The organism is Candidatus Paceibacterota bacterium (assembly GCA_035530615.1).
Classification (GTDB): domain Bacteria; phylum Actinomycetota; class Actinomycetes; order Nanopelagicales; family Nanopelagicaceae; genus QYPT01.
On record DATKUL010000003.1, the window covers coordinates 230,685 to 288,355 of the forward strand.

Annotated in this window: 55 protein-coding genes and 1 tRNA gene (2 of these 56 cut by a window edge); 37 read left to right on the forward strand and 19 right to left on the reverse strand. The window is 50.7% G+C overall.

Annotated elements, in window-relative coordinates:
• The 4 genes in view from VMW30_09630 to VMW30_09645 are tightly spaced (at most 51 nt apart) and all read right to left on the reverse strand, a layout consistent with a single transcriptional unit that may run on beyond the window.
• Window positions 1-1,092, reverse strand: the 5' portion of a protein-coding gene (locus tag VMW30_09630) for a DNA repair helicase XPB (protein HUW88612.1). It extends 558 nt beyond the left edge of the window; the window shows 1,092 of its 1,650 coding nt (coding positions 1-1,092); it begins with the start codon at window positions 1,090-1,092; its stop codon lies beyond the left edge, outside the window.
• The gene (locus tag VMW30_09635; GenBank protein ID HUW88613.1) at window positions 1,085-2,158 is read right to left on the reverse strand and encodes a M20/M25/M40 family metallo-hydrolase; all 1,074 of its coding nucleotides are present in this window, start codon (window positions 2,156-2,158) and stop codon (window positions 1,085-1,087) included. The genes VMW30_09630 and VMW30_09635 overlap by 8 nt, the downstream gene beginning before the upstream one ends.
• Before the next feature lie 51 nt (window positions 2,159-2,209).
• A complete protein-coding gene (locus VMW30_09640) occupies window positions 2,210-4,405 on the reverse strand; it encodes a helicase-associated domain-containing protein (protein ID HUW88614.1) in 2,196 nt (731 codons plus the stop codon).
• Window positions 4,406-4,441: 36 nt separating this feature from the next.
• Window positions 4,442-5,218, reverse strand: coding sequence for an HAD-IB family hydrolase (locus VMW30_09645; protein HUW88615.1), 777 nt, complete (start codon window positions 5,216-5,218; stop codon window positions 4,442-4,444).
• 50 nt (window positions 5,219-5,268) lie between these two features.
• Between VMW30_09645 and VMW30_09650 the strand changes: the two genes are divergently transcribed.
• From VMW30_09650 to ccsB, 5 genes are read left to right on the forward strand one after another with little or no spacing between them, the layout of a single operon-like run.
• On the forward strand, window positions 5,269-5,898 hold the full coding sequence (locus VMW30_09650) for a histidine phosphatase family protein (GenBank protein HUW88616.1): 630 nt from the start codon (window positions 5,269-5,271) through the stop codon (window positions 5,896-5,898).
• Window positions 5,898-6,446 carry a TlpA disulfide reductase family protein gene (locus VMW30_09655; protein HUW88617.1) on the forward strand — a complete coding sequence of 183 codons (549 nt, stop codon included), beginning with the start codon at window positions 5,898-5,900 and terminating at the stop codon, window positions 6,444-6,446. The genes VMW30_09650 and VMW30_09655 overlap by 1 nt, the downstream gene beginning before the upstream one ends.
• A complete protein-coding gene (locus tag VMW30_09660) occupies window positions 6,443-7,168 on the forward strand; it encodes a cytochrome c biogenesis protein CcdA (GenBank protein ID HUW88618.1) in 726 nt (241 codons plus the stop codon). The genes VMW30_09655 and VMW30_09660 overlap by 4 nt, the downstream gene beginning before the upstream one ends.
• Complete coding sequence (locus VMW30_09665; GenBank protein HUW88619.1) at window positions 7,169-8,644, forward strand: cytochrome c biogenesis protein ResB; 1,476 nt, start codon at window positions 7,169-7,171, stop codon at window positions 8,642-8,644.
• Window positions 8,641-9,573: a c-type cytochrome biogenesis protein CcsB gene (gene ccsB, locus VMW30_09670; GenBank protein ID HUW88620.1), complete on the forward strand. Its 933-nt coding sequence runs from the start codon at window positions 8,641-8,643 to the stop codon at window positions 9,571-9,573. The genes VMW30_09665 and ccsB overlap by 4 nt, the downstream gene beginning before the upstream one ends.
• 27 nt (window positions 9,574-9,600) lie before the next feature.
• On the opposite strand, the gene VMW30_09675 is transcribed toward ccsB, so the two are convergent.
• The 3 genes from VMW30_09675 to VMW30_09685 are packed head-to-tail and all read right to left on the reverse strand — an operon-like array spanning window position 9,601 to window position 11,839.
• On the reverse strand, window positions 9,601-9,852 hold the full coding sequence (locus tag VMW30_09675; GenBank protein ID HUW88621.1) for a PLD nuclease N-terminal domain-containing protein: 252 nt from the start codon (window positions 9,850-9,852) through the stop codon (window positions 9,601-9,603).
• A 20-nt stretch (window positions 9,853-9,872) separates the two neighbouring features.
• The gene (locus tag VMW30_09680; GenBank protein ID HUW88622.1) at window positions 9,873-10,727 is read right to left on the reverse strand and encodes a 1,4-dihydroxy-2-naphthoate polyprenyltransferase; all 855 of its coding nucleotides are present in this window, start codon (window positions 10,725-10,727) and stop codon (window positions 9,873-9,875) included.
• Window positions 10,724-11,839 carry an AMP-binding protein gene (locus VMW30_09685; protein HUW88623.1) on the reverse strand — a complete coding sequence of 372 codons (1,116 nt, stop codon included), beginning with the start codon at window positions 11,837-11,839 and terminating at the stop codon, window positions 10,724-10,726. The genes VMW30_09680 and VMW30_09685 overlap by 4 nt, the downstream gene beginning before the upstream one ends.
• 41 nt (window positions 11,840-11,880) lie before the next feature.
• Here VMW30_09685 and menB point away from each other — a divergent pair, with 41 nt between their 5' ends.
• The 3 genes from menB to menD are packed head-to-tail and all read left to right on the forward strand — an operon-like array spanning window position 11,881 to window position 15,329.
• On the forward strand, window positions 11,881-12,759 hold the full coding sequence (gene menB, locus VMW30_09690; protein HUW88624.1) for a 1,4-dihydroxy-2-naphthoyl-CoA synthase: 879 nt from the start codon (window positions 11,881-11,883) through the stop codon (window positions 12,757-12,759).
• Window positions 12,760-13,746, forward strand: a complete 987-nt coding sequence (locus VMW30_09695) for an o-succinylbenzoate synthase (GenBank protein ID HUW88625.1) — start codon at window positions 12,760-12,762, stop codon at window positions 13,744-13,746. It begins immediately after the preceding gene.
• Entirely contained in the window at window positions 13,743-15,329 is a 1,587-nt protein-coding gene (gene menD / locus VMW30_09700; protein HUW88626.1) for a 2-succinyl-5-enolpyruvyl-6-hydroxy-3-cyclohexene-1-carboxylic-acid synthase, read from the forward strand. Before VMW30_09695 ends, menD begins: the two co-directional genes overlap by 4 nt.
• On the opposite strand, the gene VMW30_09705 is transcribed toward menD, so the two are convergent.
• Together VMW30_09705 and VMW30_09710 are read right to left on the reverse strand one after the other, a co-directional pair.
• Entirely contained in the window at window positions 15,326-16,552 is a 1,227-nt protein-coding gene (locus VMW30_09705) for an isochorismate synthase (protein ID HUW88627.1), read from the reverse strand. The two genes, menD and VMW30_09705, sit on opposite strands and share 4 nt — an antisense overlap.
• A gap of 6 nt (window positions 16,553-16,558) precedes the next feature.
• On the reverse strand, window positions 16,559-17,131 hold the full coding sequence (locus VMW30_09710; GenBank protein ID HUW88628.1) for a biotin transporter BioY: 573 nt from the start codon (window positions 17,129-17,131) through the stop codon (window positions 16,559-16,561).
• A gap of 109 nt (window positions 17,132-17,240) precedes the next feature.
• On the opposite strand from VMW30_09710, the gene VMW30_09715 reads away from it, so the two are divergent.
• From VMW30_09715 to ppdK, 17 genes are all read left to right on the forward strand, one after another.
• The gene (locus tag VMW30_09715) at window positions 17,241-17,936 is read left to right on the forward strand and encodes a demethylmenaquinone methyltransferase (GenBank protein ID HUW88629.1); all 696 of its coding nucleotides are present in this window, start codon (window positions 17,241-17,243) and stop codon (window positions 17,934-17,936) included.
• 40 nt (window positions 17,937-17,976) lie between these two features.
• On the forward strand, window positions 17,977-18,348 hold the full coding sequence (locus VMW30_09720; GenBank protein ID HUW88630.1) for an NADH-quinone oxidoreductase subunit A: 372 nt from the start codon (window positions 17,977-17,979) through the stop codon (window positions 18,346-18,348).
• Between the two features lie 2 nt (window positions 18,349-18,350).
• The gene (locus VMW30_09725; protein HUW88631.1) at window positions 18,351-18,905 is read left to right on the forward strand and encodes an NADH-quinone oxidoreductase subunit B family protein; all 555 of its coding nucleotides are present in this window, start codon (window positions 18,351-18,353) and stop codon (window positions 18,903-18,905) included.
• The gene (locus VMW30_09730) at window positions 18,902-19,552 is read left to right on the forward strand and encodes an NADH-quinone oxidoreductase subunit C (GenBank protein ID HUW88632.1); all 651 of its coding nucleotides are present in this window, start codon (window positions 18,902-18,904) and stop codon (window positions 19,550-19,552) included. The genes VMW30_09725 and VMW30_09730 overlap by 4 nt, the downstream gene beginning before the upstream one ends.
• Window positions 19,549-20,901 carry an NADH-quinone oxidoreductase subunit D gene (locus tag VMW30_09735; protein HUW88633.1) on the forward strand — a complete coding sequence of 451 codons (1,353 nt, stop codon included), beginning with the start codon at window positions 19,549-19,551 and terminating at the stop codon, window positions 20,899-20,901. Before VMW30_09730 ends, VMW30_09735 begins: the two co-directional genes overlap by 4 nt.
• Window positions 20,901-21,533, forward strand: coding sequence for an NADH-quinone oxidoreductase subunit NuoE (gene nuoE / locus VMW30_09740; protein ID HUW88634.1), 633 nt, complete (start codon window positions 20,901-20,903; stop codon window positions 21,531-21,533). The genes VMW30_09735 and nuoE overlap by 1 nt, the downstream gene beginning before the upstream one ends.
• The gene (gene nuoF / locus VMW30_09745; protein HUW88635.1) at window positions 21,530-22,837 is read left to right on the forward strand and encodes an NADH-quinone oxidoreductase subunit NuoF; all 1,308 of its coding nucleotides are present in this window, start codon (window positions 21,530-21,532) and stop codon (window positions 22,835-22,837) included. Before nuoE ends, nuoF begins: the two co-directional genes overlap by 4 nt.
• 2 nt (window positions 22,838-22,839) lie before the next feature.
• A complete protein-coding gene (locus VMW30_09750; protein ID HUW88636.1) occupies window positions 22,840-25,209 on the forward strand; it encodes an NADH-quinone oxidoreductase subunit G in 2,370 nt (789 codons plus the stop codon).
• Window positions 25,209-26,429: an NADH-quinone oxidoreductase subunit NuoH gene (gene nuoH / locus VMW30_09755; protein ID HUW88637.1), complete on the forward strand. Its 1,221-nt coding sequence runs from the start codon at window positions 25,209-25,211 to the stop codon at window positions 26,427-26,429. The genes VMW30_09750 and nuoH overlap by 1 nt, the downstream gene beginning before the upstream one ends.
• Window position 26,430: 1 nt before the next feature.
• Window positions 26,431-27,057: an NADH-quinone oxidoreductase subunit NuoI gene (gene nuoI, locus VMW30_09760; protein ID HUW88638.1), complete on the forward strand. Its 627-nt coding sequence runs from the start codon at window positions 26,431-26,433 to the stop codon at window positions 27,055-27,057.
• On the forward strand, window positions 27,054-27,833 hold the full coding sequence (locus tag VMW30_09765; protein HUW88639.1) for an NADH-quinone oxidoreductase subunit J: 780 nt from the start codon (window positions 27,054-27,056) through the stop codon (window positions 27,831-27,833). Before nuoI ends, VMW30_09765 begins: the two co-directional genes overlap by 4 nt.
• Window positions 27,830-28,129: an NADH-quinone oxidoreductase subunit NuoK gene (gene nuoK, locus VMW30_09770; protein ID HUW88640.1), complete on the forward strand. Its 300-nt coding sequence runs from the start codon at window positions 27,830-27,832 to the stop codon at window positions 28,127-28,129. The genes VMW30_09765 and nuoK overlap by 4 nt, the downstream gene beginning before the upstream one ends.
• A 1-nt stretch (window position 28,130) precedes the next feature.
• Window positions 28,131-30,023, forward strand: a complete 1,893-nt coding sequence (gene nuoL / locus VMW30_09775) for an NADH-quinone oxidoreductase subunit L (protein ID HUW88641.1) — start codon at window positions 28,131-28,133, stop codon at window positions 30,021-30,023.
• Window positions 30,023-31,549 carry an NADH-quinone oxidoreductase subunit M gene (locus tag VMW30_09780; GenBank protein HUW88642.1) on the forward strand — a complete coding sequence of 509 codons (1,527 nt, stop codon included), beginning with the start codon at window positions 30,023-30,025 and terminating at the stop codon, window positions 31,547-31,549. Before nuoL ends, VMW30_09780 begins: the two co-directional genes overlap by 1 nt.
• Window positions 31,549-33,069, forward strand: coding sequence for an NADH-quinone oxidoreductase subunit NuoN (gene nuoN, locus VMW30_09785; GenBank protein HUW88643.1), 1,521 nt, complete (start codon window positions 31,549-31,551; stop codon window positions 33,067-33,069). The genes VMW30_09780 and nuoN overlap by 1 nt, the downstream gene beginning before the upstream one ends.
• Window positions 33,069-34,058 (forward strand): polyprenyl synthetase family protein, encoded by a 990-nt coding sequence (locus VMW30_09790; GenBank protein HUW88644.1) that lies wholly within the window; start codon window positions 33,069-33,071, stop codon window positions 34,056-34,058. Before nuoN ends, VMW30_09790 begins: the two co-directional genes overlap by 1 nt.
• A gap of 67 nt (window positions 34,059-34,125) precedes the next feature.
• Entirely contained in the window at window positions 34,126-36,831 is a 2,706-nt protein-coding gene (ppdK, locus tag VMW30_09795) for a pyruvate, phosphate dikinase (GenBank protein HUW88645.1), read from the forward strand.
• On the opposite strand, the gene rarD is transcribed toward ppdK, so the two are convergent.
• Window positions 36,828-37,724 carry an EamA family transporter RarD gene (gene rarD / locus VMW30_09800; protein ID HUW88646.1) on the reverse strand — a complete coding sequence of 299 codons (897 nt, stop codon included), beginning with the start codon at window positions 37,722-37,724 and terminating at the stop codon, window positions 36,828-36,830. The genes ppdK and rarD overlap by 4 nt on opposite strands.
• 6 nt (window positions 37,725-37,730) lie before the next feature.
• Window positions 37,731-38,222 carry a YajQ family cyclic di-GMP-binding protein gene (locus VMW30_09805; protein HUW88647.1) on the reverse strand — a complete coding sequence of 164 codons (492 nt, stop codon included), beginning with the start codon at window positions 38,220-38,222 and terminating at the stop codon, window positions 37,731-37,733.
• Between the two features lie 106 nt (window positions 38,223-38,328).
• Here VMW30_09805 and VMW30_09810 point away from each other — a divergent pair.
• The 4 genes from VMW30_09810 (at window position 38,329) to VMW30_09825 (ending at window position 42,406) form a co-directional block, all read left to right on the forward strand.
• Window positions 38,329-38,413 (forward strand) — tRNA-Tyr (locus VMW30_09810).
• A 117-nt stretch (window positions 38,414-38,530) separates the two neighbouring features.
• Window positions 38,531-39,709: an acetyl-CoA C-acetyltransferase gene (locus VMW30_09815; GenBank protein ID HUW88648.1), complete on the forward strand. Its 1,179-nt coding sequence runs from the start codon at window positions 38,531-38,533 to the stop codon at window positions 39,707-39,709.
• A 152-nt stretch (window positions 39,710-39,861) separates the two neighbouring features.
• The gene (locus VMW30_09820; protein ID HUW88649.1) at window positions 39,862-40,737 is read left to right on the forward strand and encodes a fumarylacetoacetate hydrolase family protein; all 876 of its coding nucleotides are present in this window, start codon (window positions 39,862-39,864) and stop codon (window positions 40,735-40,737) included.
• Window positions 40,738-40,807: 70 nt separating this feature from the next.
• Window positions 40,808-42,406 (forward strand): amidohydrolase family protein, encoded by a 1,599-nt coding sequence (locus tag VMW30_09825; protein ID HUW88650.1) that lies wholly within the window; start codon window positions 40,808-40,810, stop codon window positions 42,404-42,406.
• 62 nt (window positions 42,407-42,468) lie between these two features.
• Here the strand turns inward: VMW30_09825 and VMW30_09830 are convergent, their stop codons facing one another.
• The 3 genes from VMW30_09830 to VMW30_09840 all read right to left on the reverse strand — a co-directional run bounded on the left by VMW30_09830 (window position 42,469) and on the right by VMW30_09840 (window position 44,966).
• On the reverse strand, window positions 42,469-43,227 hold the full coding sequence (locus VMW30_09830; GenBank protein ID HUW88651.1) for an amino acid ABC transporter ATP-binding protein: 759 nt from the start codon (window positions 43,225-43,227) through the stop codon (window positions 42,469-42,471).
• An 8-nt stretch (window positions 43,228-43,235) separates the two neighbouring features.
• Complete coding sequence (locus tag VMW30_09835) at window positions 43,236-43,940, reverse strand: amino acid ABC transporter permease (GenBank protein ID HUW88652.1); 705 nt, start codon at window positions 43,938-43,940, stop codon at window positions 43,236-43,238.
• 75 nt (window positions 43,941-44,015) lie between these two features.
• Complete coding sequence (locus tag VMW30_09840) at window positions 44,016-44,966, reverse strand: transporter substrate-binding domain-containing protein (GenBank protein HUW88653.1); 951 nt, start codon at window positions 44,964-44,966, stop codon at window positions 44,016-44,018.
• Between the two features lie 181 nt (window positions 44,967-45,147).
• Here VMW30_09840 and VMW30_09845 point away from each other — a divergent pair, with 181 nt between their 5' ends.
• From VMW30_09845 to VMW30_09865, 5 genes are all read left to right on the forward strand, one after another.
• Complete coding sequence (locus VMW30_09845) at window positions 45,148-46,281, forward strand: mandelate racemase/muconate lactonizing enzyme family protein (GenBank protein ID HUW88654.1); 1,134 nt, start codon at window positions 45,148-45,150, stop codon at window positions 46,279-46,281.
• Window positions 46,282-46,351: 70 nt separating this feature from the next.
• Window positions 46,352-47,038 carry a GntR family transcriptional regulator gene (locus VMW30_09850; GenBank protein HUW88655.1) on the forward strand — a complete coding sequence of 229 codons (687 nt, stop codon included), beginning with the start codon at window positions 46,352-46,354 and terminating at the stop codon, window positions 47,036-47,038.
• A gap of 55 nt (window positions 47,039-47,093) precedes the next feature.
• Entirely contained in the window at window positions 47,094-47,732 is a 639-nt protein-coding gene (gene eda, locus VMW30_09855) for a bifunctional 4-hydroxy-2-oxoglutarate aldolase/2-dehydro-3-deoxy-phosphogluconate aldolase (GenBank protein ID HUW88656.1), read from the forward strand.
• 9 nt (window positions 47,733-47,741) lie between these two features.
• A complete protein-coding gene (locus VMW30_09860) occupies window positions 47,742-48,839 on the forward strand; it encodes a sugar kinase (GenBank protein HUW88657.1) in 1,098 nt (365 codons plus the stop codon).
• Between the two features lie 7 nt (window positions 48,840-48,846).
• Entirely contained in the window at window positions 48,847-49,608 is a 762-nt protein-coding gene (locus tag VMW30_09865; GenBank protein ID HUW88658.1) for an SDR family oxidoreductase, read from the forward strand.
• Here the strand turns inward: VMW30_09865 and hemL are convergent.
• The 5 genes from hemL to VMW30_09890 are packed head-to-tail and all read right to left on the reverse strand — an operon-like array spanning window position 49,605 to window position 54,806.
• Window positions 49,605-50,897 carry a glutamate-1-semialdehyde 2,1-aminomutase gene (gene hemL / locus VMW30_09870; protein HUW88659.1) on the reverse strand — a complete coding sequence of 431 codons (1,293 nt, stop codon included), beginning with the start codon at window positions 50,895-50,897 and terminating at the stop codon, window positions 49,605-49,607. The genes VMW30_09865 and hemL overlap by 4 nt on opposite strands.
• A gap of 5 nt (window positions 50,898-50,902) precedes the next feature.
• Window positions 50,903-51,883, reverse strand: coding sequence for a porphobilinogen synthase (gene hemB / locus VMW30_09875; GenBank protein HUW88660.1), 981 nt, complete (start codon window positions 51,881-51,883; stop codon window positions 50,903-50,905).
• Complete coding sequence (locus VMW30_09880; protein ID HUW88661.1) at window positions 51,880-52,638, reverse strand: uroporphyrinogen-III synthase; 759 nt, start codon at window positions 52,636-52,638, stop codon at window positions 51,880-51,882. Before VMW30_09880 ends, hemB begins: the two co-directional genes overlap by 4 nt.
• Window positions 52,628-53,557, reverse strand: a complete 930-nt coding sequence (gene hemC, locus VMW30_09885) for a hydroxymethylbilane synthase (GenBank protein ID HUW88662.1) — start codon at window positions 53,555-53,557, stop codon at window positions 52,628-52,630. The genes VMW30_09880 and hemC overlap by 11 nt, the downstream gene beginning before the upstream one ends.
• Window positions 53,550-54,806 carry a glutamyl-tRNA reductase gene (locus VMW30_09890; GenBank protein ID HUW88663.1) on the reverse strand — a complete coding sequence of 419 codons (1,257 nt, stop codon included), beginning with the start codon at window positions 54,804-54,806 and terminating at the stop codon, window positions 53,550-53,552. The genes hemC and VMW30_09890 overlap by 8 nt, the downstream gene beginning before the upstream one ends.
• A 37-nt stretch (window positions 54,807-54,843) precedes the next feature.
• On the opposite strand from VMW30_09890, the gene hemE reads away from it, so the two are divergent.
• The 3 genes from hemE to VMW30_09905 form a co-directional block, all read left to right on the forward strand.
• Window positions 54,844-55,905, forward strand: a complete 1,062-nt coding sequence (gene hemE, locus VMW30_09895) for a uroporphyrinogen decarboxylase (protein ID HUW88664.1) — start codon at window positions 54,844-54,846, stop codon at window positions 55,903-55,905.
• Window positions 55,906-56,007: 102 nt separating this feature from the next.
• Window positions 56,008-56,706 (forward strand): hydrogen peroxide-dependent heme synthase, encoded by a 699-nt coding sequence (gene hemQ / locus VMW30_09900; GenBank protein ID HUW88665.1) that lies wholly within the window; start codon window positions 56,008-56,010, stop codon window positions 56,704-56,706.
• On the forward strand, window positions 56,703-57,671 hold the 5' portion of the coding sequence (locus VMW30_09905; GenBank protein HUW88666.1) for a ferrochelatase. It continues 126 nt past the right edge of the window; only the first 969 of its 1,095 coding nucleotides appear in the window; the start codon lies at window positions 56,703-56,705; its stop codon lies beyond the right edge, outside the window. Before hemQ ends, VMW30_09905 begins: the two co-directional genes overlap by 4 nt.

Sequence of the window (57,671 nt, forward strand, 5' to 3'; positions counted from 1 at the left end):
AATACATTCGGCCGGCGCGATGTACCCTTGAGCTTCGATCTCTTTCCAAGGTACGTCATATCTCTTTGGTCCGATCAGTGAAAATACTTCACCTTCTAGTCCATCTTCGCGAACGAGGGTCGCCGTAAGTCCAAGGCGGCGACGCGACTGGATATCGGCGGTGAAACGGAAAATAGGGGCGGGCAGAAGGTGGACTTCGTCATAAATAATTAGTCCCCAGTCGTGAGTATCGAAAAGATCAAGGTGGGCGTAGACGCCATTCTTTTTCTTCGTCATCACTTGGTAAGTGGCAATTGTGACTGGGCGGATTTCCTTTTTGGATCCGGAATACTCTCCGATTTCATCGTCGTTCAGGGTGGTTCGCAGAAGAAGCTCTTCGCGCCATTGACGAGCCGCGATCGTATTGGTGACAAGAATAAGAGTGGTTGCTTTTGCATGCGCCATGGCGGCAGCGCCAACAATGGTCTTTCCTGCACCGCAGGGGAGTACAACTACGCCTGAACCGCCGTGCCAGAAGCCTTCTGCCGCGAGCATTTGGTATGGACGAACTTTCCATCCGTCTTCGACGAGTGCAATCTCATGGGCCTGCCCATCGACGTATCCTGCGAAATCCTCGGCTGGCCATCCAAGTCGCAAGAGCGCCTGCTTGATATGACCGCGCTGACTGGCATGTACGCAGGTTGTTTGCGGGTCAATTCTGGCGCCCAGCAAAGGGGCAATCTTCTTTGCGCGGATCACTTCTTCTAGTACCGCGGTGTCCGTGGTTACGAGAATAAGTCCATGTACTGGGTCTGCTTCCAGACGCAAACGGCCATATCGCGACATTGTCTCTGCAACATCGACAAGAATGGAATGAGGCACCGCGTAGCGAGAGTACTTAATGAGAGTGTCGATCACTTGTTCTGCGTCATGCCCAGCTGCACGGGCATTCCACAATCCAAGCGAAGTTAGCCGATACGTATGAATGTGCTCGGGCGAACGTTCTAACTCTGCAAATGGTGCGATAGCGCGGCGGCACTCAGTGCTTAAAGGATGATCGATATCAAGGAGAAGAGTTTTATCGCTCTGGACGATTAGTGGTCCATCACTCATGAAGCAACACTTTAATAAATTGGTGGAGGAATTCGCTCCGTGTCGAAAATTCTTTGACGCTAGCCCACTCGTCCTTGGCGTGCGCCCCCGACCCCACAGCACCTAAACCATCGAGTACATTGGCACCAGCAGCTGCGGCGAAGTTTCCATCGCTGGCACCACCAACACTCGCAGCTCCGAGTTCGAAGCCCATCTCCTTGGCAACTTTTGCGGCAAGTTCATACAAAGATTTAGTGGAAGCTGGCTCAAGAGGCGGACGATTGAGGCCGCCGGAAATCTCAATCCGCGCGTTCGAATTCTGGGGCGTAAGTGTGCGGATAGCTTGGTCGATGCGGATTAATTCTGCATTTGAGTAGGACCTAATATCGACATCGAGGGTTGCTAGATCAGGGACGGTATTTGTGGTGTTGCCCGCGCGAAGGACAGTAGGTACAACCGTTGTTCCGTGTGACGGGTTTTCTAGAGCTGCCATCTGCAGAACAATCGAGGCCATTTCGGTAGTGGCGTTAATTCCCTTTTCCGGTTCGAGACCGGCGTGCGCTGCCCTGCCATGCACGGATATTTGGTACATAGACGTGCCTTTTCGGCCAATTTTGACCTTTCCATCAACTGAGGCCTCCAGCACGAGTACCGCTTGTGCTGATCGAGAGATTTCCTCAATCATTTCTCGAGATGTCGCACTGCCCGTTTCTTCATCCGTTGTCGCAACGAGGGCAATCGAGCCGTCCACTCCGCGCAGTGCAAAGAGCGCCTGGATAAATCCCGCTTTCATATCGAAAATTCCCGGACCCCGCGCGACATCCCCGGTTACGTCCCAGAGTGGTTGGAAAGAGCCCTTGGGCCAGACGGTATCCAGGTGTCCCAGTAGGACAACTTGTGGCTTTTCATTCCCCCACCAGAAGACAGGACGTCCTTTTACGCTGCGAATTCGGGCGGGCTTGCCGAGAACTCGCAAGGCAATATCGCTGGCGACTTGTACTACTTCAGAACAGGCCGCAAGATCTTCGCTGGGGGACTCGCAGCGCACCAATGTTTCTAGTTCGGTCAGCATGGAAGCACTACTCATGGGCGCCATTCTTCCCTATCTTGGCTGGAATTGAAGACTCGACTGGGGTACTCAAAGTGGGGCAACGCCAGTTATGCGCGGAATTCGAAAGGTTTGAATCTCGCCGGTGCCGTGATCGCGCGCAATAAGGGAGCCGGCGCTGATGCTCAGCGGATCAATGATCCGGTGCGTCACAGCTCCGTTGTTATCGGCATATCCGATGGAGAGAGTTCGAGTTTCCTTTATAAATGTGTTGAGGAGATCCAAGGTCTCATTTGCGCTCGTTCTTGGAAGCGAGCCGAGGGCGTCGGCCGCAATTTTCCGAAGTGAATTCTGCTTATGACTTGATCGCTCTCCTGCACGCAGTGAGCGGAGCGCTGCTAGGAGTGCCTCCTCCGCGGGATTTTCGATATCCCCCATCACTCTTGGTGGACGAGGTTTTGACTTGGCGCGATTGAGGCGCTGGCCAGTGAGAAGAATTCCCGAACCAGATTCCGCAGCTGGTAAATACCCTGCCAGACGAAGAGCTGGAACTATTTCATTTGCTTCAAGATCACAGACCAGAACTTCGGGTGCAATCCGACGAAGTGGTAATCCTTCGAGTTTCTTGTCGCTAAGAATTTGCGTGATGAGAGTCGGGTCTTCGCAGCGCAGGTATGCACTTGTATTGCCGACACGGAGACGACCATGTCGTTTAGAGACATCTGTAATGAGGTAATCAAGTGGTTGTGGAAGGGGAGTTTTCGAGCATTTCCTTAGGAAGTCTTTGATTTCTTCCCCAGTCCGGCCATGATCTAGTCCTCGCCTAATCGACGTTTCGCTAAATCGATAGACGGTGGCGCCGCCGCGACTTTCAATATCAGCGATGGAATCGAGAATTCGCGCGATCTCAATTTCCAGGCGGCCAGGCGCTATTGCGGTGTTGTCTGCCTGGATGAGAATGTGATCAATGGATTTTGGTAAATCTTTATCAATCTCAAGTTCGCTATCTGCTTGGAGAAGTCGCACGCCATATCGTGAAATGACGCCTTGTCCAGTTATTCCGAGCCACTCAGCTTCACGAACTGTCCATCGAACCAAATCGGCCTGTATGGAGGAATTTCGGCGCGAAGGTGCCAACCATTTGGCCAGAGCGAGGAGACTTTCCATGTCGGGAGATATGCCGGGATGATCGTTTAGGATCCCAAGAGTAGTTCTCCGAGCACTTGCCGCATTGATGCGATCTAGTTCTGGACCGAGTGCAGCGATGTTCTTTGACTCCACCCTCCCAATGAGTCCGCTGACCCGTGAGGTTAGTAGCCAGAGTGAAATCAGATTGCGCCAACGACTTTGTGGACTCTGCGTGAGCCAGAGATCAAAAGCGTGAGTGGGGAGTATTCGATCGTCTGTGTCGATAACAACAAGTCCACCGAGATAGACGAGTTCTGCGACGAACGCAGCGCAATCTTCATCAACTCCCAGGTGCTGTGCTGTTGCTCTGAGGTCACGGACGCCCAAGCCTCCGGCACGCAATGCACTAGGTGGCTCCTCCGACCAGAAATTGAGAATCTCTTCGCACCAGCGAAGCAGAGTTGCAATATTGGCGATTGCCGCACGATCAACCGCTTTCTGTTCGATCTTCTTTCCGTTGAGAATCGGTGGATTTGGCACGGGGTTCTTATGGATTTTCCCACCGCGTAAATAGAGGGCCACATTACGAGGGAGCACAACGGTGCGTTGGTCCAGCGGTATGAGGAAATTCTCTTTTAACAACCAGGCAATACCCGGCCCTGGGTTGCGAATGTCACCCACGCTTCCGCGTGGTGGCCCCCAGGTCAGTCGTTCTAGAACCTTTTTCGATGCCTCTGGCGCTTCATCCAACTTCTTCATCGATAGTTTCGCCATGGAAGCGGGACCGAGTCCAGCAGGTTCGTTGCCTAGTACATCTCTTAAAGTGCTGGGTAGACGCAGACCGTCCTTGGATTTGTAGATAAGGCCCATTGCGATGAGGTGAGGAATGACAAATTTGGCAGAGGTATCTGTGAGAGAGAGTATTTCTTTCTCGGTCATTGGTTCATTAAGGGCGGTGCACGCTTCCAGAACTTGGAACTGCCACTCATTGAGACTTTCAACTGCACGAGAAAGGCTTGGTGCAGAGTTCGCGCGGATAGCCAATGAAGAGAGTTCAGGGGGGACTGGCGAGACAATGTCTGGCCGCAGGGCAAACATGGAGAGGAGCGCCGTGTCATCTAGCCCACGGAGGTAGTCAGTAAAGGAGCGCGTTTCCATAACCGCTCTACATTAGTGCTTGGGAGAGGTCAGTGTTTACCGATCCTTCTCGCGTTTGCCGCGGGGTAGCAGCAAGATGGCGACAGAGGCGACGCGACTAAAGAAAGGACCGCAGATTCGGTTGATGACGCGTGCCCGTCTGAAATCGTGGATTGGCCACTTTTCGCGGAGGGCGCGAATTCTCAGCACGGCATCAGGATTAATGGCGCTCGGGTGTCCGACTGCAAGTAGGAGTGGGAGGTCATTATGGCTATCTGAGTAGGCGTAACAATTCGCCAGATCAAATTCACGCTTGATGGCCAACTCTGCAATCGCGATTGCCTTCTCTTTGCCGTGTAGAAGATTGCCGGACATTGCACCGGTGTAGACCCCATCCTTAATTTCAGCCCGGCTTCCCAATGCACCAGTGAAACCAAGTCTTTCCGATATTAGATGGGCTAAGTCTTGCGGCGCTGCTGTTACGAGCCAGACTTCTTCGTCGTTGCGCAGATGTCTCTGAGCAATATCTATGGTTCCTTGCCACAAAGCGGGTGAAACGTACTCGTCATAGACCGCTTGGGCCACGAGTGCGATGTCATCAACCTTATGACCGCCAATGAAATCTGTAGCCGCCTTCTGCCAGCGCTTCATTTCCTCAGGATTCTCTTTACCTGTCATTCGAAAGCGCAGGTTGGCCAGAACAAAGCGTGAGATGTCCGATTTACTGAAGAAGCCGCGCTGATACATACCGCGACCAAGGAAGTAGAGACTAGATCCCCGTATGAGCGTGTTATCGACATCGAAGAATGCTGCTCTTTTGGGGGTGGGAGCCATGTGCCTAGCCTAGCGATTTGGAGAAGACGCCAACGCTTTATGCTTTCCCTATGATCTCAAGTGGGGCTTCAAAGGTTCATGTCATTCGTCACGGTGAAGTAGAAAATCCAAAAAAGATTCTCTATGGTCGCCAATCAGGTTGGCGATTATCTGAGCGCGGTCAGGAAATGGCGCAAACTTTGGGCGAATGGTCCAAAAGCCTTGATCTTGGCGCGCTCCACGTCTCGCCGCTGGAGCGAGCACAAGAGACCGCGCTACCGATTTCGCAAGCCCACAATCTGCCAATTTCTACGGATGAAAGATTGATTGAAGCGTCTAATATTTTTGAAGGAGAGCCATTCGGAGTAGGTGATGGCGCGCTGCTGCACCCCAGGGCTTGGCGACATCTCTGGAACCCCTGGAAACCTTCATGGGGTGAACCCTATGTTGAGCAAGTAAATCGGATGCTGGCCGCTGTTTTCGCTGCCCGCGAAGCTGCCGGCGGGAAAGATGCAATCTGTGTTTCTCATCAGCTTCCTATTTGGATCCTTCGCAGTTCAATTGAGGGAAGACACATGATCCATGATCCCCGAAAAAGGGAGTGCTCACTTGCCTCCGTCACAACCATACATTTCGATGACCAGGACATGATTGCGGGAATTAGTTATTCAGAACCAGCGCGTCATCTAGTGAAGAAGTAATGAAAGGGATTTGGCGCTTATCCCTTGTCGGGGTCGTGGCCGCACTATTCCTATCTGGTTGCGCCGGTAGAAGTTCTTCAACCGGATCACGAAGTTTTATTGCAGGCAACGGCGCTGTTACTACTGTCGATGTCAAAGATCGAATCTCCGCTCCGAAAATTGAAGGAAAGACTCTGGATGGCGCCTATTACCGGCTCGAAAAGGGGCGTGTTGGAGTCCTTAATGTCTGGGCTTCATGGTGTGCACCGTGCCGTGCGGAAGCACCATCACTTGCTTCCCTCTCCGAAACTTTCCCTGAGGTGAGTTTCGTTGGCGTCCTGACGAGAGACAACCTCTCGACTGCGCGCGCTTTTGTCAGACGGTTCGCGATCCCATACCCAACCCTTGTCGATGACTCGCTTTTACTGGGCTTTCACAATTCCCTCATAGCCAATGCAATTCCTACAACCCTAGTGATAGATAAAAATGGCAAAGTTGCGGCGAGAATATCGGGCGAAATCACGATCGCTTCGTTGACCGATTTGATTGAGCGGGTCTCCAAAGGATGAAAGATCTTTTTGTAAATCAGATATTGGATGGCGCACTATTAGTCGCCTTCCCATTTGCAATGGTTGCCGGCCTCATCTCTTTTCTTTCGCCGTGCGTGCTTCCACTTGTGCCGGGCTATCTGTCATATGCCGCGGGTATGTCAAAGAGTCGTGGGAGGGTACTGCTCGGTTCGATTTTGTTTATTTCTGGATTTACCGTTCTCTTTGTCTCCTATGGTGCACTCTTCGGCGGACTGGGTTCGAAGATTCTCAGTCACCAAAGTGGCATCACCAGAATTCTCGGTTTCTTCACCATCGCACTTGGCATTATTTTTATGGGAGTTTTCCCGATGATGCCTACATATAGACCAAAAATGTCGACCGTAGGAGGACTGGCAGGCGCGCCGGTTCTTGGCTTCTTATTCGGCGTCGGTTGGACACCCTGCATCGGTCCAGCCCTAGCGGCAGTTGAGACGCTGGCCTTTGAGCAGGCAAGCGCGCTCCGAGGTGCGATCTTGTCGCTGGGTTACTCCATTGGCCTTGGTATCCCATTCATCCTCTCCGGGCTGTATCTGGATAAGTCCGAGAGGCTGCGACGGTTCATGAGTCGACATGGCAATGTGATTAGCAACGTCGGAGGAGCGTTCTTAATCTTTATTGGATTGTTGCAAGTCTTTGGAGTTTGGAACGAAGTCATGAATTCTCTTCGTGCGATGATCTCAAATTTTATTCCGGTGGTTTAAATGAGCGATCATACCGATCTTCCCGAATTAGGAATTGTCAGTTTATTTAGGTTTGCGTGGAGACAACTGACAAGTATGCGCACGGCTTTGATGTTACTCCTCCTATTAGCGGTTGCTTCTGTGCCAGGTTCCTTAGTCCCGCAGAGAACACAGAACCCAATGAAAGTTCAGGAATATTTTACAAACGATCCTGCCTTGGCGAAACTGATGGACCGCTTCTCTCTCTTTGACGTTTATGGGTCTCCCTGGTTTAGTGCTATTTATATTCTGCTTTTCATCTCGCTCATCGGCTGCGTTCTGCCGCGCACGTTCGAGCACCTTCGTGCCGCGCGTGCTCTTCCCCCGCTGACCCCGCAGTATTTGGATCGGATGGAGTTCTTTCAATCATGGGATGGAACCGGCACTGAAATCGAGAGTGCAAAAAAGTGGCTGAAAGGAAAGCGATTTCGCATTCGCGAAGTCGATGGATCCATATCGGCAGAGAAAGGCTATTTGAGAGAGACGGGAAACCTCCTTTTTCACCTAGCGCTTATTCTGATTCTCATTGGAGTAAGCCTGGGAGCGCTTTTTGGTATGCGCGGAGAGGCAATAGTCAACGTCGGAGAACGATTTACGAATACACCAACAACCTATGACAGTTTGAGTTATGGCAAATTATTCGGAGATCGATCGCTCTCTCCCTTTATGTTGAGGATGGACAATTTCGTGGCCAAGTACAACCCGGTTACAAACGCTCCGGAGGATTACACCCTCAAGGTCACAGTGACTGCAAAGCCTGGTGCGCCTAAGGTGCAACGGACCATCAAAGTGAATTCTCCCTTGACGCTGGGAAACACCAATGTTTATTTGCAGGCAAATGGCTACTCGCCCATTGTCACAGTCAGAGATAAGTCAGGTGCCATAGTTCTACAGGGTCCGATTCCTTTCCTTCCGCAGGATGCAAATCTGTCCTCAATCGGGGCGATCAAAGTTCCAGATTCCACTCCACAACTTGGTTTTGTAGCTTCGTTCTTGCCCACAGCTGCCAGAGACAGGATACGTGGAGGATTTTCATCTTTTCCAGAAGCCCTTGATCCGAAACTGCTTCTCTCTGCTTGGAAGGGTGACCTCGGATTAGATCGAGGGATTCCACAATCTGTTTATCGAATTGATACTTCGAAAATGGAGAAGATTGGTTTGAAGTCCCTCAACCTTGGTGAAACATTCACATTTGCTGGGGGGAGCATCACTTTTGACGCAATAGTTCCGTGGGTCAACCTGCAGGTGGTGAGGGATCCCGGGAAGTTGTATGCGCTTCTTGGGGGTATTCTTGCCATCCTTGGTCTGCTTGGATCCCTTTTCACTCGCCGTCGCCGAATTTGGATTCGTCAGCGTGATGGCGTAGTCGAGGTGGCGGGACTGGCAAAAAATGGCGCCCCAGGTTTAGAGAATGAGATAGTTGCCTTGGTAGATGTATTGAAGAAGGTGGGCGAATGACAAATTCATCATGGGCGTTCCTTTCCAATTATTTTGTTTATTCGTCTATGGCAGTTTTCACCTTGGCATTTTTTACTCACGCATATGAGACCGCCTGGGCTGTCCGCGCACCCCAGGGTGAGGCCACATCCGAAGCGGACGCCTCTTCCGAGAACCTTCTCGTTAAGACTTTGGATTACAAACGGACGGAAAAAGCCGGGCGAGTTGCGACCGCATTTATGATCTTAGGTTTCCTACTTCTCCTTGTCGGCGTGGCTGCCAGAGGAGTCTCTGCTGGTCGGGTGCCGTGGGGAAATATGTACGAATTCTCAATTACCGGTGCCCTCGCCTTCTGCGGTGCTTACCTTTTTACACTTCGCAAATATGACCTGCGCTGGATGGGTCTTTTGGTTGCGATATTTGTATTGCTTACTCTCGGAACCGCCGTCGCGGTCCTTTACCGCCCCAGCGCCCCTTTAGTGCCTGCCCTTAAGTCCACGTGGTTGGTTATCCACGTCTCCGCAGCGATTATCTCGGGAGGTGTCTTTCTTCTAGCAAACACAATTGCGGCGACCTACCTTTACCTGGATGCGATGGAGCAGAAGGGCGAGCGGAAGACCTGGGCGAAGCGGCTCCCTTCCCTCGAAGTCCTCGATCAACTTTCGTACCGCCTGGTTGCCTTTGTTTTCCCACTGTGGACCTTTGCCGTAATCGCCGGAGCTATTTGGGCCGAACACGCATGGGGCAGATATTGGGGTTGGGATCCAAAAGAGACCTGGGCTTTTATTACTTGGGTTGCGTATGCCGCATACCTGCATGCCCGAGTCACCGTAGGTTGGAGAGGACGTAAGGCTGCCTGGCTCTGTCTTTTTGCGGGTTCGACTTTCTTATTTAATTACGTATACATAAATATTTGGGGTACGGGAAAGCACACGTACTCGGGTCTTTAATTGCCCGACTTTAAGTGATTGAGGTTTTTAAAGGTTTCGCAGAAAATCAGGATTGTCATCCGGTGGAAGGGTTCGGCGGTATCTGCCACCAGAATTTCCCAGCCGACGCGGCCGACCAGCGATCCAATAAGCAATTGCGCCAATAAGCCCTACGAAAATAATTATGAGTAGCCATCCCCATTTTGGAAGGTTACGAATTTCCGATGTCTCAGTACCTGCGCAATCAACCAGGGTATAAATGGTGAAAATAATGGGCAGGATGAACAATAGGAAACGCATACCGAAAGTGTAACCCTAGATTATGCGAGCCACAGTGCCAGTGCTAACAGCCCCGCAAAAAGTAGTTGAAGTTCTCCGGTCCTGGCCAAACTGGGGATAAGTGCACTTCCGTGAATCTGTGATTTTACCGAGTGGGCCAGTTGGAAGGTCAGCGGAGCGAGAATGAGCGTGAGCAACGCCCAGGGAGTAATGAGCAGTGAGGAAAGATGGGCAAGCAGAAGTAATCCCACAAAAAAATTGCGACTCCCTTGATCTCCTAAACGCACCGCTACAGTGCGTTTGCCCGCGGCTTGGTCTTTCTCTCGATCGCGAATGTTATTGATTGCCAGAATTGCACAGGCGAGCGCACCCACAGGAATTGCCGTTAGAAAACTCTTAAGAGTGATTTCTTCCGTCTGGACAAAATACGAACCCATTGTCGCGACGAGTCCGAAGAAGAGAAAGACGGCAATCTCACCTAGACCGCTATATCCGTAAGGTTTCTTTCCCCCTGTGTAATACCAAGCTGCAAGGATGGCAGTGGCACCCACTGCTATTAGCCACCACGATGTGAGGATGGCCAGGACTAAACCAGCAATCGCACCGACCAAAAAGGAGATGATCGCCGCCGTTTTTACGGAATTGGGGGTTGCCAGACCACTCGCCACGATTCGAATGGGCCCAACCCGATCTGAGTCGGTTCCGCGGATTCCATCTGAGTAATCATTGGAGTAGTTGACACCTATTTGAAGAGAGAGACTGACTAAGAGCGCAAGGGCAGCGCGCGATGCCATCGCCTCACTTCCGGCCAAAGCGGTTGCGACGATAACGGGGGCAAGCGCCGCCGCAAGGGTTCGTGGTCGCGCGCCCTTCACCCAGGTATCAAGTGTCGTCAATTTATTAAACCTCTCTGGGCCAGTTGGACAAGTGCGCTTCGATCAATTTTGCCGATACCGATAAGCGGTAACTCCAATAGTCTATGAAATCCCTTAGGTTTTCCTACTTCGCCAAAAGTTTGAGCCAGAAGTGAGGAAATCTCTGCATCGGAGATTAATGTATCGGCTGCAATCGCAATATGAAGCGTGGATCCCCATTCTGGGTCGGGAACTGCGAAGGCGGCTAATTCAACCCCCGCGAAGTGGGCTTTCAGAGTTTCCTCGACCGCGCTTATAGAGACTTTCTCCCCTCCGCTGACGATGACATCGTCTGCTCTTCCCAAGATTTCTAATCTGCCATTTACATAAGTCCCGCGATCGTGTGTAATGAGCCAACCGTCTTGCAATGACTCTTGCCATCCGGGTTCGTCATTGATGTAGGTGCTGGCAAGCGTCGTTCCCTTTATCGCCACGGTACCTTCAATAATCCTCACTTCAACGCCCGATAGTGGCCTGCCGTTGTATACGCAGCCGCCAGAAGTTTCACTCATGCCATATGTCGTAACAAGGTTGATGCCGGCTGCTTTGGCGCGCGTCGCAAGTGCAGGAGCGAGGGCAGCACCACCCACGAGAACTGCTCTGCACGTCTTCAGATGTTCCAAGAGCTCAGTTTCTCCATTTAAGGCACGAAAAAGTTGAGTCGGCACGATTGCGGTGAAATCAGTTTTTTTATATCTCTGCTTCTGTCTCCGCTTATGCGATGAATCTCGCAGATCAACGGGCATAGTGCCAAGTTCGAGTGAGCGGACCAAGACGTTGATGCCCGCAATATGGCTCAGAGGAAGCAGGAGCGACCAGACCTGTCCGAAAGTTGCCCCAAGGAATGCATGAGATGCTCGAGCCGACGAGAGTAGAGCCGAGGCACTTAGTCCTACCTCCTTGGGCGTCCTTGTCGATCCGGATGTCGCCGTGACAACAGCTACCCCCTCGGGGACGCGGGTAGTTCTGATATCCCCAAAGCCGAGGGCGGGACCTTTTCCGGCTAGTGCCCTTGCCAACTCGACCATCAGAGTGGGTAGGTCGTTGGATGCGGGTATCAGCGGGCGCAGAGTTCGTTGTGACGAGTTTTCCATTGCCACCGTAGGCTATCGGTCGTAACCGCGTAGGAGGAAATATGAGCAAACCGATTAAGCGTGAATTTGGCGGTCGATCTATCCCGACATGGGAGGTCGGCCCGGGTGGTGAATCTTTCCTTGATGTCGTCTATGAAATCGCCGAAGGAATGGCGAAGATAACAATCAACCGCCCACAGGTGCGTAACGCTTTTCGTCCGCAGACGATTATTGAATTGCAGCAAGCGTTCTCGCTAGCCAGAGATGAAGAGGAAGTTGGCGTCATTATTCTCACGGGTGCCGGCACGGAAGCATTCTGCTCTGGCGGCGATATCTCCTCTCGCGGAGACGATGGATATTTAGGCGATGATGCGCTCGCAAAGAAGGGGATTGGACGACTTAACGTACTTGATCTACAAGTGCAGATTCGTCGCACACCAAAACCGGTTGTGGCGATGGTTGCCGGATGGGCTGTCGGTGGTGGTCATGTTCTCCACGTCGTCTGTGATCTGACAATCGCCGCTGACAATGCAAAGTTCGGACAGACGGGACCAATGGTTGGCTCATTTGACGGCGGTTATGGTGCAGGACTTCTCGCCGCACACGTCGGTCAGAAGAAGGCTCGCGAGATCTGGTTCTTAACTCGTGAATATGACGCGCAAGAGGCGCTGGAAATGGGATTGGTTAACACAGTGGTTCCTCTTGCCGAGCTTGAGGCTGAGACAGTTTCGTGGGCCCGAGAGATGCTTCGGCAATCGCCGCTGGCACTTCGACTATTGAAGGCGAGTTTGAACGCAGCAGATGACGGATTGGCGGGAGTCCAACAACTTGCAGGAGATGCCACGCTTCTCTTTTACATGACCGAAGAAGGTCAAGAGGGGCGAGACGCGTATAAAGAGAAGCGCCTTCCTAACTTTGGAAAATTTCCCAGGCGCCCGTAAATGCTTGATTCAATTTTTGAATCCTTACGTGTTGTTTCGGTCCCAACCAAGACTAATTTTCGCTCTGTGCAACATCGTGAGTTTGCACTCTTCGAAGGTCCGCAAGGATGGGGAGAATTTTCTCCATTTCTTGAATACGACCCACGTGAGTGCGTTCCGTGGCTGGTGAGTGGAATTGAAGCAGCCATTGTTGCAGCACCATCGGTGAAGCGAACTGAGATCGATATCAATGCAACTCTGCCTTGCGTCAACGGTCGAGAGGAAATCGCGAGGATACTCTCCTGGTTTTCTGGCTGCAAAACCGTGAAAATCAAGGTAGGCAATGACCTGCAAGCAGACCTCACCCGTATTGCAACGGTGCGAGAGATTTTGCCAGAGGCAAGAATTCGCATTGATGTAAACGGTTCGTGGACGCTCACAGAGGCATTACGCGCCCTGCGAGCTATCCATGCTCAGGGTGATATCGAGTATGTCGAGCAACCTTGTGTGACTGTCGAGGAATTGCGCGCACTCAAAAAAGAGTTGGATGTTCCAGTGCAGATAGCAGGAGATGAGATAGTACGAAAATCCCCAAACCCATTGGCTATCGATTTGAATGGCGCTATTGACGTCCTTCTGTTGAAAGTCGCCCCACTAGGCGGGATCAAGCGATCCATGGAAATTGCAAGTACTCATCATCTTCCGGTTGTCGTGTCCAGCGCACTCGATTCTGCGGTTGGGATTTCCTACGGATTGAAACTTGCCGCCGCACTTGCGCATCTCGACTTTGCCTGCGGATTGGGAACGGGACAGTTGCTCGCCGATGACATTGGGGTATTGCCGATTAAGAATGGAAAGATTGAAGTTCAAACGGTTGTTCCGAGTCCGTCTGCTTTGAGAAAGCACGAAGTATCCTCAGATCGCCTCCACTGGTGGCGTGATCGAATTCGCCAGACGTGGGATGCTGGTGCCTCACAATGGGTTGCTTCAGAGGGGTGGCATTGGTGAACGCTTCGACGCAGCTCGCGCGGGGAATAGTTCGTCAGATCATTGAAGTCGGAATCACTGACGTGGTTCTCTCACCTGGATCACGCAATGCTCCTATCTCAATTGCTCTGTACTCTGCCAAGAAACTCGGATTCCTCAATTTACATGTACGAATTGACGAGCGGACGGCTGGATTTCTTGCCCTTGGAATATCAAAAGCGTCTAAACGCCCCGTTGCACTTCTATGCACCAGTGGAACAGCGGTGGCCAACTACCACCCAGCCGTTTTAGAGGCGCACCACTGTCAAATTCCACTGCTCGTAATATCAGCAGACCGCCCTGCTTATCTTCGACAGACTGGTGCCAATCAAACAACACTCCAGGCAGGGTTATTTGGCACTGCTGTCTCATTTTCGGCCGATATTTCAGCGCCCGATTCGAATTTGGATGCAGTGATTTCCCATTTGCATTCTGGTCCCGTTCATCTCAACGTTCAATTGGACGAACCCTTATTGCCCGATGATGAGAGCGATTGGTTAGCGGGAGTAAGGCCAGGGCATTGGATAAATGGGGAATTGAAAGAGTCAGAAGAGCTGACGCTCTCTCTTTCACGTGGAGTGATCGTCGTGGGTCATGACCGCGCTGGGCTCAGCGTTGAGGAAATTGAGAACTTCGCAATTGAGATTGGCTGGCCACTTGTTGTCGAAGACCCACTCTCATTCTCGAGAGCCGTTCCACATGCCTCACTCTTCTTGTCATCGCAAAGGATCAGAGATCTTTTACGTCCCGAGACCGCAATTGTCGTTGGTCGCACGACGCTGTCGCGATCGATTAATGCGCTTGTGAAATCAGCGGCTCAGGAGTTCGTAGTCGACCCCAGAGCTGAGAGCATTGATGTAAAACGAAATGCGACGCAGGTCTTCTTCTCCTTGCCAAAGGTCGAGAAGAGATTCGAGCAGGATTCAACGTGGGAAGCGACGTGGAATTCCTTCGGCGAACAAACCGCGGCACTCATATCGGGAATTCCTAATTGGTCCGAACAGAATATTGCGCGAACACTCGGTGCAAGCTTGGTACCGGGCACAACACTCTTCGTGTCGTCTTCTCGACCTATAAGAGATCTTGAAGGCTTTGCATCCCCGCGAACCGGTGTTGAAACCTTTGCCAATCGCGGACTTGCTGGCATAGATGGAAATATTTCCATGACTCTCGGTATAGCGAGTCAACGTGAGTCCACGGTCGCGCTCCTGGGAGATCTCTCCTTCTTGCATGACATTACCGGACTCGTCGGTTTAATGGGTCAGAAGCGTATAAACCTGCGCCTTGTCATAGTGAACAATGACGGCGGCGGAATTTTCTCAACCCTTCCTCAAAATGGGGTCCCAGGGTTTGAAGAGATATTCGGAACCCCACATGGGCTTGATTTAGCAGCGATTTCCGCCTCTTTTGGTCTAGATACGATGATTGTTACCAGCATTGATCAGTTAAGTGGAAAACTGCTGCAGCCGATCGTTGGCGTCTCCGTGGTTATCGCGAATGTTCCAAGCCGTGATGAGAATGCTCGTGCTTTACGAGAACTAAACATCAAAATAAGTTCGCTTTAGTTTCTTCCCAATGCACTCATCATGGGTGCAAACTTTGCTTGGCTCTCTGCCAGTTCACGTTGAGGATCTGATCCAGCCACGATCCCACAGCCCGCAAAAAGTCTGATTTCGTTATGCGATATCTGGCCACAGCGAAGAGCGATACCCAACTCGCCATCACCTCGGGCATCGATCCAACCAACAGGTCCGGCATAACGACCTCGTGGCATACCCTCTAACTCGGCAATTGCCTTCGTTGCCATTTCCGTGGGGGTTCCACAAACCGCGGCTGAGGGATGGAGTTTTTCCAGTATCGAAAATGTGTCCACATGTTGTGGGAACTCAGAAATCGCTCCAGTTACGTCCGTTGCTAAATGCATGACATTGGCAAGGTGAAGAACAAAGGGGGAGTCTGGAACGTTTGTTGATGTGCAGAACGGTGCTAAAGATTCTGCCACGGAGCGAACTGCGTACATATGTTCTTCGAGATCTTTTGAAGATCGCGCAAGAGATGCTGCGAGCGCCAAGTCCTTTTCGTCATCACCAGTTCGACTGATCGTCCCTGCTAACACTCTTGACGTGACCATGGCACGGTTGAGGCGCAGTAAGAGTTCTGGGGTTGCGCCAACTAGTCCTGCGATTGAGAAGCACCACGTTGCGGGATATTCCACTGCCAAGTTTCGCAAAATGGAGCGTGGATCGATCTGATCTGTTGTGGATCCATTTAAGTCGCGTGCAAGCACGACTTTGTCGATTGTTTTTGATTGAATCGACTCGATCGCCTTCGCGACCTGGCCTTGCCATTCATCCACGGTGATCGTGCCGTTTCGCCACGAATAATTTCCGGGAACTACAGAATCCGCGATATCGAGAAGTTCAGGTTGAGGTCCCTCTCCAATCCAGGTGATCCATGACTGCCCTGCCCGCATACCAACAACGACTTTCGGGATAGTGAGGACGGACTCCTCATCTGGTGAGAAGGAGAAAGAAGTGAAGAGGATGGGGCCAGTGCCGGATAAGTGGACCGAGTCCGTGACGGCCAATTTTTCGAGTTCTTGATGCCACCACTGCCGTGCCTGGTGAAACCTTTCTGGGCCGCTCACGGTGGTGCTGGCATGAACACCCCAGCCGACTAACCCCTCTCCGCGCCGAACCCACGTGAGGGGATGTGCGTCCGGGAGGAGTTCGAGGAGTGGAAGGTGCTCGCCGAGGCGCGCGGTGGTGACAGGTGTCAGTTGGGGCATCGCAAATTATCTCTGGACGAATCGCCAGACGAGAGGCAGCGAAGTGCCCGCGATGGCGATTTTAATTACCTCTCCAAGGATAAAGGGTGTAAATCCAGCTGAAATAGTCCATCCCCAGCTCTTATCCGTGAAGGAATGAAGCCAGATAAGGCCAAAGGAGAAGATGATCGCGTTGCCCAGAAGCATGCTGGGTAGCGCAGTGCTCAATCGATGATCCCAACGACGACCGGCCAGGGCTCCAACGACAAGGGAGGCAACGAGCATTCCAATGAGATACCCACCCGTAGCACCGGTGAGTCGGGCAACGCCGTGTCCACCATCAGCAAAAACAGGTACCCCGGCCATGCCAACGAGTAAATATGTCAGCACGGTCGAGAACCCCAGGACTGAGCCATAACTACTTCCGATAAGAAGAATTCCGAGCGTCTGCCCAGTTACCGGGACGGGAGAGCCAGGGATCGGGAGGGCAATTTGGGCGAGAGCGGCGAGAAAAAGTGTCCCACCAGATACGAGAAGTACGTTATTGAGGGCGCTTGAGCGTGGGAATACGGCACTTCGTAAAGTGGTGATCGTCGACATGACAGCTCCTTAGGTTGGTCACATATGTGGTCAAAGGTAGGTCTGGGTTAATTATCGTGACAAATATTTTGATTTGTAGGTGAAGCCTATCCTGCACGAGAATAAGTACATGTCCCGCGCCAATCTTGATAAGAATCCAGATGAGGTGGCGGCCATGTTTGACGGTGTAGCCAAACGCTATGACCTGGTCAATGATCTCCTCAGCCTGGGGCGAGCAAAGGTTTGGCGAAAGGCGGCCACCGCCATTATCGACCCAAAGCCCGGGATGAAGATCTTGGATTTAGCGGCGGGGACGGGGTCTTCCAGCGAACCATTGGCCCGAGCCGGAGCCGAGGTTATCCCGGCAGATTTTTCGGAGGGGATGTTGGCGGCCGGGCGAAAAGCCCGTCCCGACCTGCCTTTTACCAAGGCCGATGCCCTCAATCTGCCCTTTGCGGATGGACATTTCGATTGTGTGACCATCTCTTTTGGTCTTCGAAATACCGCGGATATTGATAAAGCCCTGCGTGAGATGCTCAGAGTCACCAAAGGCGGCGGTCAGCTGGTTGTCGTTGAATTTTCTTCCCTGGTCTGGCGACCCTTTAGGTTTGTCTACCGCAATTATTTGATGCGAATACTCCCCTCTATCGCCCGAATTACCTCAAGCAATCCGCAGGCCTATATCTATCTGGCCCAATCCATTAGAGCCTGGCCAGATCAGGCCGCCCTTGCTCACAGAATTGCCGATGCTGGCTGGCAACAGGTTGGATGGACGAATCTCACTGGTGGAGTTGTCGCAGTTCACAGGGCAATGAAGGCAAAGTGATTAGAGGTATGGGGCTGACGAGCCTAGGATTTCATTCATTATGACAACTGCATCGAACCCGTATATTCCAATCTTTGTTATCGGCGCAATCGGTTTTGGCTTTGCAGCAATCTCGGTGATAGTCACATCTGTCACTGGTCCCAAGCGTTACAACCGTGCGAAATCAGCAGCGTATGAATGCGGAATCGAACCAAGTCCGCAAGCAGCTGAAGGCGGGCGCTTTCCCGTCAAATACTTCTTGACCGCAATGCTTTTTATCATTTTCGATATTGAAATTGTTTTTCTCTATCCGTGGGCCGTCACCTTCGACAAGTTAGGGCTCTTTGGATTGGTTGAGATGGGAATCTTCGTTGCAACCGTCTTTGTTGCGTATGCCTATGTTTGGCGCCGCGGCGGACTGGAGTGGGATTAAAAATGGGCCTAGAAGAAAAATTACCAAGCGGAGTTGTCCTAACTAGCGTTGAGAAACTTGCTGGCTACATGCGCAAGAACTCACTTTGGCCGGCTACTTTTGGACTCGCATGCTGTGCAATCGAGATGATGGCCGCTGGCGGAGGTCGATACGACCTCGCACGTTTCGGGATGGAAGTTTTTCGAGCATCCCCACGCCAAGCTGATCTCATGATTGTTGCCGGCCGGGTTTCAAACAAGATGGCGCCCGTTCTTCGACAGATTTACGATCAAATGGCGGCTCCAAAATGGGTTATCGCGATGGGGGCGTGTGCTTCCTCTGGCGGGATGTTCAACAATTACGCCATTGTGCAAGGTGTCGACCACATTGTGCCCGTAGATATTTACTTACCGGGATGTCCACCGCGTCCAGAAATGTTGATGGATGCGATTTTGAAACTCCACGCTCAAATCTTTGATGAGAAGCTCGGCTCGAATCGTCAGCAAATCATTCAAGAAGTTGAAGCAGCAGCGATGGCTGCCAAGCCAACTCATCAATTGAAGGGTTTGCTTGCGTGAAAAAAGAGAAGAATTTATCTGTGGGACATGGGGCGTTTGGGTCCGGAGACACTGGTGATACCTCAGGCTATGGAGGCTTGGTGCGTGCCGCCACATCACCTGGTTCAGGTGAGCGACCCTACGGCTCTTATTTTGATGAAGTTGTCGACGATTTAGAGCGTGCATATCCAGATTTTGCAGATGCGATTGAACATATCGTTGTCTATCGCGGCGAACTTACTTTGCATGTGAAACGTGAGAAATTAGTTGAAGTTGCCCTCATTCTGCGTAACAAACTTCTATTTGAGATGTGTCTTGGTGTCAGTGGGGTTCACTATCCAACCGATACCAATCGCGAACTTCATGCGGTGTATCCGCTTCTTTCCATGACACACAATCGTCGTATTCGACTCGAAGTGTCCGTATCTGATTCTGATCCACACATTCCCTCGTTGGTAGAAGTCTGGGGCGGCAATAACTGGAACGAACGTGAAACCTTTGACATGTTCGGAATTATTTTTGATGCTCACCCAGGTTTAACTCGTATCTTGATGCCAGATGATTGGCGCGGACATCCCCAACGTAAGGATTATCCGTTGGGTGGAATTCCCGTGGAGTACAAAGGCGCGACCGTGCCACCTCCGAATGAGCGAAGGTCATATAGATGAGTACTTCTTCAGGTTCAATTGTGGACCCATACGCATCCTCACTCGAGACAACCGAAGGACGCGTTTTCTCGGTTACTGGCGGTGATTGGGATTCACTCGTCACTGAAATTGGTGCGACGAAGGAAGAGCGCGTTGTCGTCAACATGGGACCGCAGCACCCCTCAACGCACGGAGTCCTTCGACTGGTCCTTGAACTCGAAGGTGAAACCATCACGGAGCTCCGTGCTGGAGTCGGATACTTGCACACAGGTATTGAGAAGAATGCCGAGTATCGCAGTTGGACGCAGGGTGTCACCTTCGTTACTCGGATGGACTATCTAGCACCACTCTTCAATGAGACTGCCTATTGCCTGGGTGTTGAGAAACTCCTTGGTATTACCGAGGATGTGCCAGAGCGCGCAAGCGTCATTCGCGTCATGATGATGGAACTCAATAGAATTTCCTCTCACATGGTGGCACTCGGAACTGGAGCGCTCGAGCTCGGAGCGCTCTCGCCGATGATCTTCTGTTTTAGAGAGCGCGAGAAAGTGCTTGACGTTTTTGAATTGATAGCGGGCTTACGCATGAATATGGCTTATGTGCGTCCAGGTGGGGTAGCACAGGATCTGCCTCCAAATGCACTGACGAAGATCCGCGAGACGGTCAAGGAATTGCGTCGCGATTTCAAAGACAATGAGAAGCTGCTTATCGGCAACACAATTTGGATGAAACGAACCGAAGGGGTTGGCTATCTAGATCTGGCGGGTGCGACCACTTTGGGTATCACCGGACCCGTTCTTCGCTCCACAGGTATGCCATGGGACCTTCGCAAAATGGAGCCTTACTGTGGTTATGAGAATTACGAATTTGAAGTTGTGACTGCAAATACTTGTGACGTGTACGGCCGCTTCTTAATCCGGATGAATGAGTTGGAGCAGTCCCTTCGAATTATCGAACAGTGTGTCGATAAGTTGGAGGCGCTTGTTGGCGCTCCAGTCATGGTTGCGGATAAGAAGATCGCTTGGCCGTCTCAATTGGCTATTGGTGGAGATGGAATGGGCAACTCGCTGGACCATATTCGCGAGATCATGGGCACCTCGATGGAGTCCCTCATTCACCACTTCAAATTGGTGACCGAAGGGTTCCGTGTTCCAGCAGGTCAGGTTTACACCGCAGTCGAATCACCACGAGGAGAACTTGGCGTGCATCTAGTTTCTGATGGAGGGACTCGCCCTTATCGAGTTCATTTCCGCGAACCATCCTTCAACAATCTGCAGGCAACATCGGCAATGTGCGAAGGAAGTTTGATCGCAGATGTCGTTGCCGCAGTGGCCTCTATAGATCCGGTGATGGGTGGTGTTGATCGATAATGGCATTTAGCAGCGAAAACCTCGTCGTCATGGACTCAATCATCGGTCGCTATCCACGGATCCGCTCGGCAATTATGCCACTGCTTCACTACGTCCAATCAATAGATGGATACGTAACGAGCGAAGGTATTGAGACAATTGCCGGAAAACTTGATCTAACAACGGCTGAAGTCTCGGCGGTTGCGACCTTTTATACCCAGTACAAACGCAAACCTGTGGGCGAGTATCACGTTGGCGTCTGCACCAACACCCTCTGCGCAGTCATGGGCGGAGATGCAATATTTGAAGGCCTCAAAGAGCATTTAGGTATTGAAAATGACGGCGTGACTGCCGATGGGAAAGTCTCACTCGAACATATCGAATGTAACGCCGCTTGCGATTACGCCCCCGTAGTCATGGCCAACTGGGAGTTCTACGACAACCAGAGCGTTCAATCTGCTAAGGATCTAGTCGATGGCGCTCGCGCGGGAAATCCGCCCGCACCGACTCGTGGCCCTAACAAACTTCCCACGTGGAAAGAGAATTCAGCCGTGCTTGCTGGTCTAAATGATGGGCGAGCACATGAGGGTGTTCAAGCGGGAGCACCTTCTTTGTTGGGACTTGATATTTCCAAAAAGGGAGCACCGGCATGACAACGTTGACGCCAGTTCTCTCGGCACACTGGGATGAAAAAGACTCTTTCACTATGACGGGTTATAAGCGTCACGGTGGGTACAAGGCTGCTGAAAAAGCGCTCGCCATGGAACCGGACGCAGTTATTCAGTTGGTTAAGGATTCGGGGCTGCGCGGAAGAGGCGGAGCGGGCTTCCCAACTGGCATGAAGTGGGGCTTTATTCCGCAAGGCGACAACAAGGATCACTACCTAGTTGTCAACGCAGATGAATCTGAGCCCGGCACTTGCAAGGACATGCCACTACTTCTCGCCAACCCACACGTACTTGTCGAAGGCATCATCATCGCTTCATACGCGATCCGCGCGAAGCGGGCTTTTATCTATGTCCGGGGTGAAGTCACACATGTGGTTCGTCGCGTTACGCAGGCAATTGAAGATGCTTATGCAGCGGGCTATTTAGGAAAGAATATTTTTGGAACCGAAGTCGAGTTGGAGTTAGTACTCCATGTTGGGGCCGGTGCCTATATCTGTGGCGAGGAAACCGCCCTTCTCGATTCCCTCGAAGGATTCCGCGGCCAACCACGACTCCGCCCGCCATTTCCAGCGATCGCCGGTCTTTATGCGCGTCCAACAGTAGTAAATAACGTTGAATCCATCTCATCAGTTCCAGCGATTATCGCCAATGGCCCCGAGTGGTTCTCTTTCATGGGAACCGAGAAAAGCAAGGGAATGACTCTTTATTCTCTCTCTGGACATGTCGCCAATCCAGGACAGTTCGAAGCGCCGCTGGGAATCACCCTCCGCGAACTTCTGGAGATGTCCGGCGGAGTTCGCGCGGGACACCAACTTAAATTCTGGACTCCTGGCGGCTCCTCTACGCCGATCTTCACTGCAGCTCAATTGGATACGCCGCTGGATTACGAAGGTGTTGCGGCAGCGGGCTCGATGCTTGGCACTAAAGCACTGCAGATTTTCGACGAAACGACCTGCGTAGTCCGTGCTGTTTTGCGTTGGAGTGAGTTCTACAAGCACGAGTCATGCGGCAAGTGCACGCCATGTCGTGAAGGAACCTGGTGGTTGGTGCAGATACTTCGCGATCTTGAAAACGGAAAGGGCACCGCCGCAGATCTCGAGAAGTTGTTGGATATTTGCGACAACATTCTGGGTCGCGCGTTCTGCGCTCTAGGTGATGGCGCAACTAGCCCAATCACTTCTTCAATCAAGCATTTCCGCGATGAATACATTGCGCACCTGACTCACGGAGGATGTCCATTTGACTCTCACGCTTCCACCCTCTTTGCGAGTGCGAAAGCGGGTGCATAGTTATGACGACGCAAACAACTGAACAAACAACTGAAGTGGTTGACATGATCACTCTCGTCATAGATGGATTTGATGTCACCGTGCCGAAGGGAACTTTGGTAATTCGCGCTGCCGAGAAACTCGGAATCATGATTCCTCGGTTCTGCGATCACCCGCTTTTGGATCCAGTCGGAGCGTGCCGACAGTGTCTGGTTGATATTGAAATCAACGGTCGGGCATTTCCAAAGCCGCAAGCTTCCTGCACCATCCCTGTAGAGCCAGGAATGATCGTAAAAACACAATTGACTTCGGCGGTTGCCGAAAAGGCACAGAAGGGCGTGATGGAGTTCTTGCTCATCAACCACCCGCTCGATTGCCCGGTTTGTGACAAGGGGGGTGAGTGCCCACTCCAGAATCAGGCGATGAGCACAGGTCAGGCAGAGTCCCGCTACTCCGGGAAGAAGCGGACATTTGAGAAGCCGATCAACATTTCATCCCAGGTGCTTTTGGATCGCGAGCGTTGCATTCTCTGCGCGCGTTGCACTCGATTCTCCGAACAAATAGCGGGGGATCCATTTATCACGATGAATGAGCGTGGCGCGCTCCAACAAGTGGGCATCTATGAGAAGCAGCCCTTTGAGTCATATTTCTCGGGTAATACCGTGCAGATCTGCCCAGTTGGTGCTCTCACGGGTGCCTCTTATCGATTCCGCGCCCGTCCATTTGATCTTGTTTCGACACCAAGTGCCTGCGAACACTGCGCATCTGGTTGCTCACTTCGCACCGATGTTCGCCGCGGAAAAACTCTGCGCCGACTTGCCGGAGAAGATGCCGAAGTAAACGAAGAGTGGAACTGCGACAAGGGTCGTTGGGCCTTTAAGTACGCCACCGCCGCCGATCGTCTCACCTCTCCAATGGTTCGTGATGCAGCGGGAGATCTCCAAGTTGCGTCATGGCCAGAAGCAATGGCTGCCATCGTCGCAGGTTTAAGTGGAAAGAAAGCCGGCGTTCTTGTTGGCGGCCGCGCAACTTTGGAAGATGCCTATGGCTACAGCAAATTTGCGCGAGTTGTTCTCGGAACCAATAACATAGATTTCCGCTCCCGAGTTTCTTCAGAAGAGGAGCGCTCCTTCCTTGCATCGAAGGTTGTTGGAACAGTTGTTACTTATGCGGATATCGACCATGCTGATTCGATTCTTCTGGTTGGTCTTGAGCCGGAAGAAGAGTCGCCCATTGTTTTCTTGCGATTGAAGAAGCAAGTTCGCAAGCGTGGTTTGAAAGTTACTGCGATCGCGAGCAAACTCTCGATTGGCAATGAGAAATTGCAGGCGAATTTTGTCTGCGTCGCACCTGGTGCAGAGGCCTCAGTTATCGCAACCCAAGAACTCACCGATAAATCGCTGATTCTCGTCGGAGAACGTGCTTGCGAGAGTTCCGGTGCGCTGTCTGCCGTTGTTGCACTCGCAGATAAGACGGGTGCAAAGGTTGCTTGGATTCCGCGCCGTGCCGGTGAGCGAGGTGCACTTGAAGCCGGTGCTATTGGAAACCTGCTTCCTGGTGGGCGTTCGGTCAATGACGGCGCGGCACGTGTTGATCTGGCAGCGGCATGGGATGTCGATTCTCTTCCCAGCGAAATCGGATTAAGCAGCGATGAGATCTTTGCTGCAGTCAATGCGGGTGAGATTGAAGTCCTTGTGATTGGAGGCGTTGACCCACTTGATGCCGCCGCCAATCATGCGGCGCAACTTGCCCTCAAGAATGCATTTGTCGTTAGCCTAGAAATTCGACCAAGTTTCGTAACCAAAGTGGCAGATGTCGTGCTTCCGGTCGCAACCGTCGCGGAAAAATCGGGTTCGTTCATCAATTGGGAGGGTCGTGCACGTGCTTTTGAAGCAGCCGCCACTGACTCTTTGCACCGCTCTGATTTACGGATTCTTTCGATGATTGCCGATGAAATGTCGCGCCCAATCGGACTTGAGAGCGTCAAGGCTGCTGCGAAGGAGTTCGCAGCAATCGGTTCATGGGACGGGTCGAAAGCCAACTTTGTACCGGTGTCACAATCCACTCTTCCCGCACTCAAAGAGAACGAAGCCCGGTTGACTTCATGGCGTCGTCTGCTCGATGCGGGCACCCTTCAAGAGGGCGAAGCGAACTTGGCGGGTACAGCCAGAAAGCCAGTCGCCGTTATTTCGCCAAAACGTGCCCTTGCTCTGGGAGTTGTCAACGGTGATTCGATCTGTGTTTCCACTACGCACGGCACCGTCGTGCTCCCCGCACTCGTTGAAGAAATTCATGATGACGCGATTTGGTTGCCACGAAACTCTCGTGGTTCACATTTGCTTGCCACTCTAGGTATCGCCAGTGGCGCTGTCGTAACGGTGGTGAAGGAGTAATGACAATCGCAACGTTGATCGGGCAAGATCCAGGATGGCTAATTCTCGTCAAGGGTCTACTTGTTTTTATTATTTCCGTCCTCCTAGTCCTAGTAGCTATCTGGGGCGAGCGCAGGATCGTGGCTCGGATGCAGATGCGCCTTGGTCCCAACCGGGTCGGTCCTTTCGGACTCGTCCAGGGTCTGGCAGATGGTGTGAAATTGGCGCTGAAGGAAGATTTGATTCCTGCTGCGGCCGACAAGGTCGTTTTTATTATCGCTCCGATTATTAGCGCGACAACGTGCTTCATGTCATTTGCGGTGATTCCAATTACTGGTCCTGTCACGCTCTTCGGGCATAAAACCGCGATGCAGATGACTGATCTACCAGTTGGTGTGCTCTATGTTCTGGCAATCGCATCCGTAGGTGTTTACGGAATTGTTCTTGCGGGCTGGTCTTCGGGATCCACCTACCCACTACTAGGCGGATTGCGTTCAAGTGCACAGGTCATTTCGTACGAAGTTGCGATGGGACTCTCACTTGTTGCGGTCTTCATTTACGCCGGGTCGATGTCTACCTCAGATATCGTCGCTGCTCAACAACAGTGGTGGTACTCGGTTGTTCTCTTTCCGTCCTTCGTAATTTATGCGATCTCAATGGTGGGCGAAACAAACCGTGCTCCATTCGACTTGGCAGAAGCCGAAGGCGAACTCGTAGGTGGCTTCCATACTGAGTATTCCTCGCTTAAATTCGCGCTCTTCTTCCTCGCTGAGTACGTCAACATTGTGGCGGTTTCCGCGCTCGCAACTACCCTTTTCCTTGGTGGCTACCACGCTCTTCCTGGACTTACTTTCACCGAGAATTGGCTAGGTGGCTGGTTCGCGCTGGTCTGGTTCATGGTGAAAGTCATTGGATTCTTCTTCATCTTTGTCTGGCTGCGCGGAACCCTTCCCCGGCTGCGTTATGACCAATTTATGAAGTTTGGCTGGAAAGTACTAATACCCGCAAGCTTGTTCTGGATTATGGTCGTTGCCACGATGCGAGTCCTCTCGCTACGTGGAGCATCTCGAGTTTCAGTTTTGATTTTTGCTAGCGTCGTCGTTTTGATCGTGCTGGCTGCCAACATCGCCTTTGAGGCATCACGAAAGCGTGTAAAACCAGTGTCTGATGTAGAAATACCAGAGCCGAATTTCCCGGTTCCTCAAATACCGGCGCCACGATTGGAGGTGCCACGTGTCTGAGATGCGTGAGTATCCAGTAGAGCCTGCAATAGAACGAGTCAATTCTGAAATTGGAATCGATGCGGTTCCAACTGCTCCAGTAACTGAAGAAGGAACAAAGAGTTTCGGTGCGCAACTTCTTGGATTTTGGGTGACCTTCCGGACCATGTTTAAGAAAGTGAACACGGTTGAGTACCCAGAGGTGAAAGAGCCCACAGCTGCCCGCTTCCACGGACGTCATCAACTCAACCGGCACGCTGACGGACTGGAAAAGTGCATCGGTTGCGAACTCTGCGCCTGGGCGTGTCCGGCAGATGCAATTTATGTTGAGGGTGCATCAAACACTGAAGAACATCGGATGTCGCCAGGGGAGCGGTATGGAAAGGTTTATCAGATCAATTACCTGCGTTGCATTTTCTGCGGACTCTGCATCGAAGCCTGTCCAACTCGTGCCCTAACTATGACAAACGAATATGAGTTGGCTGATGACTCTCGGTCAAAATTGATTTTTGAAAAGGCTGATCTTCTCGCTCCTCTTAGAGATGGAATGTTGATGCCCCCTCACCCGATGTATCCAGATATGGATGACACCAATTACTACAAGGGCGATGTCCTGGGATTTCATCCATCGCAGGAGGTGAAACCTTGATAAATCTGGCACTGGAAGTTGGAAGAACCCCCGCACCAGAAGCAACTCTTTTCTGGATTCTTGGGCCGCTGGCAGTGCTTGCCGCTCTTGGGATGTTGCTTGCAAAAAAAGCAGTCCACTCCGCGATTTTGATGGCCTGGGTCATGATTACTCTGGCGATTTTCTACATCGCCCAAGATGCATTATTCCTTGGCATCGTGCAGATAGTTGTTTACACCGGCGCAGTCATGATGCTCTTCCTCTTTATCTTGATGCTGGTTGGGATTGATTCCAAGGATTCTTTAACTGAGACAATTCGCGGCCTGCGTCCTATCGCAATCCTTGCTGCATTTGGCTTTGGCGGGCTTCTTGTCTCTCTTGTAGGTCGGGCGACTTTGGGTCACGACGCGGTTGGCTTGGATACGGCAAATGCGCAAGGAAATGTTCCAGCGCTCGCCCAACTCCTCTTCTCCCGATATGTCTGGGCCTTTGAAGTGGTTTCTGCCCTGCTTATCACCGCTGCCCTAGGTGCCATGGTTCTCGCCCACAGCCACAGAGTCACCTCGCGCCCGACTCAGCGAGATCTATCGATCATGCGTTTTCGTACCGGTTCCCTTGCCAATGCGGCGGGGCTTCCCAACCCTGGTGTCTACGCACTTCATAATGCAGTCGATGTTCCAGCACTGCTTCCCGATGGAACTCCTGCCCCCAACTCAATTTCGGCAACACTCGAAGCACGTGGCGATGTTATTGATTCGCGCCAGTTCCAACTAGGTGAAGCGGAGGAGGAGAAATGAATCCAGCAAATTACTTATACGTCTCCACCATGCTCTTCACAATCGGCGCCATTGGCGTGGTTGTCAGGCGTAATGCCATTGTGGTTTTTATGTGCATTGAGTTGATGCTTAACGCCGCTAACTTGGCATTCGTAACATTTGCCAGAATAAATGGAAACCTTGATGGTCAAGTGATGGCTTTCTTCACAATGGTCGTCGCGGCATGCGAAGTTGTTGTAGGCCTGGCGATTATCGTCACGATTTATCGTTCGCGTCGATCCGCATCAGTTGATGATGCCAGTTTGTTGAGACGGTGATTTGATGACCAGTAATTCGCTTGTTTATTTAATCGCACTGCCACTCTTTGGGGCGGCTCTTCTATTGCTGACCGGAAGAAGATCTGATCGTTGGGGCCATATCCTTGCGACGCTTCTCTCGGGTGGCTCTTTTGCAGTGGGGCTCTATGAGTTCTCACAGATGCTCTCTCGCTCAACTGAGAACCGGGCCGTTACCCAGAAGTTATTTAGCTGGATTTCCGTAGGTAGTTTCAATGTTGATGCTGGCTTGATGCTGGATCAACTGTCGATCTGTTTCGTTCTGCTCATCACAGGCGTTGGCACCCTGATTCATATTTATTCCATCGCCTATATGTCGCATGATCTTGACCGGCGTCGATTCTTCGCCTACCTCAACTTCTTTATCGCGGCGATGCTCCTGCTCGTCCTCGGCGATTCATATCTCAACCTTTACGTTGGTTGGGAAGGCGTGGGTCTAGCCTCCTACTTACTTATTGGATTCTGGAATCAGAAACCCGCTTATGCGACTGCGGCGAAGAAAGCCTTCGTCGCCAACCGCGTTGGTGACCTGGGACTTTCGCTGGCCATCATGATCGCCTTCGCCACTCTGGGAACCGTCTCGTTTTCTGGAGTAAAAGAGCATGCCAGCCAAGCCTCAACTGGAGCCCTCACCGCAATTGGAATCATGCTTCTGGTTGCCGCAACCGGCAAGTCGGCGCAATTCCCATTGCAGGCCTGGCTCGGAGATGCCATGGCAGGTCCTACTCCGGTCTCGGCTCTCATCCATGCTGCGACGATGGTGACTGCCGGCGTTTACTTAATTACGCGCTCTAACTTTATTTTTGATGCTGCACCAACCGCCCAACTCGCGGTAGCAATTGTCGGCGCGATCACGCTTCTTTTTGGCGCTGTAATCGGTATGGCTAAAGACGACATTAAGAAAGCACTTGCGGCTTCGACGATGTCGCAGATTGGCTACATGGTCTTGGGTGCGGGCCTTGGACCAGCTGGTTATGCCTTCGCGATCATGCACTTGCTGACGCATGGTTTCTTCAAAGCTGGAATGTTCCTCGGTGCCGGATCGGTCATGCATGGCATGAATGATGAAGTGAATATGCGCAGATACGGCGGGCTCCGAAAGTTTATGCCAATCACTTTTGCAACATTTGGTTTGGGCTATCTGGCGATTATCGGTGTCCCACCTTTTGCAGGCTTCTACTCCAAAGACAAGATTATTGAAGTTGCTTTTAATGCGGGCGGAATCAAGGGCGTTACTTTGGGAATTGCGGCTCTTCTTGGTGCAGCAATTACCGCGTTCTATATGACCCGCGTTGTCGTTATGACTTTTGCTGGAAAAGCACGCTGGGAAGACGAGGCTCATCCACACGAGTCGCCAATTCTTATGTGGGCTCCGATGGCCTTGCTTGCGGTTGGCTCAGTGGTCTCCGGATTCCTCTTTACTCAAGGAGATGCCCTACGTAATTGGCTTTCCCCCGTCGTCGAACCCGTTGAAGTGCACGAGAGCGAACTTTTAAGTCCTGCACTTGTGTCAGTACTGGCGCTGGTACTTGTTCTCCTGGGCGTTGGATTAGCAGTATTGAAGTATTTGCGAAACGATGTTCCGGCCGTGGCGCCGGAGAAAGTTTCGATCTTCACCAAACTCGCACGTCGCGATCTCTGGCAAGATGATTTCAACGAAGCGGTCTTTATGCGCCCTGGTCAGAAACTGACTCATGCTCTGGTTGAGACAGACCGAGTTCTTATTGACGGCGCAGTCCGTGGTGTTGCGCGATTGGCAATCGGTTCTGGAGGCGCCCTTCGCGCAACCCAGACGGGTTTTGTTCGTAGTTATGCAATGTGGATTCTGCTCGGCGCGATTGGCTTAATAGCCGCGATTTGGATGGTCACCCTGTGATGAACAGTTCTAATTGGTTGACAATACTGGGCATCCTGCCACTTGTGGGAGCTCTCCTTATTAGCGCTCTGCCTAAGAAGAGTGAACTCAATGCGAAGCGAATTGCGTTCATTACGACATTGGTTGTTGCCGCAGTCACGGTGGCGATGGCTACTCAGTTCCAACGCGATAACGTCGAAATGCAATTCGTGTTAAATCGATCTTGGATTCCTTCTTTAGGAATTAATTTTGCTTTAGGCGTGGATGCAATTGCACTAGTTTTGATCCTGCTCTCGACACTCCTTGCGCCAATTGTTGTGCTGGCCGGCTGGAATGAATCAGCAGGTGGTCGATGGAGCACAAAGACCTTCTACATCCTGCTTCTCGTACTTGAGACGATGATGATTGGTGTCTTTGCCGCAACTGATGTCTTCCTCTTCTACGTATTCTTCGAAGCCATGTTGATCCCTGTTTACTTCCTTATCGGGGGATATGGCACGGGAGCTCGAGCCGCAGCGGCCGTAAAGTTCCTTATTTACAGTCTTTTTGGTGGATTGCTCATGCTTGCCTCCATAATCGCGCTCTACGTTATTTCTGGCGAGCAAGGTGGACACACCTTCGATATTGGTGCGCTCTCACGGCTTCATATGAGTTCGACGACTCAGAACTTCCTCTTTCTAGGATTCTTTATTGCCTTCGCGATCAAGGCGCCGCTCTGGCCATTCCATACTTGGCTGCCGGATGCGGCCGATGCTGCGACTCCGGGCACTTCCGTTCTACTTCTAGGTGTACTCGATAAAGTCGGCACCTTTGGAATGATCCGTTATTGCCTCACCCTCTTTCCCGAGGCATCCAAGACATTTACACCCGTAATCATTGTTCTCGCCGTGATCTCGATTATTTACGGAGCTTTCTTGGCGATCGGCCAGACTGATTTCAAGAGACTGATTGCCTTTACATCTATTTCCCACTTCGGATTTATCACTATGGGTATCTTCGCGATGACTTCCCAAGGGCAATCTGGGGCAACTCTTTACATGTTCAACCACGGCTTCTCGACTGCGGCACTCTTCCTCGTCGCGGGTTGGATGGCTTCGCGGCGTGGTTCGTCGAAGATTGCTGATTTCGGCGGATTACAACGAGTCACACCAGTTATGGCTTGGGTCTTCTTCTTTGCGGGAATGTCGAGTTTGGCACTTCCTGGCCTGTCGAGTTTTGTAAGCGAATTCTTGGTTCTCGTCGGCACGTACACTCGATATCCAGTCGCTGCGGTAATTGGAGCATTCGGAATTGTGCTGGCATCGCTCTATATCTTGATACCTATCCAACGTTCGCTGCACGGACCAACGACGCCCGGCAATGAGTCGCTCACAGATCTCAACCTGCGAGAGAAAATAGCGATCGCACCGGTAGTAGCCGTCATTCTCGTCCTGGGCTTCTATCCTTCTCCATTGCTCAACGTTATTAACCCGGCCTCTGAACACATTATTGCTAAGGCTGGTTTTAGTGATCCACTTCCTACAATCGATGCAAAGGTAGGCAAGTAATGCTCACTTTTACCTCGCCAGCTCTTTCTTATCTCCTTCTATCGCCGATGCTTATCGTCCTGGGCGGCGGAGTTATTGGGGTATTAATTGAGGCATTTCTCTCTCGCAAAGTGCGCCCTGCCGCGCAATTGACGCTCGCTCTGGGAACTCTCGGTCTTGCCCTGGTGCAAGTCTGGAGGATTCGCCACGAATCATCAATCTCCGCAGCGATGGGCTCTGTGGCCATTGATGGACCCGCGGTCCTCTTGCAAGCATCCGTTCTTATCATCGCAATTTTGGGAGTTTTTCTGATTGCCGATCAAGGGCATTTCACTGCTCAAGCGGCAGCCATTCCAGGTTCCCCAGAGGAGAAGGAATCAATTCAACTGGGTGAGAAATTGACCGAGGTCTACCCGCTCACTCTCTTCGCAGTCGCCGGCATGATGCTCTTTCCCGTTGCCACAGACTTGCTGACTCTTTTCGTAGCACTTGAAGTTCTTTCATTGCCGCTTTACTTAATGGCAGGACTCTCTCGCCGCAGAAGGCTCCTCTCACAGGAGGCGGCATTGAAGTACTTCTTACTAGGAGCATTCTCTTCGGCATTCTTCCTTTTTGGGGCAGCTTTTCTTTACGGATACTCTGGAACACTCTCGTTCGCGGGAATCTACGAAGCGGTCATTGGTGGCACTGCCAACTCGGTTTTCTTGTTGATTGGAATCTCCTTCCTCTCCGTGGGATTGCTCTTTAAAGTTAGTGCGGTCCCATTCCATGCATGGACACCCGATGTCTATCAAGGTGCACCCACCCCCGTTACGGCATTTATGGCCGCTGCAACCAAGGTCGCCGCGTTCGGTGCAATGTTGCGAATTTTCTATACTGCATTCCCAAATGCATACTGGGATTGGCGTCCATTCCTCACGGTCATCGCAATTATCACTATGGCTTTTGGTTCACTTGTTGCAATTGCACAGCGCGACATCAAGCGGATGCTGGCTTACTCCTCGATTGCGCATGCCGGCTTCTTGCTTACCGGTGTTTTGGCTCTCAATAAATCTGGTCTAGACGCGACGATCTTCTATCTCTTCGCCTATGGCATTGCGACAGTTGGAGCATTCGGAATTGTCACTCTGGTACGCGATTCCTCCGGTGAGGTTACGGATCTCAATCGTTGGGCTGGGTTGGGCAAGCGTTCGCCCTTCATCGCAACTGTTTTCGCAACCCTCCTCCTTGCCTTCGCCGGCATTCCACTTACCAGCGGCTTCATTGGAAAATTCTCCATATTCTCCGCAGCATATGAGAGTGGTAACAAGAGCGTCGTTATCGTGGGCGTGCTCTCCAGCGCTATTGCCGCTTATTTCTATATCCGGGTCATCGTACTGATGTTCTTCACAGACCCTGCGGAAGATGGAACGGTTGTGGTGATTCCGGCGCTCCTTACGCGAATTACGATCCTTCTCTCTTTTGTTATCACGATCTTCCTTGGCGTATTTCCAACACCGCTCCTTAATTTCATTACCTCCACGGCAACCTTTATCCGCTGATGACGGCGTTTGGTATTCCAAATCTTTCTCCGACACTTGAGCAAGATCTAGTCGTTGGCTTGTCTCAAGTTGAAGACTTATTGCGTAGTCATATCAAAGGTAAATACCCACTCGTAGAGGAGACCGCTGGGCATTTAGCAGCAGCTGGAGGTAAGCGACTGCGACCTTTGCTCACGTTGATTGCGGCGCAATACGGAGATCCAACGCGGTATGAAGTTATCCAAGCTGCGGTGGTCGCAGAACTCACGCACCTGGCGACGCTTTATCACGACGATGTAATGGATGATGCATCCCTTCGTCGGGGTGTGGAGAGTGCCAACAACCGCTGGGGAAATACGGTTGCCATTTTGACGGGGGACTATCTTTTTGCGAAGTGCTCAGCACTTTTGGCAGACCTGGGTCCTGAGGCAGTGCGGTTGCAGGCGCAGACTTTTGAAAGGCTTGTCATTGGTCAGATCATGGAAACTCAGGGTCCAGATGCTGGAGAAGATCCACTTGCACATTATTTGCAGGTAGTTGCAAACAAGACTGGTTCCCTCATTGCCACCAGTGCCAGATATGGCGCGCTTGTCTCTGGTGCAAATAATGAGATCATGGAGAACGTGACCATTTTCGGGGAGAAGATAGGTATCGCATTCCAATTGGCAGATGACATCATCGATATTTCGAGTGAGTCAAAAGATTCTGGAAAGACTCCTGGAACAGATTTACGCGAAGGTGTACCCACTTTGGTCACGCTTCGAGTCCTTGCTTCAACCAAGGAGAGCGACCGCGAATTGCAGAAGTTGTTATCGGCACCAATCGAGTCTGAGACCATGGTTGCCGAAGTTCTAGTTGCATTGCGATCGCACTCGGCCCTTGTTGAGTCTCGTGCACAACTGTTCGCGATAGCGGAACAAGCCAGAAATGCCCTGAAACCACTGCCAATGTGCGACGCGACCTCCGCCTTTTTCTCACTATGTGACGCGGTGATAGAGCGCTCGCATTAATTGGAAGTAGGAGTGACTTTTCCTCCGATAGGATAATTGCAGTATCTGCCTAAAGGAATGGATCGCTATGACAGCGCAACTAATTCACCCATTCACCTTTGGTGACCGAACTCAATCTGATTTATTGGGCGGTAAAGGCGCAAATCTTGCAGAGATGGTGCGCATTGGGTTGCCAGTTCCTCCAGGATTTACGATTACGACCCAGGCATGTCGTGAGTTTCTTACATCTGGTCAAATGCCTGCTGGACTTCCGGGAGAGATTTCCACTTCGCTCGAACTACTTGAGAAAAGTTTGGGTAAAGAATTTGGAAATCCTGACAAACCACTTTTAGTCTCTGTTCGTTCGGGTGCGAAGTTCTCTATGCCGGGCATGATGGAGACAGTGCTCAATGTGGGCATGACTACGGATGTTGCCCAGAGCATGGCCGACCAGACTGGTAATCCAAGATTTGCATGGGATTCATACCGACGATTTATTGACATGTACGGCCGTACTGTTTGCGGAGTTGCTCTATCTGAGTTCCATAGAGTGGAAGCGCGCGTACTTGCAGCATCGAATGCACATAGTATTCAAGAACTTGATGTTGCCGGATTGCAAATGCTTGCCGACTCATACATTAAGGAAATTGAGGCAGTCACGGGGGAGTCTTTCCCGATTGATCCACATGTTCATCTCATCCGATCCGTTGAGGCCGTGTTCCGATCTTGGAATTCAGACCGCGCGCAGGTTTATCGTCAAAGAGAGCGAATTCCATCGGATTTAGGAACCGCGGTAAACATTCAAAGTATGGTCTTTGGAAACCTGAGCGATGATTCCGGAACGGGTGTTGCCTTCACTCGCGATCCCGCAACCGGCGCAACTGGAAGTTATGGCGATTACCTGGAGCGAGCTCAAGGTGAAGATGTCGTAGCTGGTATTAGAAATACTATGTCACTTGCAGAATTTGCTGAGAGCTCACCTGTCGTCGCGACCGAATTAGAGCGCGTCATGAAACTCCTCGAGGATCACTATCGGGATCTCTGTGATATTGAATTCACCGTCGAAAAAGGAAAACTCTGGATTCTCCAAACCCGCGTGGGTAAGCGAACCGCAGAAGCCGCCTTCCGAATCGCCACGCAATTGGTGGACGAAGGGAAGATTTCAATGGATGAGGCGTTGGTTCGCACATCAGGGGATCAACTCGCACAATTGATGTTCCCGCAATTTGATCTTTCAGCCTCCGTCAGGGAAATCGCGCGTGGAATTCCCGCATCTCCGGGTGCCGCAGTGGGAGAAGTGGTCTTCGACTCACGACGGGCTTTTGACTTAGCCCGGAGCGGAAAGAAAGTAATTCTGGTTCGCCGCGAAACCAGTCCTGATGACCTGGTAGGAATGGTTGCATCGGAAGGCATTTTGACTAGCCGGGGCGGCAAAACCTCGCACGCGGCAGTTGTTGCCCGTGGAATGGGAAAGACTGCAGTGTGCGGTACGGAGAGCATTTCTGTTGACGAGCGCGCCTCCTTATTCACGGTGGGAAGTTTGACCGTTTACGAAGGGGAGACAATCTCCATCGATGGCACTACAGGCAAGGTGTATCAGGGAATTGTTCCAGTCATCGCATCACCTGTGACTTCGTATTTGGAAGGCCGTCTCGCTGCCTCTAGTGACGAAGCATCTGCTGTCGTGAAAGCGGTCGACAGGATTCTTTCTTATGCCGATGAAATTCGAATATTGCACGTGCGCACAAATGCGGACACGCCGGAGGATGCTATCCGTGCGCGAATTCTGGGCGCCGAAGGAGTGGGTCTTTGCCGCACCGAGCACATGTTCCTTGGAACGCGCCGAATGTATGTCGAGCGGTTGGTTCTTGCCGAGAACGAAGATGTCCAACGTGGAGTAATTGCAGAGATGGAGCCGCTACAGAGAGCTGACTTCGTGGGCATCATGATGGCGATGTCAGGGTTGCCGGTGACGATCCGTCTGCTGGATCCGCCGCTGCATGAATTTCTTCCGCCCCTGGCGGAATTATCTGCGCATATGGCTCGCGCCGAGGCGTTGGGAGAGGATATTCCAGCCCGTGATCAGGCTATTTTTGCCGCAGTAAAGCGCCTACACGAGTCCAATCCAATGCTGGGCTTGCGCGGCGTGCGTCTGGGTATTTTGATTCCAGATCTCTACAAGATGCAGGTTCGAGCCCTGGTTCACGCCTACCTTGAGGTTCGCCGACTCGGTCACAATCCGCAGCCAGAGGTGATGATTCCGTTGGTATCCACGCAGCGCGAGTTGCTCTACTTACGGGAAACTTTAGAAGCAGAAATTAAGAAGACATTTATAGGTACCGGTCAAAATCTCGACATTCCAATCGGGACGATGATTGAAACTCCGAGAGCGGCTATTACAGCTGATCGCCTAGCCAACTATGCAGACTTTTTCTCCTTCGGCACAAATGATCTCACGCAGTTAACGTGGGGATTTAGTCGCGATGATGTGGAGTCTACGTTCTTGCCGAGATATTTGGATCTCGAACTCCTTCCCTTTAGCCCATTTGAGTCTCTGGATCAGGCCGGAGTTGGCATCTTGGTACGAAAGGCGACAGAACTTGCACGCACTGTCCGTTCTGATTTCAAACTCGGCATTTGCGGCGAGCATGGTGGCGATCCACGCAGTATCCATTTTTTCCACGAACTGGGTCTGGATTATGTTTCCTGTTCACCCTTCCGTGTTCCTGTTGCTCGGCTTGAGTCGGGACGTGCAACCGTGCTGAATAGTGCAGCTGGATCGAGTAGTTCTTAATCTGATTCAGTGGTGTTTCGAGTGGATCTCACTAGGTCCGTGCCAAGAAATGCCAGAGCCAGCCAGATAAGTCCGAATCCGAACGCGCGCGCAAGGGGCATTGATTCATGATTGACGAATATACCTATGAGGAACATGATGCCGGGCGTGAGGTACTGCAGTAGCCCGGTCGTGGAGAGTGGCAAACGCGTAGTGGCGCCGTTAAATAGTAGAAGTGGTACGACGGTGATGATTCCTGCTCCTGCGAGCAGCAACGAAATGCCAATACTGGTTCCGAAGTGACCGCGTGAGTGTTCGCCTAACCAAATCAAGTAGAAGAGATTGGGAATAAGGGCCACCGTTGTCTCTATGGAAAGCCCCTCTAAAGCCCCTACTTTCAATGATTTTTTGAAGAGACTGTAGGAACTCCAGGAGATGGCCAAGGCAAGGGCGATGAAAGGAATGGCTCCGTATTGAACTGTCAGAGTCACAACTCCGACGCCAGCCAATCCCACTGCTACCCACTGCAATGGGCGGAGGCGTTCGCGAAATCCCAGGATGCCAAATGCCACACTGACTAATGGGGTAATGAAATATCCCAATGACGCTTCGACGATTCGGTTGACGGTGACGGACCAAATGTAAACGCCCCAGTTGATGGTGAGGAATAGAGAAGTCAGTGACAAAAGTGCAAAGGTGCGGCGATCACGAAATATCGCCAGAGTGGCTTTGAGTTGTTTCCTGAGTGCGAGCAAGATGATGCAGAACAGAAGGGACCACACGCTGCGGCTTGCCAGAATTTCAAAGGCGCTCGCCTCTTCTAAGTACTTCCAATAGAGCGGTAGTAGTCCCCAGAGTGTGTATGCGCTGATTCCGTAAATCAGTCCTGTTCGGTGGTTGTCAGAATTCTTAATTCAGACTCACCGGTAATTCGTAAATTGGACGGCGAACTCCCACTTGGCTTCTTTGATCATCGTGATTGCGGTCTGCAAGTCATCCCTACTTTTACTTGTGACACGTAACTCATCGCCTTGAATCTGAGTCTTAATGCTCTTTGGACCCTCGTCCCGAAGGAACTTGGCAACTTTCTTGGCATTCTCGGTTGTAATGCCCTCTTTGAGAGGGCAGGCCAATTTGTAAATCTTGCCACTCAATGCCGGTTTGCCTGGGTCAATGTGCTTGAGAGAGACCCCGCGCTTGACCAGCTTGTCCTTTAAGACATCCAGAGTGGCGTTTGCTCGCTCCTCAGTGCCTGCCTCAATAGATATCTTCTCACCTTCTAGCTCGATCTTGGCTCCGGTATTTTTGAAGTCGAACCGGGTGTCAATCTCGCGAATTGCCTGATTAACGGCGTTGTCGAGTTCCATCCGATCGATCTTGGAAACAACGTCAAAACTGCTATCTGCTGCCATGTGAGATCCTTCCCTGCGCGACCCAAAAAAGCGGTATTCGCGCCTACTTGCCTACGGTATCCTTTCACCTCACAAGTTCCATAATTGCCGCACTTTGTACAACCTTGGCGGGTTGCCCGAGCGGCCAATGGGAGCGGACTGTAAATCCGCCGGCTACGCCTTCCAAGGTTCGAATCCTTGACCCGCCACCAAAGATTGAGCGTGATTTTAGCTTAAGAATCGGATCCGCTCTTAAATCGTTTGCCACTGGTTGCAACCAATTGCCAGCGCCAGTGGTGCGAGATTAATTTTTCACTAGGGTAAGCCGTATGAGGACTTCAGTGATTGTGGCGGGTGCACGTACTCCTATTGGGCGATTGAATGGAAGTTTAAGTGGTTTGAGTTCGACTGACTTGGGCGGGATCGCAATCAAGTCGGCAGTTGAACGTGCAGGTATCTCCCCAGATCAAGTTCAATATGTCGTCATGGGCCAGGTCCTTCAAGCTGGTGTCGGACAAGGGCCGGCAAGACAAGCCGCCATTAAAGGTGGTTTGCCAATGGATGTTCCCTCTGTCGTCGTGAATAAGGTTTGCCTCTCAGGGCTGAATGCGATCGCTTTAGCAGATCAACTTATTCGAGCGGGCGAGTACGAAGTGATTGTTGCGGGTGGCATGGAGTCAATGACAAATGCGCCACACATACTGATGAATTCTCGAGTTGGTTTCAAACTTGGCGACGCCACCTTAAAGGATTCAATGATCTTTGATGGTCTTTTTTGCAGTGTGGAGCAAATTGGAATGGGCGAAAGTACGGAGAAATACAACCCGAAGTTTTCGATGACTCGGGAAGTTCAGGATGAGTTTGCATTTCAGTCTCAACAGCGTGCGGCAAAGGCGCAATCTAGTGGCGTATTCGAAGCGGAAATCGTTCCGGTAGAACTCAAGGATCGCAAAGGAAATGTAACGCGCTTCGCCATGGATGAGGGCATCCGCGGGGAGACTTCATTAGAAGAATTGTCAAAACTCAAGCCGGTTTTCTCGCCAACTGGCACCATCACTGCCGGATCCTCATCCCAGATTTCAGATGGTGCTGCGGCGGTGGTCGTGATGTTGAAAGAAAGAGCCATCGAACTGGGCCTTAGTTGGCTCTGTGAAATCGGGGCGCAAGGCATGGTTGCCGGACCAGATGCGTCCCTGCATGAGCAACCTGCAAATGCGATCAAGTTGGCTGCGAAAAAAGAGGGAATCGGCCTAGATCAATTTGATTTTGTCGAGATAAATGAAGCCTTCGCGGCAGTCGGGATTGTTTCATCGAATGCCTTGGGATTCACATCGGATTCGGTAAATGTCCATGGCGGAGCCATTGCAGTCGGACACCCCCTTGGGATGTCCGGGGCACGGCTAGTCTTGCATCTGGCTTATCAGCTCCGTAACAAGGGCAGCGGTTACGCAGTTGCGGCACTTTGCGGCGGCGGGGGTCAGGGAGACGCCTTAATCCTCAAGCGTTAAACCTTTAGTTTTAGAGTTGCTCGACAGTAAAGTCCGACTCTGTTCTCTGTCGAGTTCTTCAAGGGTCACTCCGGGTGCTCGGCGAGGTCCATGTCGACGAGTCCAGTCACATTAGTGATAGGAGCCAGGGGTTGCCAGAGTTAGGATGAGGTATGAGTAAGTCATTGGCTGTCGTTTGCACGCTGGAAAATCCCTATCAGTTAGTTGCAGCGGAGGGTGGGCGTTATTTCGCAATACCAGGACTGAACACCCTTACTGATGCGTTACACCTTCGTTTATCTGAACTACGTGGTTTTGTGAACGGCACGCTTGGAGTAGAAGTAAACGGGATATTGCAAGCGCCAATGGCAACGGAGACTGAAATTTGGGGTGCGGGGGTTACATACCTGCGCTCGCGTGATGCGCGCAAAGAAGAAAGTGGTGTTCCTGATGTTTATCAACGCGTCTATGAAGCCGATCGCCCAGAATTATTTTATAAAGGTAATGCGCGGAGAACTGTTGGCGACGGAGCAGATATTGGAATCCGTGCTGATTCGGGTTCATCTGTACCCGAACCTGAAGTGGCGATCGTTATTAATCGTTTCCAGGAAGTTATTGGATTGACCATTTGTAATGATATGACTGCCAGAACTATTGAGGGTGAGAACCCACTCTATTTATCACAAGCAAAGATTTACGTGGGGTCAACTTCACTAGGGCCCACCATTAAACCTTTCTGGGATATTAGCGAACCAAAAGGAATTGGGATCTCTGCCAATATTCAACGAGGAGCGGATGTAGTTTGGCTGGCACAGACTTCTTTAGCCGCTCTGCACCGCAGTTTTGACGATCTCGTTTCCTATCTGTTCAGGTGCCAGGTATTTCCTGATGGGGTAATTCTTTCTACAGGTACCGGAATTGTTCCGCCACTGGATGTTTCTCTTGAAGTGGGGGATATCGTATCTATTTCCGTTGACGAAGTTGGAACTTTGACCAATGAGGTTGCGCTTATTCCATTAGATATACATAAGGTTACTTTAGATATTTAAGTCAGATGTTTGACCTGCCACCTCAAGTCGTAACCCGATTTCTGGGTGTGATTATGTTAAAGTTTCATGCATGATTGATCTTGCCATTCGCAATGGTTGGATCATCGATGGGACAACAAGAGAGCGGTTTCGAGCAGATCTTGGGGTAGTTGACGGGAAGATCATCGAGATTGGCAGGGTGTCGGCCGCAGATCGAGAGATTGATGCGGAAGGATTAATTGTTTCACCTGGTTTTGTTGACCCGCATAGCCATTCAGATTTCACACTCCATACAAATCGCGATTCCCATAGCACAATTCGTCAAGGTGTCACGACCGAAGTTGTTGGCAATTGTGGATTTTCGAATGCTCCGGTGACGGATCAATCCGTGTCCTCCACGGTCGCCAGGATGCGAGCCTATGCTTATACCGGTGATGTTGATTGGCGTACATTTGGAGAATATTTAGTAAGCCTCGAGACTGGTGGTATTACTGCGAACGTCGCCTGTTTTGTCGGACATAATTCTGTCCGAGCTGCAGCAGGATTGATAGGAGACGAGCCGGTCACCGATACTCACCTAAAGAGAATGGCGGGATTTATTGCAGAAGCTATGGAGTCGGGTGCACTGGGTCTCTCAACCGGATTGGAGTTTACCCCCGGACTTTTTTGCAAGACGAACGAACTCGAGTATTTGGTAAAGGAAGTTGGACGTCATAATGGGATCTACACCAGCCATGTGCGGAATCGTGATTCAGCAATATTCGAATCTATACAAGAATTTCTCGACCTTGCCAAAATAGGCAATGTTGCAGCGCAAATATCGCATTTTAATGTACGACATGATACGAATGCGCCTAAGGATGCTTGGAATCGTGCAGTTGGAATGATGATGAAAGCAAGAGCCGAAGGAATGGATGTTGAAGCAGACACGACCCCGTTCCGAACCGGCATCGGTGTAATGACCGCGATTTTGCCGGAGTGGCTAGTTAATGATGGTTATGAGGAGGTCGCTCGAGCATTAAAAAATAATTTGGTTCGGGATCGACTCCGTGGTGAGTGTGATCGTTACTGGCGTTTTATTCATAAGGGTCAGTGGGATCGCGTGCGATTGTCCAGTAGCCCCAGTTTTCCGGAGTTAGGTGGTTTGGCGTTCCCTGACATAGCAAAAATCATGAAGAAAGATGAATGGGAATGTTACTTCGATATCTTGATGGCGGCAGGACCCGCCATGGATGAGTTAATTCTGGTAGGTGAACTCTTTACGGAGGAACATTTAGCGGAGATGACCTCTCACCCGGAATTCAGTCTGGGGGTCGATGGGTACACGAGTGTTGACCATGGCCCACTGAGCGAGGTAACAGTAAGTCAGCATCCATACTGTGGTCATATTGAGTATCTTGCACATCATGTCCGTGATATGAAAACACTAACGCTTGAAAATGCGATCCATAAGATGACGGCTAAACCTGCTGCCAGATTCGGACTGGCTAATCGCGGGGAAATACGAAAAGGGAATTTTGCAGATCTAGTTATTTTTGATGCTGCAAATGTGAGGAGTAGATCAACTATTGAAGAGCCGCGTGTCTATCCCGAGGGAATCCGCCTTGTGGTCGTGAATGGCGTGGTTGTCGTTGATAATGGCATTCATACGGGCAAACGACCAGGGCAAGTCTTAAGACGCGTCTCTTAACATCTATCATTTCCATTGTGAGTCGAAGTTTTCTAAAATTACCAAGAAACTAATTTTGCCACTCATTCTGTATGAGAGAGGATTGAGGAAAGGAAATCCCGAGTTCTTTGCTGCTTAGGTGCATCAAAAAGTGCATTAGGTTCGCCTTGTTCGATAATTTTCCCATAATCCATAAAAATTACTCGATCGGCAGCTTGTCTCACGAAACCCATTTCATGGGTGACGACGAGCATTGTCATGCCTGCAATAGCGAGGTTTCGCATAACGGCGAGTACCTCTCCGACAATCTCTGGGTCAAGCGCGCTAGTTGCTTCATCAAAGAGCATCACCTTTGGATTCATTGCTAGGGCTCTAGCAATTGCCACACGCTGTTGCTGCCCACCAGACAGTTCTTCAGGGTATTGGTCAGCTTTCTCTGATAGTCCTACTTGTTGGAGGAGCCGGATAGCCTTTTCTTCGTAGATCTCCGGTTTCTCTTTTAGCACGAATTTTGGGCCAGCCACAATATTTTGTCGTGCAGTCATATGGGGGAACAAATTGAATTGTTGGAAGACCATTCCGACTTGCGTTCGCAGATGTGCGATCTTTGTGGTGGAAATCTTTGACGAATCTCTGTCATCAACAGAAACTTGCTCTCCATTAATCGTTATTGATCCATGGTCAGGTATTTCTAAGTAATTTATACAACGCAGAAGAGTTGATTTGCCACTTCCAGATGGGCCAATAATTCCAATGACTTCTCCCTGCTTAACAGTCATTGAAAAGGAATCCAAAACTAAATTGTCTCCAAAACTTTTGGAGAGATTCTGGACCTCAATCATTGGAGTTGTCACGATGCCACCTTCTGAGAGGTAATTTTATTAGTTGGCTTCTTCCGTGTGTACCCGTTCTTCATTCGTTTCTCCAAGTAGGTCACAAGCAGGATTGCCGGATATCCAACAAGAAAGTACAGTATAAAAACCATGGTGTAGATAGTCATATAGTCATAGGTGCCAGCTGCAATTATCTGTCCTTTAAACATCAACTCTTGAATGGTCAGAACTGAAGCGAGGGAGGTGTCCTTGAACAGGGAAACTACATAGTTACCTAGGCTGGGTATAAGGGTTCTAAAAGCTTGCGGAAATATCACACGCGCCATTGCAACCGACGGCTTCATGCCTATGGCCGCAGCCGCATCGCGCTGGCCCTTTGGCACGGCTTCAATTCCTCCTCGGTAAACCTCAGAGAGATATGCACTCACATTTAACGAGAGCCCAATATAGGCCGCGGCTAACGGAGAAAGTCGAATACCTACAAACGGCAGAGCGTAGTAGATAAAAATCAATTGAACCAAGAGGGGGGTGGATCGGATCACAGTCACATACGCTCCTACAAAGAAACGTAAGACTCGACGCTTCGACATTCTCGAGAGGGCGACGATCACTCCAAATACTAAACTTGTCGCGCCACAGATGATAGTTAAAAAGATCGTCATTAAAAGCCCGATGGATAAACCACCTAAGGCGGCTCGCGCATTTTCAATATTAAAGAGCACCAAATTCCTTCCCGAACACAAATAATGCGTGTGGCAAGCCTGTGAAAAGACTTGCCACACTCATTATTTCTCGATTTACGGTTTGTAAGCAGGCATAAATAGGTTGTCGCCGTCGCCCAGCCCATATTTTGAAAGGATCGCGGTGACGATGCCATGGTCACGCAGTTCCGCTAGCGCACGCGAATACGCACCAATCAAGGTGCAATCTGCAGGGCGCATCGCAAACTTTGCATCTCCATCTTGGAACTCCGCTGGAGGATTTGTCCCCTTGCTGAGAACCTTTATCGCATTCTTGGGATTAGCAACGTTGTAGGCGCCAATTTTTGGACCATCCTCTACTAGAACATCGACTTTTTCTGACACCAATCCTTGGAACTCTGTTTCAGAGCTTTCGAAAACAGTTAAAGCAACTTTTGGAGTCAGTTTGGCTAAGAATTCAGCCGTATAGGATCCATTAATAGCTCCGACCCTTACGCCACTCTTTTGCAGATCAGCCCAGGTCTTAATATTCTTAGGGTTATCTTTGGTCACTCCGAGAGTTGTGCCATACCACCAGGCTGGTGTCGTGAACGCGATGCTTTTTAGCCTGCCAGGATTTTCATGGATATCGCCCGCGATTACGTCAATTCTTTTAGAGAGGAGCGCAGGAATCATTGCAGGCCATTGCAACATCACATTCGTAATTTTTTTGATGCCAATATATTTAAGAACGGCAATGTTGATGTCATAGTCGATACCAGTTAATTTGCCATTTTCTGTGTACATATAAGGTGCCGCGTTATAGACACCCAGTTTGATACCAGAATCGACAGCTCTCTGATACGAGCCATCTCGGCACGCTAGATTGGGAAGTGAGCCGGCTAAGGGCGTCCATCCCATAGCGGTAAAGAAGTCATAATCAATGTCGGCTCTGGTGGCAGAAGTAGCAGGACCAACGCCATTAAAAATCATTGAAGCACCGATCAAGATTGTTGAGCCGATTAACGCAAACTTTGATTTCTTTGAACTTAATCTTTTGGAGAACATCTGATCCTCTCTCTGTTGATGAAGAAGTGACCCAAAGCACGATGACGGGAAGTTTCGCCTTTCTTCCCTGAGGGGTGTCATCGAAACCGCGGGAGTTGCTAAACGCTGACAGATTATCTATAATCTGTCAAGGGATTCTCGAAGGATTCAAATACCGTCTTCTTAGGTTGGAGTACGACTTGTGAAAATCGTCCAAGTTGAGATTGCTGGGCTACGTGGAGCCACGCCTAAGGGTGGATGGAGCGCCGAACTTGAACCGGAGAACGTTGTTCACACTTTGCTTGCCATTAAAACTGAGGGAGGAGTCGTTGGCGTTGGCAGTATCTTTACGAGCGATTCACTCGTTCGAAGTTCGCTAGAAGTTCTCCAGCCGCTCCTCATCGGCGAAACTGCCCTCGAACCGGAGAGAGTGAGCGAGAAACTTCATCAAAATACTTTCTGGCTAGGGCGCGGTGGCGCGATAACTCATACCATTAGCGGAATAGATACAGCATTATGGGATCTATTTGGAAAAATAACAGGTCAGCCTATTGGTCGTTTATTAGGCGGACGTGTGCGCGAAAAAGTCATGCCTTATGCATCACTCTTAATGGAAGAACCTAAGAGCATGACCGAAAAGTTGCTCGGTTTGCGGAGTCAAGGGTTTCGAGCCTTCAAGATCGGCTGGGGAACATTTGGGCGAATTGATTCCTCTAATGATGAGTTACTTGTGAAGACAGCCAGGGAGGCAATTGGCGACGAATGCTTCCTAGCAGTCGATGCCGGAGGCAGTGACGCATATTGGCGCGGGAACCTAAATTGGGCGATTAATACCTCAAAAATGTTAAATGAGTACGCCGTTGACTGGTTTGAAGAAGCTCTGCGTCCGGACGACCTCCAGGACTTTAGGCAATTGCGAATTCAATCATCAGTTCCAATCTCAGGGGGCGAAGTATTGACTCGTCGACAGAGTTTTACTCCATTTCTAGTTTCCGGTGCTTTCGATATTATTCAACCAGATGTGACTAAAGTGGGTGGGATCAGCGAATTCCGGAGAATTGCACATACGGCGGATGAATTTGGTGTGCGAGTTATTCCTCATGGCTGGAACACAGCCATTGGTTTGGCCGTTGATCTACAACTTGCGTCAGCAATTCTGAGTGCAGATAAAGTGGAATATTGCACGGGCTCGGCTTATGTGGACGATCTGTCTGAGATGCCATGGAGGTTGGATGAGGACGGATTATTGGAAATCCCAACGCATCCAGGCATTGGATTTAGTCTAGATCCTGAGAAAGTAGAGAGATACAGTGGCGTCCGCGGTTTTCTTGACTAAGACATTACAATAATTAAGTTAGTTGACTTATCACCTGAGTAGATGTTTCGAAAGGTAGTTGATTCTGGAAGTGACGACAAATTTTTTTGACGATGACACCAACTTAGATTTGTCCAGGAGTAGCCCACAAATACCTTCGCAAAGAAACCATGTGGCTCAAGTGTTGCGCGAAACGATAATTTCGGGCGTTTTGAAATCTGGAACGCAGCTCAAGCAAGATGAGGTCAGTAGAAAATTCCGCTGTAGTCCAGGACCGGTGAGGGAGGCATTGCGCGATTTAGAAAGTGAAGGATTGGTGGCGCATTTCCAAAATCGCGGAGTCTTTGTGACGGAAATTTCTAATCGGGAATTTTTAGAAATGCTTTTGCCAATCCGCTTAGTCCTAGAAAAATTTGCATTGAGAGATGCGACGGAAAAGTTTACACCTCAGGTGGTGGAGGCTCTTAAAACTCAAATCGAAATAATGAGACAAGGCGCAAAACTCAAGAATAAACAGATGGTGAATGAAGCTGATATTAAGTTTCATTACATAACAATGGAAGTTGCGGCCAGCGATCAAACGTTGCAACTATGGGAGAGTGTGCTTTCGAGAGTTCGTCTACAGTTCTATCGCTTAGGTCCAACTCCTGGTATTTCAAAACAAGCAGCCCATCATCAAGGTCTCCTTGATATATTGCTTGCCGGTGACGCTGAAGCGATTGATTCTGCGTTGGAGACACATATAATTGGAACGGTTAGTAAAAGATTGAAAAACTAAGACCCTTTTATTCGGACCGTAGTCCCGAACTAACTTCTAGGAAGAGGAGCCAGCCTTGGGAAGTCTTGTTATAGCGGATATAGTGTGCAATCGAATCATTCCAGTTATCACCTTGAATCGCGTGGAAGATGCTCAACCTCTGGCCGGCGCCCTTAAGGATGCTGGCATGAATGTTCTCGAAATTACTTTACGAACGAAGTCGGCTATGGACGCTCTTGAGATCTTGGCACAAGATCCCGAGCTTCTTGTGGGGGTCGGATCTGTCACTAACGTCAACCAATTAGAGAAGGCTCATTCACTAGGCGCAAAATTTGCAGTTTCACCCGGTATCCGAAGCAATTTAGTGATGGCAGCGCAGGAGTTGGGTCTTATTTATATTCCAGGTGTGGCGACTGCAAGTGAGATTATGTTGGGCATAGATTGTGGTTTGAGCACATTGAAGTTTTTCCCCAGTGAAACTCTAGGAGGGGTGCCGGCCTTGAAGGCGATGTCGGCCCCGTTTCCAGAGATGTCCTTTATTCCAACGGGCGGAATAAATTCGGATAACGCTGGAAGCTATCTTGACCAGAAGAATGTTTTAGCCATTGGTGGTAGTTGGATGGTCTCCCCGAGCCTTATCGAGGCTAACAACTTCGATGAAATATCGAGGCTCGCAACGATTGCGATCAAACAGTTCGCAGTCGAACCCAAGTAGAGAGAGAAAATGATGCAATTACGAACCAGATCTAGTTGCCTCTTTGATGAAGTTTCCTTGGGCGAAGTCATGCTCCGTCTGGATCCAGGCGAAATGCGGATTCGAACTGCGCGAGAGTTCAAAGTCTGGGAAGGCGGTGGTGAATACAATGTCGCACGCGGCCTGCGCAAATGCTTCGGACTAAAAACCGCAATAGTGAGCGCCTTCGTGGATAACGAAGTGGGCAGGTTACTTGAGGATCTCATTTTGCAAGGTGGCGTCGATACCTCTCTATTACGATGGGAATCCTTTGATGGGATAGGTCGAAGCTCGAGGAACGGGCTCAATTTCACCGAGCGCGGATTTGGTGTTCGCGGCGCTCTAGGAGTTTCCGATCGTGGCTTGACCGCTGTTTCCCAACTCAAGGCTGGCGACGTTGACTGGGAGCATATTTTCGGAGAACTCGGCGCCCGTTGGTTTCACACTGGCGGTATTTTTGCCGCACTTTCTGAAACTACCCCCGATGTGATCGAGGAGGCCATGATCGCTGCGAGGAGGCACGGGACGATTATTTCCTATGACTTGAACTACCGCGCCAGCCTCTGGAAAGGTATTGGAGGAAAAGAGAAGGCCCAATTGACGAATAGACGTCTGGCCAAATACGTCGATGTCATGATTGGCAACGAAGAAGACTTCATAGAGGCCTTGGGTTTCCAAGTCTCAGGCGTTGATTCGAATTATCAAGATCTAGATAATTCGGACTTTGCTCGAATGGTGCAAGAGGTGACTGAGGCGTATCCAAACTTTGAAGTGGTTGCCACAACTTTACGTGGTGTGAACTCTGCGTCTAATAATGATTGGTCCGCTATTGCGTGGTCCAAGCCGACGGGGTTGCTCTCGTCGATAGAAAGGTATGGTCTCGAGATCCTTGATCGCGTTGGTGGTGGAGATAGTTTTGCTTCAGGGTTGATCTTTGGTCTGCTTGAGGGGCGGTCATTGCAGGAGGCCCTAGAATTAGGTGCGGCACACGGAGCTCTTGCAATGACAACTCCAGGAGACACTTCCATGGTCACACAGGATGAAGTTGAGCGTCTTGCCCGTGGCGGTAATGCCAGAGTCCAGCGATAGGAAGGGTATGTCTGTGAATGATTTCGAGGGCCTAAGGGCGATTGTCACTGGTGGCGCCAGCGGTATTGGTGCTGCAACGGCGAAAATGTTGCAAAGTCGAGGTGCAAAAGTCACGGTCCTTGATCGCCAAGAGCCAGAGCATCCGATTGAGGGCATCGCCTATCTCGCGTGCGATATTCAAAGCCGCGCAGATGTCAACCGCTCCGTGGAGGAGAGTGCGGCGATCATGGGCGGTATCGATATTGTCGTGAACAACGCGGGTATCGGAGCGACCGGAGATGTAGCCGCCGGAGATGATGAAGAGTGGCGCCGAGTTCTTGATATCAATGTGGTTGGTACCGCTCGTGTATCTGCTGCGGCTCTGCCATTCTTGAGAAAATCACAACACGCCGCACTGGTTAATGTTAGTTCAGTAGTTGCCGTTGCCGGGTTTCCACAACGTGCCATCTACGCCGCGAGTAAAGGCGCCGTGTATGCGCTCACGCTGGCAATGGCTGCTGATCATGTGAAGGATGGGATAAGAATCAATTGTGTCGTTCCCGGAACGGCTGATACCCCATGGGTTGCTCGTCTCCTAAAGAATGCGGACGATCCGATTGCTTCGGAGAAATCTCTCAGAGCCCGCCAGCCCATGGGTCGGCTTGTGAAGCCAGAGGAAATCGCTTTTGCCATTTGTTACCTGGCAAGTCCATTGGCTGGTTCAACGACAGGCATAGCGCTAAACGTCGACGGTGGAATATCAGGGCTCCGGCTACCTCCACCGGGTTAGTTTCGAACGGACTTCCTTGCGGCAGCGATAATTCGCTCTACGTCACTATCGCTAAGAGCTCCGTTGACGAACCAGGCTTCAAAGGCCGATGGTGGAAGTGAAACGCCATTCTCCAGCATTGAGTGGAAGAACTTGGCAAAAATTTCCACATCCTGCTTCTTGGCATCATCAAATGAATGTACTTTCTCGCCTGTGAAAAAGAATGAGAAAAGATTCCCGGCACTCTGCCACTGATGGGCGATCCCTGCTTCGGCGAATGCACTGGAAATTCCCGATCCCACTTCTAGTGCTCTCTTATCTAACTTCGCATAAAGGGCTTCGTCACATAATTCAAGAGTGGCTAAACCAGCTGTCGTGGCGACTGGATTTCCACTCAACGTGCCCGCTTGATAAACCGAACCAAGAGGTGCGAGTTGATCCATCACTTCAGCCTTTCCAGCCACTGCAGCGAGCGGATATCCGCCACCGATTACTTTTCCGAAGGTGAAAAGATCTGGTACCCATCCTTCTTCTTTGACTGATTTCCACCATCCTCCTGATGAAATTCGAAAACCCGTCATCACTTCGTCCAGAATTAATTGCGCTCCATACTTTTTACAAAGATCTGCGATTAGTTTATTAAAGCCAGGAAGGGGTGGAACTACACCCATATTTGCGGGGACGGCTTCAGTCAGAACAGCAGCGATTAACTCGCCACGTTGCGCAAATAGTGCTTCAAGCGCTGCGACATCGTTATATGGAAGTACCACGGTGTCCTGGGCCTGCCCAGGTGTCACTCCCGGAGAATTAGGGAGACCAAGAGTTGCAACGCCTGAGCCAGCCTGTACCAAGAGCGCATCTGAGTGCCCGTGATAGCAGCCCGCGAATTTAACGATGATATTTCGGTTGGTCGCAGCTCGCGCCAATCTGACGGCAGTCATCACCGCCTCGGTTCCCGAGGAGACGAACCGAACTCTTTTGACCGCATCCACTCGACGCACGATCTCTTCTGCAAGTTCAACTTCGTGCGGACTTGGTGCGCCAAAGGAGGAGGATTCCTTGGCCACCGAAAGTACTTTCTTTGTAACCTCTGGGTGCGCGTGACCCAGGATCATCGGCCCCCAAGAGCCTATGAGATCGATGTACTCGTTGCCGTCAGCGTCAAAAACATGACTACCGACGCCACGGACCATGTATCTGGGCGTTCCACCGACTGCGGAGAATGCACGCACTGGAGAACTAACGCCTCCAGGGATTACCTTTTTTGCCCGCTCATGCCAAGCAACTGATTTCTCAATATTTTGAGACATGCTAATCACGACTTCCGTTCTAATAGTTCGGCAACTTCCAGAGCCCAGTACGTGCAAATGATTTGCGCTCCAGCCCGTCGGACCGATGTGAGCGCTTCGATAATTGCTCGCTCCCTATCGATGGCACCGGCTGCTGCTGCGGCCTCGATCATGGCCATCTCACCTGAGACGATATATGAGGCCAAGGGCAGGTTCACGAACTGCGAGGCTGCGTGCAACACATCCAAATACATCAGACCAGGCTTGATCATAATAACATCGGCACCCTCTTCAATATCCAGCTCAATCTCACGGATTGATTCTTTTATATTTGCTGGATCTTGTTGATAGGTCTTTCTATCGCCAGTTAGTTGCGAGTCGACTGCTTCGCGAAACGGTCCATAAAAAGCAGAGGCATATTTTGCGGCGTAAGCCAGGATAGAAATATCTTGGAATCCCGCCTCATCTAGGGCAGAACGTGCAACACCGACTTGTCCGTCCATCATGCCACTTGCACCGAGCATGTGCGCTCCACTCTGAGCAAGAAGGACAGCCATTTTTCCGTAAATCTCCAACGTTTGGTCGTTGTCAACTCTTCCTGCGCTGTCGAGCACCCCGCAGTGTCCATGATTTGTGAATTCATCCAGACATAAATCTGCAATGATCACTAATTCATCTCCAGCAATTTCGCGAATAAATCGGATTGAAGAATTCAATATTCCATTGGGATTGATCGCTTCAGATCCGACTTCATCGCGTTTCTCTGGAATCGCGAAAACCATCACTCCGCCAATTCCCAATTGCATGGCCCGACGGATTTCCTTTTCGAGTGATGCTTGAGAATGTTGCACGACGCCAGGCATATTCCTTATCGGAGTAGGTTGAGATGCTCCTTCGCGGACGAAGAGTGGAAGGATCAGTGACTCCTTGTTGAGACGATTCTCGGTCACTAGATTTCGCATTGTGGAATTGACGCGTAATCGCCGTGGACGGTGTGTGATCTTCATTTACTCCCACCTCTGACTATTTCTTGTACCAACTGGGCCAATACATGTGGATCGGGATTTTCTGAGACACCTGCAGGTCGTAATCCTACTTTTAGTAGTTCGTTGGCGGCGCTTTGCCCGCCGCACACTAAAGGCACCGTGGGGTGGGGGAGGAAGCGAAGTAAAGCTCGAACGGCACTGGGGGAGCGAAGGATGAGCGCCCCAAACTCATTATTCTTCAGTCGACTTATGACCTCTGGTTCAGTAGTGACAATTTCGTTTGTATAAACCTCCCTGGAGACGACGTTCCAGCCTGCCTCGGTGAGTCCGTCCTGGAGTTCGTGCAGAGTGAGGCTTCCAATCGGCATGATTGCCTGTGCGGGCGGATTAAGTAGCAACTCTTTTAAGAGTTCCCGCCCACTGGATAGAGGGGGTAGCAGTATTTCTCTGGCGCCATATTCGCGAAATAACTTGGCAGTGCTCGATCCAACAGCAGCAAAACGAAGGTTATGGTTCTCGTCCAGTGCATTTCTTAGGGAGTTGATCCCAACGATTTCTGCCCAGTACTGGATTGAGTTTGCAGAAGTCGCGATAACCCACGTTGAAGGCCCCGCTCTCTTTAATTCCTCAAGAAGGTGATTCGCGCCTGCAGGATCTCTATTTGCTTCTATTTTCAAGAAAGGTTCAATTACAGTTGTGAGTCCGACTTGCGCCAGTGCTTCCGCGTCACTTTCGTTTCCCGAGGCACGGATTAAGAGGATGGGCTTAGTTGGCACTCGACAAAATCCTAATTCCCAGATTGGTTTGCCGAAAGTGCGCAGCGGCCCTTTCGCCAAGTTGTTCTGCCGTCACAAAATCCGAGGAGTCAGAGATTTCTGCGCGCACCGAGTGACGCTCGGTCTCGCCAGTGGAGTCATCGCCAATTTCCGCAATCAAAGTGAGTGTGCCATTGTCAATTTGCGCAAAGGCGCCGATAGCAAGATCGCATCCGGCATTGAGCGCACGCAGGATCGATCTTTCGGCGGTGGCGATTAAACGAGTCGGTTGGTGATCTAACTTGGCAAGGAGTTCTAGCATGGCTGAGTCATTCTTCCTACACTCAACCGCCAAGGCACCCTGCGCGGGGGCTGGAAGAATATCTGCGATTGAGAAGTACTCAGCAATTTCTTTTTCTAGGCCAAGGCGGATGATTCCGGCTGCGGCCAAAATTGTGCCATCGAATTCTCCTTCGCGGACTTTGCTAATTCGAGTCTCGATATTGCCGCGAATTGGTTTAATCAATAGATCAGGGTTCAGGTGTCGTATCGCCGCAGCGCGTCTAGGAGATGAGGTCCCAATCAGGGAATTCGCTTTTAATTCGCTAAATGCAACAGAGCCCTTGCTCACGAATACATCGCGATTGTCTTCTCTCAGAGGAATGGCAACGAGCTCCAAATCTGCGTGATCCGCGGAGGGGAGGTCCTTAAGGGAGTGGACAATGAAATCCACGTCATCGTTGAGTAGTGCATCCCGGAGTGCGTTTACGAATGCACCGGGCTGACTGGGTTTTGTGAGGGATAGGTCGAGATTATCGCCCTCAGTCTTGATAGTAGTAAGTGAGACTGAAAATGGAGTGTCAATCAAATTGGCCACCCAAGCGGACTGTGTGCGAGCAAGGAGGCTCCCACGCGTGCCGAGCTTGAGCGTGCTATTCATTCTCTTGATTCTCTTCTACTTCCAACCCGAAAAGAAGTTGAATCGCCCTCTGGTATTCATCATTATCGCCTTGCAAAGCTGAGGATCTAGCGTGAATCGTTGGTTTATGAAAAATAGTCTTTGTGACGAGTTGGAGGGAGCGACTTACCTCGTCCGCGACTTCATTTCCCCTTTTCATCCGTACGCGATCCACTTCGGCTGCCACGATTGCACTTACATGGGCTCGGAGGGCCTTTACCAGGGGATCATTTGCTCGTGCGACGAGGTCGTTCTGAAACTCGAGTGCAGCGGCGTTTATGAGTTTCTGTGCTTTTGAAATTGTCTCCAAGTGTTCTTCGGGAGCATTTTTGTAAATGAGATCGAGATCAATAACGTGGACATTTGAAAGGTCTTTAACGCTCTCTTCGATATCTGGGGAGAGGGATAAATCAATGATCGGAAGTACTTTGCCTCCAAGACTTTTCAAGTACTCTGCCTTGACGATGTGGCCGTGCGTGCCACTACAAGCCACAATCAGATCGACTTCAGTGAGTTTTTCGAGGAAATCAGATTCGTGAATGGGCTTGGTCGGATGATTCTCGCTAAATTTCTCAGCTCTCCCACTCGGGGAGTAGACATAGATTTCTCCAACACTCTCGCGGTCAAGGGCCGCAATGACCACGCGAGCGTAAGCGCCCGTTCCTATAACGAGGACTTTCTTGCCCGCCAAAACGAACTGCTCATTCTTGGCAATGTCGAGAGCGGAGGTGATGAGGGATCTACCGGCTGCTCCGAGCCCCGTCTCGTTGGTGATCCGCTTGGAGACGTTGGAGGACCTTTGGAAGAGGGCTTCGATAATTCGAGAGGTGTAGCCCAGGCTCTGTGATTCGGCCAACGCTCTTCGGACTTGGCCTGCGATTTCTGTCTCTCCAACCACCATGGAATCCAAACCAACGGTTACCTGGAATAAATGCTTGATCGCTTCTACGCCTGAGAGGATCTTCAAGTTCCTCTCGCAGTACGGAAGATCCAATTCACAGGCTGAAGTGATCGCAGCAAAGACCCGATCTTTCGCCAAATCAATATCACTTGCATCAAGATAGATTTCAAATCTGTTGCATGTGCTGATGATGACTCCACCATCTACCTCGAAATCATCTACCCCATTTTCAAAGAGAGAGTTGCGGATCGATTCAGCACTTCGTTCGAGTATCTCTAATTCCGAAAGTGGAATGCTGCGGTAGCTGGTTCCAATGAGAATTAGCGTCACCGACCGATCTTAGTCCTTGTGGTGGCATACTTAATTCATGCTTTTGCCTACACATCATCCGCTTTTGTCGGGTAAAACTTCTGATTCAAAAGTCGTTTTAGCGCTCATGGGTTTTCCTCAAGAGAGGCCACCTGTTTGGCTAATGAGACAGGCCGGTCGCTCTCTTCCAGAGTATCGAAAGATACGCGAAGGGATCTCCATGTTGGACTCCTGTCTGAATCCAGAAATAGCATCCGAGATAACGCTTCAGCCAGTCCGGAGACATAACGTTGATGCGGCAATTTTCTTTAGCGACATTGTGATTCCACTAAGACTTGCTGGGGTGGATGTTGAAATCATTCCTAACGTGGGACCCGTACTCGAAAAGCCAATTCAATCGAGAAGTGACTTCGCTAGATTGCAGGCGCTTAGTTCTGAGGCGCTTGCGCCTATAACCGATGCGGTGACAATGGCGGTCGGCGCTCTTGATAGGACTCCTTTATTGGGATTCTGTGGTGCACCATTTACGTTGGCCTCTTATCTCATCGAAGGTAAACCATCGCAATCAATTCCTGTTTCTCGTTTGATGATGAATAACGATCCAGAATTGTGGTCGGATATTTTGACTTGGTGCGCCCAAGTCAGTGCGCAATTCCTACGCGCACAGATCCTCGCGGGAGCGAGTGCGATTCAAGTATTCGACTCATGGGCAGGGCGATTGAGTCGAGATGAGTACATTAAATACGCTGCGCCCTACACCCAGATTCTGATGGGCCTCATTTCAGATTTGCCCGTCGCACGCATTCATTTTGGAGTTGGAACCCGCGGGATCCTTAAGGAGATGTTTGAGACGGGTGCAACGGTGATGGGGATTGATAAAGACACATCCTTAAAGGAGGCCAGCCAAATTCTTGGGCATGGAATTCCGCTACAAGGCAATATTGACCCTGAACTACTTTTGGGAGACTGGCCTGAACTAAAAAGGGCGGTTGATATCGCCATCGCAGAAGGGAGATCGGCGATTTCCCACATACTCAATTTGGGTCATGGGGTACTTCCCCAGACCGATCCGAGCGTTATAACAAGAATGGTCTCTTACGTCCATGCTGAGGTGCCATGAAAGCGGGCGTGGAGCATAGGGAGAAATTGAATAGAATAAGGTCCTTATTAATTAAGCAGTCTCGCGAAGAAGTGGCCCGATTAGAAATGGATAGTACCGGACATGAGTGAACCGACTAGTCGTACAAATGCTCGCGAAATTAACGAAACTATCCGATACACAAATTGGACCGCCTTTCATATTAATCATAAAGTCGTGGATTCGACGAAGGCTCTTGCTGAATTTGGGAAGTTGATTGACGAACTCAAGGAAAGAGATATTGAACTTCGCGGAACTTACGATGTAACCGCCTTCAGGGCTGATGCGCATTTTGTACTATGGTTTCACGCGCCAACGGCGGAGCAAATTCAGTTCGCTATGAGAAAGTTTGGAAATACTGCGTTGGGTGGCGCTTCGACTCCAGTATGGGCTGCCATGGGGATGCATCGCCCCGCTGAATTTAACAAGGGTCATGTGCCGGCATTCATGGCAGGTGTCCCTGCCAAGAAGTGGTTAAGCGTCTATCCATTCGTGCGCTCATATGAATGGTACTTGCTCCCTGAAGAAGAACGTAGAGCAATGCTTATTGAACACGGGATGATGGGTCGTGATTACACTGGAATTATTAGCAATACAGTTTCAGCTTTTGCGCTGGGCGACTATGAGTGGGTTCTGGCATTGGAATCAAATGACCTCCATGAAATCGTTGACATGATGCGCACACTTCGTTCGGCAGAGGCGAGAAGGCACGTACGCGAGGAAATTCCTTTCTACACGGGTCGATCCGTCGAAAAGGACGAATTGGTTGAAATGTTTTTATGAAGTATGACGCGGTGCTACTAGCTTCCTTCGGCGGACCAGAGTCGCCTGAGGATGTCATGCCATTTCTAGAGCGGGTCACCGCTGGCAGGGGTGTTCCACGGGAGCGTTTGGAGGAGGTCTCGCAGCACTACTTAGCTATGGGTGGGGTGAGTCCAGTTAATGAGCAAAATCGCCAGTTATTGGGTGCGATGAGAAATGAACTTAAGGCTAGATCGATCGAGATCCCGATCTACTGGGGAAATCGAAATTCTGAACCGTTTTACGCACGAACACTTCTTGACATGCATGCCGCCGGACACAAGAACATTTTGACACTCGTAACAAGTGCATATTCATCGTATTCCGGTTGTCGCCAGTATCGTGAGAATCTTGCTGCTGCTTTGGTGGAGGCTGATCTAGTGGGAGAGATGAGAATAGATAAGGTTCGCCACTATTTTGATCATCCTGGATTCATCCGTCCTTTTGCTAAGGGACTTTCAGAGGCTTTGTCTAGATTTGCCGCAGAAGGCTTATCGCATGGAAAAGTAAAGATTCTTTTCACCACACATTCAATTCCACATTCAATGGCAGATTCTTCTGGATCCGCTGGGAGTCGCGAGAAGTATGAGGGCGGAATGTACATAGCTCAGCATGTGGCTGTTGCAAACTTGGTTATCCAAGAAGCAGCCAGTCACTTTGATGGGGATATGCCTGCATGGCAATTGGTTTACCAATCAAGGAGCGGGTCGCCGCAGACGCCATGGTTGGAGCCCGACATTGGGGATGCGATAAGAGATGTTGCAGGTGCGGGAATCAAGGGCATTATTGTGGTACCTATTGGTTTCGTAAGTGATCATGTTGAAGTTGTGTGGGATCTCGATAAGGAAGCCAGAACTATTGCAGAAAGCGAAGGCTTGCACTTCACACGTGTCGCCACGCCGGGCGTATCTCGAGAATTCGTATCTGGGCTTGTGGATCTAATAAGC

Coding starts and splice junctions, on each gene's coding strand:
- VMW30_09635 (HUW88613.1), bottom strand. CDS start 2,158: ATGAGTAGTGCTTCCATGCTGACCGAACTAGAAACATTGGTGCGCTGC.
- VMW30_09640 (HUW88614.1), bottom strand. CDS start 4,405: ATGGAAACGCGCTCCTTTACTGACTACCTCCGTGGGCTAGATGACACG.
- VMW30_09645 (HUW88615.1), bottom strand. CDS start 5,218: ATGGCTCCCACCCCCAAAAGAGCAGCATTCTTCGATGTCGATAACACG.
- VMW30_09650 (HUW88616.1), top strand. CDS start 5,269: ATGATCTCAAGTGGGGCTTCAAAGGTTCATGTCATTCGTCACGGTGAA.
- VMW30_09655 (HUW88617.1), top strand. CDS start 5,898: ATGAAAGGGATTTGGCGCTTATCCCTTGTCGGGGTCGTGGCCGCACTA.
- VMW30_09660 (HUW88618.1), top strand. CDS start 6,443: ATGAAAGATCTTTTTGTAAATCAGATATTGGATGGCGCACTATTAGTC.
- VMW30_09665 (HUW88619.1), top strand. CDS start 7,169: ATGAGCGATCATACCGATCTTCCCGAATTAGGAATTGTCAGTTTATTT.
- ccsB (HUW88620.1), top strand. CDS start 8,641: ATGACAAATTCATCATGGGCGTTCCTTTCCAATTATTTTGTTTATTCG.
- VMW30_09675 (HUW88621.1), bottom strand. CDS start 9,852: ATGCGTTTCCTATTGTTCATCCTGCCCATTATTTTCACCATTTATACC.
- VMW30_09685 (HUW88623.1), bottom strand. CDS start 11,839: ATGGAAAACTCGTCACAACGAACTCTGCGCCCGCTGATACCCGCATCC.
- menB (HUW88624.1), top strand. CDS start 11,881: ATGAGCAAACCGATTAAGCGTGAATTTGGCGGTCGATCTATCCCGACA.
- VMW30_09695 (HUW88625.1), top strand. CDS start 12,760: ATGCTTGATTCAATTTTTGAATCCTTACGTGTTGTTTCGGTCCCAACC.
- VMW30_09705 (HUW88627.1), bottom strand. CDS start 16,552: ATGCCCCAACTGACACCTGTCACCACCGCGCGCCTCGGCGAGCACCTT.
- VMW30_09710 (HUW88628.1), bottom strand. CDS start 17,131: ATGTCGACGATCACCACTTTACGAAGTGCCGTATTCCCACGCTCAAGC.
- VMW30_09715 (HUW88629.1), top strand. CDS start 17,241: ATGTCCCGCGCCAATCTTGATAAGAATCCAGATGAGGTGGCGGCCATG.
- VMW30_09720 (HUW88630.1), top strand. CDS start 17,977: ATGACAACTGCATCGAACCCGTATATTCCAATCTTTGTTATCGGCGCA.
- VMW30_09725 (HUW88631.1), top strand. CDS start 18,351: ATGGGCCTAGAAGAAAAATTACCAAGCGGAGTTGTCCTAACTAGCGTT.
- VMW30_09735 (HUW88633.1), top strand. CDS start 19,549: ATGAGTACTTCTTCAGGTTCAATTGTGGACCCATACGCATCCTCACTC.
- nuoE (HUW88634.1), top strand. CDS start 20,901: ATGGCATTTAGCAGCGAAAACCTCGTCGTCATGGACTCAATCATCGGT.
- nuoF (HUW88635.1), top strand. CDS start 21,530: ATGACAACGTTGACGCCAGTTCTCTCGGCACACTGGGATGAAAAAGAC.
- VMW30_09750 (HUW88636.1), top strand. CDS start 22,840: ATGACGACGCAAACAACTGAACAAACAACTGAAGTGGTTGACATGATC.
- nuoH (HUW88637.1), top strand. CDS start 25,209: ATGACAATCGCAACGTTGATCGGGCAAGATCCAGGATGGCTAATTCTC.
- nuoI (HUW88638.1), top strand. CDS start 26,431: ATGCGTGAGTATCCAGTAGAGCCTGCAATAGAACGAGTCAATTCTGAA.
- nuoK (HUW88640.1), top strand. CDS start 27,830: ATGAATCCAGCAAATTACTTATACGTCTCCACCATGCTCTTCACAATC.
- VMW30_09780 (HUW88642.1), top strand. CDS start 30,023: ATGAACAGTTCTAATTGGTTGACAATACTGGGCATCCTGCCACTTGTG.
- nuoN (HUW88643.1), top strand. CDS start 31,549: ATGCTCACTTTTACCTCGCCAGCTCTTTCTTATCTCCTTCTATCGCCG.
- VMW30_09790 (HUW88644.1), top strand. CDS start 33,069: ATGACGGCGTTTGGTATTCCAAATCTTTCTCCGACACTTGAGCAAGAT.
- ppdK (HUW88645.1), top strand. CDS start 34,126: ATGACAGCGCAACTAATTCACCCATTCACCTTTGGTGACCGAACTCAA.
- VMW30_09805 (HUW88647.1), bottom strand. CDS start 38,222: ATGGCAGCAGATAGCAGTTTTGACGTTGTTTCCAAGATCGATCGGATG.
- VMW30_09815 (HUW88648.1), top strand. CDS start 38,531: ATGAGGACTTCAGTGATTGTGGCGGGTGCACGTACTCCTATTGGGCGA.
- VMW30_09820 (HUW88649.1), top strand. CDS start 39,862: ATGAGTAAGTCATTGGCTGTCGTTTGCACGCTGGAAAATCCCTATCAG.
- VMW30_09825 (HUW88650.1), top strand. CDS start 40,808: ATGATTGATCTTGCCATTCGCAATGGTTGGATCATCGATGGGACAACA.
- VMW30_09830 (HUW88651.1), bottom strand. CDS start 43,227: ATGATTGAGGTCCAGAATCTCTCCAAAAGTTTTGGAGACAATTTAGTT.
- VMW30_09840 (HUW88653.1), bottom strand. CDS start 44,966: ATGTTCTCCAAAAGATTAAGTTCAAAGAAATCAAAGTTTGCGTTAATC.
- VMW30_09860 (HUW88657.1), top strand. CDS start 47,742: ATGATGCAATTACGAACCAGATCTAGTTGCCTCTTTGATGAAGTTTCC.
- VMW30_09865 (HUW88658.1), top strand. CDS start 48,847: ATGTCTGTGAATGATTTCGAGGGCCTAAGGGCGATTGTCACTGGTGGC.
- hemL (HUW88659.1), bottom strand. CDS start 50,897: ATGTCTCAAAATATTGAGAAATCAGTTGCTTGGCATGAGCGGGCAAAA.
- hemB (HUW88660.1), bottom strand. CDS start 51,883: ATGAAGATCACACACCGTCCACGGCGATTACGCGTCAATTCCACAATG.
- hemC (HUW88662.1), bottom strand. CDS start 53,557: ATGAATAGCACGCTCAAGCTCGGCACGCGTGGGAGCCTCCTTGCTCGC.
- hemE (HUW88664.1), top strand. CDS start 54,844: ATGCTTTTGCCTACACATCATCCGCTTTTGTCGGGTAAAACTTCTGAT.
- hemQ (HUW88665.1), top strand. CDS start 56,008: ATGAGTGAACCGACTAGTCGTACAAATGCTCGCGAAATTAACGAAACT.